The organism is Erysipelothrix sp. strain 2 (EsS2-6-Brazil) (assembly GCF_016617625.1).
Lineage (GTDB): Bacteria > Bacillota_I > Bacilli_A > Erysipelotrichales > Erysipelotrichaceae > Erysipelothrix > Erysipelothrix piscisicarius.
In genome coordinates this window covers 24936-82606 of record NZ_SBAR01000006.1, presented here as the reverse complement: position 1 = coordinate 82606, position 57671 = coordinate 24936, and the positions used below count along the sequence as shown (strand labels likewise).

Sequence of the window (57671 nt, the reverse complement as noted above, 5' to 3'; positions counted from 1 at the left end):
GTTCCATTCATGACAAGATAACCAACAACACCCGCTAAAACCGCTGTTGCTTTATCTTTTTTCGCAAGACCTGCACAAAGACCAATTGTTAAGAGTAATGCAAGATTTCCAAATACAGTACTTCCGGCTGCAGACATAACTTGGAATACAGCCTGTAAGATTGGTTGATTTAAAAATGGATAAGCTGCTACAGTATTTGGGTTTGATAGTGCTCCACCAATCCCTAAGAGCAATCCAGCAGCTGGAAGGATTGCAATTGGCAACATAAATGATTTACCAATTTTTTGTAGTTGTTTAAACATTATTTCTCCTTAATCGCTTCTATAAAGCGTGTCGCAATTTCTTGAGGACGGGTAATGGCACCCCCTACAACAGCACTATGAACCTTTAAATCCATAATACGTTTTAATTGCTCGGGATAATGTATTTTCCCTTCCGCAATTACGGGAACCTTTACCGATTGAACCATCTTCTCTACCAGTTCAAAATCCGGTCCATCAATATTTTTAGAATACGATGTGTAGCCTGCAAGTGTACATGAAACACAATCGAAACCAATACGTTCTGCCTCGATGACTTCTTCAAGAGTTGAGCAGTCTGCCATTGCTAGACGTCCACCATCATGAATTTGTTTGACGAGGTCTTCCGTTTTCACGCCCATGGGACGAACACGGTTTGTTGCATCAAGTGCAATCATTTCACATTCCGTTTCAAGAAGTGCTTCAACCTCTTGATGTGTTGCAGTGATGAACACTTCACTGCCTTCATAGTTTTTCTTAATAATACCAATGACCGGTAAATCTACCATCTTTTTAATTTCATTGATATCATTAACCCCTTGAGCTCGAATCCCTACAGCACCTGCTGCCTTTGCAGCAATCGCCATACGACCCATAATCATCGAGCTTTGTAACGGTTCCCCATCAAGTGCTTGACAAGAAACAATAAGTCCGCCTTTCACAGCTTCTAACATAATCTAACCTCCTCAACACTAAGAGTGTTGTAAATTGTAAATGTGTAGTGCAATATAACCAATTTCTGATTCAGGAAGTTGAATATTAAACTCTTGATCAAGCATTAATGCAAGATCTTCAGAGATTTCATAGGCTTCACAATACCGTTCACGTAGAATATCAATCAATGGATTCGTAAGGGTTACATTATCTTCTGAACGTTTAAATGCAAATTTGAGGTGTGTAATTAAACGTGCTTTTCCCACACTATTTTGAGTGAATTCTTCTGGAATACGATTGTTGATAAAGTCGACGGATGCAGTAATCACCTGAGCATAAAAGGCGCTGTTTGAAACCTTACCTTGATGCATGGCAGCATGTAAATGGAGAATTACCGAGCCAACCTCAGAATGAGGGAGTTCTACATCCAATTCGGCATTGATCATTTCAACCATATGTTTTGAAATATCATAAAGCTCAGAATACATAAGATAGTATTCCTCGGTGAAGAAGTTGCTCATCTTAACGCGATTATGATAACGATAAATCGCAAAATTAATATGATCGAGTAATGAGATATGAATCGATTCATCAAATTTATAATTAAGGGTTTTTTCCGCATAAGCAATTGCCGCTTCCGTAACGAGCAATACCTGATCATCCGTGTTCATAACGATCTTTTCATACTGACTCATTTTATCTAAATCTTGAATACGGTAAAAACTTGTGACAGATTCCTCATCGATGACCGCTTTGCTCTTAGCGTCAAAGCCGATGCCCTTACCAATCAAGATATAGTCATACTTATCAAGTTGGGCAAAGACAATATTATGGGTGAATGCTCGAACTACTTTGAACTGATTCTTCATACGTTCATCTCCTTCTTCCTGGATTACACTAGAGCTCCTGCAACAAAAAAAACAACTATCCTCGCTGAAAACAAGAGCTCACGAAAAAAATTTCGAGTCGCTAATGCCTATATGCGAAATATAGTTGCACGCATATGGATTATAGCCGAAATCCCTTACAAAATCAACGAGTTTGTAAAATATATTTAAAATTTCACATTGTTGAAAATCATTACCGGAATATCTTCCATTTCTATACATATATTAAATTAATTATCATTTTTTATCAAATTTATCACCAAGATATCACAACGCGCCGTTTTGCCACGCGGTTTAATTATTTCAAATTAAGCGTATAATAGAAATATAAGTAAAAAAGGAGTATCTATGATTACGATTAAATCAAAACGCGAAATTGACGGTATGTATCAATCCGGTCAATTACTCGCATCCATTCATGAGGCTTTACGAGACTTTATTAAAGCAGGAATATCAACACATGATATCGACCAATTTGTACAAAAAATGATTGAGGACAACGGTGGCGTTGCTGCCCAAATCGGTTATGAAGGTTATAAATACGCAACATGTTGTAGTGTAAATGACGAAATGTGTCACGGCTTTCCTACCCATAAAAAATTGAAAGATGGCGATCTCGTTAAGGTAGACTTTTGTGTTGATCTTAATGGATTTCTTTCCGATTCATGTTGGGCATACTGTGTTGGAAATAATCCAAGTCCAGAAGTAAAACAATTAATGGAAGTTACTGAAAAAGCACTTTACATCGGCATCGAACAAGCCCAAGTTGGCAATCGTGTTGGTGATATCGGTGCAGCCATGGATGAATACATCACACAATTCGGTTATAAGATGTCATTGGATTTTTCAGGACACGGGCTGGGTCCTACCATTCACGAAGAGCCCATGGTTCCTTTTGTCGGTGTTTACGGAACAGGTGCTAAGCTCAAAGAAGGCATGGTGATTACGGTAGAACCGATTGTTAATGAGAGCACACCTTATGCGAAATTAGACGATAACGGCTGGACTGCCCGTACCAATAACGGATGTCTTAGCTGTCAATATGAACATACTTTCGCCATTACGAAAGATGGTCCCTTCATTACAACTAAACAAAAATAAAACGTTCCGGCATCAGCCCGAACGTTTTTTTTATGCATCTGTGTATTTTAATTTACGTCCACAATATTCACAAGGAATGGTTTCATGTTGGATTACTTCATTTGAAGCACCACACCCAGGACAGCGAATCATCTTCGACTGGACGCGCGCTTTATAATTTGAGACAAATAAACCTTCAATCATTTTTGAATCACGATTAACACTCATATCTTGAAGATAACCTTTTCGTACAAGTTGATCTAAATCTTGTAAAGTCTCTTGATATGTTTGATCCATTGATCGCGCAAGGGTATCAATCGAAAAAATTCCTTTTTTAAAGATAAGTTGATTGTATGCGAGATATCGTTCTAAGTTTAAGTTTGATTTGGTTGCGGAATAAACCATCGCCAAGCCACCAAACATAAATGCAACACCAAGAATCATTCCACTGTAATCATATCGGTATGCATCTTGCACTTCCGTGACCAATCCGAAAAGTCCAAAGAAAAACAGCACAACACCCCACACTAAACGTCCTGTTTTGCGTTGATAAAGTCTTGTTTTGGGGTTAATAGTTATTTTTTTAAATTGCATAGTCTATTTCATTTCCAAGCGATCAGCTTTATGCTTAACAATTAAAAGTAAGATGATAAGAAGTGCATGAATCACAATTTGACCAATTAAAAGGGTTTGGTCTGCTTGATGAATAAGAAATGCTACGATAAGTGTATAACTGATTGATAAGAGTGCATAGAGTGCTGTGATGGTCGTGATACTGCTTTTTAAGAATGTTGACTTCATCGTACCCACAAACCCGGTGATTAAAAAGAAAACAACCTCAGTAGTTAAAATCCAGATAAACGATATCTCGGTAATCACCCCACTGAGATATCCAATCAAAATCGTCGCAAGCACGGTAATTAATCCGATGATATTATAGTTTTTATTCATGGTCATCAACCTTCTTTCCACATGATCCACAGAATTTCGCATTATTTGTTAACAGTGCGTCACATGATGGACATTGTTTTTGAAGTTGGATTCCGCACTCATGGCAAAATTTTTGCGAAGCATCCTTGAGGTCTGCATGACATCAAGGACATTGTTTTTCTTCATGATTAAGCATTTCGGAACATGTCCCACAAAACTTATCCGAGTCCATGACTTTCGCACCACAATGAGGACACGACGTATCCACATCAACACTTAGCGTGCCCATGGTTTCACTCATCGTTTTACCAAGACCTGCGCCAAGACCTAATCCCATTCCAGCCCCCATAACACTACCCAAACTTCCTTCATTTTGCGCAGCACCTACCAATGTATCGAAAGAACGCTCCTGTTTGTAGTCGTATCCAACAATATCCATCTCAGCACGTTTTGAAAGTGCTTCTTTAAGACGCATAACCGCAGCATCAGTATCTGGAACACTGATATCCGCAATATAGAAATTTAAGAGTTCAATTCCATATTCAGAAAATGTTGGCTGCATTTGTTCTTTAACGTATTCTGAAAGTTCTTTAAGATATGCATTCAACTCCAGCACGGTAATACGTTTTTCCACAAGGTAGGTAGAAATTGCATCTTTCACATGCGTGTTATAAAATCCTCTAAAATAGTTAATAATTTCATCACGACCAAAACTTTTTAACGTTCCAACAAGTTTTATGAGAAATGCCTTTGGATCGTTGACCGTAATTCCAAATTGACCGTATGCGCTTAAAGGCACGTAGATCCCATACTTAGGATCTTGAATTTGAATGGGTGATGTTGTTCCCCACTTAATATCAAGTGTATGTGCTTTATTAACAAACCATACTTCAGCCTTGAATGGCGATTTCTTACCAAAAGGTAGGTTGACGATTTTATTTAAAAGCGGAATGTTTGCGGTATCTAAGGTATGTCTTCCTGCTTCAAAAACATCATAGGCAACGCCCTCTCTATATAAAACTGCCGCCTGTGATTCATTCACAATAAGTTGTGTAAATGTTGTGAGTTCATCGCCTGGATATTTCCAAGCGAAGATATCTTGATTTCCTTCATATTTAACGATATCAATTAATGCCATAATAAGCCTCCTATTTTTCTAGTGTAAAGGTTCCCGTTAATAAGGTGCGGTTACTCTCTGATACAACGGTGAATTCGAGTTGATCCCCGCTATTGATTTTCATGACAGAATTGCTGTGTTCTTCCAATTCATACAAAACTTCTTTCGGTTCATTTGGATTAATGAAGCTTCGACTTGATGCTGGATAATTCGAACGTTTACGCCCTGTATTGACCGATTCAAGTGCCGTTTGTAAATCAGTCACCTGGATTGGTCGGGTACCGTGATTTTCAAATCGGACCCGATACACCATAGACCGTTGCACCCCTTTTTCCGCGTAGCGTCTTCCTTCACGGTAGGATGGTTTGTATTCAGCATTAATAAAATCGATACGTTCCAACGTTGCGGATAAAAGTCCGTCCTCAGATTTAAACGTAACATCGGGTAAATATTGCTCAGTTACCACACCATGACCATTCGCTGAACGCAGCATGTTTGTCGGTAATGCAGCTGATGTATCATAGATTTTCGCAACTTCGGTTTCAGCAATCGGAAGATCCAATTGACGATAACTTTCAAACAAGCGATCATCCGATAAGTCATCTTCAAAATCGATTTCAGGCGACTCCACTTTAATGCCGCCATCCATAAAGAGATTGGCATAATGAGTCGGACTCAACGCAACCAAGAGATCTCCTGCTTGGGACGATTCGGGTTGTATCGTAATTTGCCCGCCCGTTGCAGATGCACTGGTCCAATTTAAATTTGGGTAACTGGCATCGGTTTTAATCGCGGTAAGATAATCCCGTTCAAAATTGAAATTTTGAAAATTCTTCACCACAATTGGTTCTTGTTGGTGATTTTCTATAACTACATGGATAATCAAATACCGTTTTGTTTTTGCCGTTCGTGATGCAGTTCCAATCTGAATTGCTTGTTCAAGTTCAACAAGTTCATATCCTTGAAAAACAACATCAACTTTATTGGCATTATAGGTGTAGGGTTTTTCCAGTTTGAAAAGTGATTGCGAGACTGGAGCACCCAATGACTCAAAATAAGTATATGTATCGGTAAAGTCATAGGATCCCGTGATGGTTTCATAGTTTTGCACATTGGTATAACGGGCTGAACGCATTTGCGCTGGGCGATTTTCCCATCCCAACCATGTTACCGTCATCAATCCCACCAGAATGAGCAGAGCCAGCACTTTATAATCTTTAATCCGTTTTTTTAATTGTTTACAATTCAATGCATCCACCCCTTTTTTATCTTAATTTTAGGAGTTCCCAACGAATTTCATGGTGCAATGTTATAAAACATTAGTATTATGTTCTAAACGTCAAAAAAAAAGACAGTTTATACTGTCTTTTTATGATTTTCAATAATTTCTAAAATGGTATTAAGATAATGTTCATCATAATCTACTTGATAATCTGCATAAGGTGCAAGGCGTTCATTAAAGTTGATCATAATTCCGGGATTGGCATGATCGAGCATCTCGATGTCATTAACATCATTTCCCATTGCAATATAATCATCAATTCCCAAGCGTTTTAGCGCATCATATTTGGACGTTTTAAACGCGAGAATATCTAAAGTATCGGTGGATTCATGCCGATAAAAAGAAACCGGCAAATCACTGAGACGATCATGAACACGATTCATATCTTCCGCTTCTAAAACAATCAATTTCATGACTCCATCCAAAGTTTCAAAAGAAACGTTATTTCCAAGATTTCCACGATTAACATATTGCATCAATTCATGAGATCCATCCCCATTATAACTAAAGTCCCATTTCCCATCCGCCAAGTAGACTACCGATTCATCTTCCAAAACTTCCATAATTGACTTTAATAAAGTGGGTTCAAATAAACACACATCCACAATCTGATTATTTTGAGAAATAATTGACCCATTACCGCCAATTAACGTATAGTTTCGATAACGTTCTTTAAGAACGGGCAACATATCACGGATCGGTCTTGCGGATGCAAACATTACGTGATGGCCTGCTTCCTCAAGCTTCTCCAAGAGCTGTGTCCCTTCCTCACTTACATTCATATAGTCAAAGCATATGGTTCCATCAATATCAAAAACACAATTCATAATTTGCCTCTTTATTTTCTATTTGTTTAAAAGTAATCCGAAAAATATACACGGTCAGATACAACAATGCGTTATAAATTTCTCAGCGCTCGTTGTGAGCCCACAATACGTCCCAGTCGTGACAGATAGGATACGGATTTATATCCCATTAATAAGGTCGTCAAAGCCCCAATATCCAATTGAATTTCAGGCCCAATCGGTTCAGACGTAATGACAATGTGCTCCTCCTCATCCCAATTAATTCCGAAAATACGATGATTCCACGGTGCTGCTTGATCTTCCACTACAAAATGAAAGGGTTCACAAACATCCGCGAAAGGATAATTACGAAGAAATCCTTCTACATCCACAATCCGAGCCATATAGTACGGTTGAATTGTTTCCACAATATCGCTGTCCTCTAAGTAAAATGCAATCGGTTCTCCCGAATAATTTTTACCACTCACAGATTCAATCATCGAAAAATGAGCTGCAATAAAATTCCAAATACCTTTACGCGCATCTTGGTTAATAAAAATCATCTCTTTAATATTGAAAATCTCATCCGAGATCCAATAAAAACATAATCCGGTGGGTTCTTCATCCGCATTATAATAAACCGCAGCAAAACGATCTTCTTCATTTTCCCAGCGCCAGTATTCCTCCCACGCTAAACGGTCACGAATCATGGCCCCATGGTTATTTCGTGCAAACTGATCATAGACACGATAAACATCCTCGTCATCAATTTCTAATCGTTCAACATGTCCTTTGACAGGAACGGTTTTTGGAAGTTGAGTGTCTTTAAGGGTAAAGGACATTTGGTCGGAAATAATCTCCCAACCTTTATGTCGGTAAAATGGAATACTATAAGGATACAAATACGAAATGTATTGCTTATTCTCACGCATGGATTCCAATGCTTTTTGAATTAATTCTCGAACAAGACCCATATTGGCATACTCAGGATACGTTCCAACACCTGTAATACCACCCATTTGATACAAGGTCCCATGGACATTCACTTCACAGGGATAGATTGCGATTTGCGATACGAGTTCATCTTGGTTGTACCAACCAAAAACATCAGCTTGACTCAAGATTGGACGTTTCGCACGTACAATTTCATCTTCGTCTTCATATCCCGAACTGATTATTTCTTCCCCGGTAACTTGAAATACATACCGCAACAATTCATTAAACTGATCGATATCATCAATGGTTACGGGTTTGAGTTTTAGTTTTCTGTGCATAGAATGCTTACTCATTCTTTCACCTCTTTGTTTTTATTATAATTAAAAATAAGTTACATTACAATTGGTTCAAAATTTGAGTATTGTTTACAAACTCAAAAATACGCGAGTCCTCGTCACACACAAGTTTTGAGACACTTAGATTTTCTGGACTTCGATTGAGCCAGACACCCTCTGTATACAACTTAAACAGTTGTGCACAAACCGCACCGTGACAAACAAGCATCACGTTTTCATAGCCTTGTTTTCGTGCATCTTCCAATGCATCATCAAGACCCGCTACTATGCGTTTTTCAAAATCAGCGGCAGATTCCGCACCACAATCTTCAAATTGATGAATCCAGTCGAGACGATCAATCATATTCACTTCTTTTTGTAAGTGTTCAAAGTTATCATACCCGCGATCCTTTGCGATTTTATTCCACAATTCCACAACCGGAACCCCTTCAAAATGACCAAAAAAGAATTCACGGAATCGACGGTCGGCTTGCATTGGTAAAGCATGGCCGTAACCTTCCGCAATACAATCACGCGTTTGGTATACACGACCGCTGTCACTTGAATAAATTGCATCAAAATTAATTGTTTTCAAGTTTTTTCCTAATTGACGTGCAAGCACTTCACTTTCTTCAAGTAAAGGGGTATCACTCCACCCTTGCATGCGATCATAATTATTAAAAATCGTTTTTCCATGTCTAATAACATATACATTAATTGGTTTACTCATATTTACCTCCAACAACCATACTTTCATAGTATAGCAGTTTCTAAACATTCCTGCTTTGAGATACCCCAATAAAAAAAGTGCACACGGCACTTTAAACAGATATTGATAAGCATGTTGCTGTTCCAGAAATGTGGATATCCTTTGTATTGGCCTCAAGGAAGAGTGTTTCTCCTGGTAGAAGGGATAGTTTCTGTTCTTGATGAATCACATCCATCGACCCCTCTAATACGACCCACGCTTCAAAACTCTCCGGACCTACAACATACTCGAAAGCACCCGATAGATTCATTTTTGAAGTTTGAAAGTAGGGACATGATACAAGGCATTGTTTTTGATAATTATTATGGACTTCAAGGTCGCCTTGGGGTTTGAAGTCGGTATCCAGTGGTTTTAAGTTTGAAACATCTAAAGCTTGTTTTAGATGTAGTGGACGAAGATTACCGTAGACATCCTTTCGGTTATAATCATAAACACGGTAGGTTGTATTGGAATTCTGTTGGATTTCACAGATAACAATTCCTGCGCCAATGGCATGAATGGTTCCTGCTTCCACAAAGATTACATCACCCTTTTTAACAGGTACACGGTTTAAAACATCAAGTACCGTATTCGCTTCAATTGCTTGCGCAAAATCATCACGACTGATTTTATTTTTGGTTCCATAGTAAATAGCGGAATCGGGTTCTGCTTCAACGATATACCACATTTCTGTTTTTCCGTATTCCCCCTCATGCTTGAGGCCATAGTCATCATTTGGATGTACTTGAATCGAAAGATCCTTTTTCGCATCGATAAATTTAACTAGAATCGGGAAGAAATCAAAATCTTGAGCATGTGTACCCAAAATTTGGGTACCATAATATTTTATGTATTCAGTCAGTGTTTTGCCCTCATCCACGCCACTTACAACATAACTGGGACCATCAGGATGTGTCGATACTTCCCAACTTTCTGCCACAATATCTAAATCTGTTTGTTTTTGATACATTTCTTTTAAGCGTGTCCCACCCCAAAGATAATCTTTAAATGCAGGACTTAGTTTAATTACAGCCATATTAACCTCCCTCAAGGTTGGTCACGTGTTGTGGCCAACCACAACACTTATGAAAGTGAATTAAACACAAGTAATGCGCCACCGATGATGCCATTGTCATCACCCAGTTTTGCTTTCTCGATTCGTACGTTTTCTTTTTGAACCTCATAAACTTTTTCTTTAACACGCTGTGAAACTTCTTCAACATATCCGTCGATTTTCAGTGCCACACCGCCTCCTAAAACAATAATGTCTGGGTCAATCATGCCAATCATCCCCGCAAGTGCATTTGCAAGGTATTCTTTGCTTTCATCAAGAATGATTTGTGCTTCACGATTTCCCTTTTTCGCATAAGTCACCACATCGCCTGCATGATTTACATCTAGCCCCACTGCTTGAGCACGAGCTAGTATTGCAGTGCCACTGCACATTGATTCTAAGCTTCCAGGCATCAGTGGTTTTAATTGATGTCCTCCAGGAACAAGAATGATGTTCGCAATTTCTTGCGCAAAACCGTGAGCGCCTTGGAATATGTTCTGATTAATAATCAAACCCCCGCCAACTCCGGTACTTATCGTTAAAAATTGAACAACTTCACAGCCTTGCCCTGCACCTAAACATGCCTCAGCAAGGCCTGCAAGATTGGCATCGTTTTCCACAAACACTGGACAATCGAAAAGTGATTCCGCATATTCTTTTAAGGGAAAACCGTGCCATCCCGTTAAATTAGGAGGGGTCAATACGATACCTTTTTTTAGATCTAAGGGTCCTGGACACGACATCCCAACTCCAAGGATAGGTGTGTCAAACGCCTTCACAATTTCATGAATTTTCATAAGATTCGCTTTAGGATCATTTGAATCTGTTGAAAACATATTTCGTTTAAGAATCGCTCCAGCTTCATCAACTAAAGCCACACGTGTATTGGTTCCTCCAATATCAACACTAATCGCATATTTCATGATTTTCACCTCCACATTGACTTAAATGCGATGCTACCGCGCCAATTAAATTCGCATCATTATGGTACGAACAAGGTTTGAGATTGATTTTTAGCTCATCAAGTTGGGCCTCTTGTAATAAGCGATTAATGCGTTGATTTAGTTCGGGAATTAAATCAGGATGTTTTGATACCCCACCACCTAAGACAATACAATTTGGATCTAATGTGAACTGAAGATTGTACAGACCAAGTGCAAGCGCATCATAAAACTTATTGACTTCTTCTAAAGCAATCTGATCGTGCTGCGCACGTTGGAATACGGTTTCTCCCGTTAATGCATCCATTTCAAGTCCTTTGCGTAGACAGTATCGTTCAGCCATGTGTACGGCCGTCGCAGCCATACTCCATGTATTTTCACCATCAAAAATCATGCAGCCAAATTCACCCGCAAATCGTTGTGACCCCCGTTGCAACACACCATCTACAATGACCGCACCGCCAATGCCTGTGCCAATCACGACAAAGAGAAGATTTTTCATGTCTTTTGCGACACCACGCCAAGACTCCGCAAGTGCTGCACAGTTTGCATCATTCTCGATGCTTACAGGAAGTCCAAACAGTGATTCCATTTCCTCTACAATTTTAAAATTATGGATATAGTCGATTGCACTTAGGCCCCCAATAATACCTTGTTTGATATCAACACTTCCGGGTGATGATATCGCAATACCTTGAACAGTATTTTGGTAAGGTTTAACGCGTTCTAACATCTCGTTTTTCAGTTGTTCCCAAGTGGAAGGGGTTTTAAAAGAACCTGGATCGCTTAAAGTATCGCCATCCCATAATGCATATTTCACAGAGGTTCCACCCCAATCAAATACAAAATATTTCATCGCTTATTCCCCCTTTTGATGGTGTTCAATCACCGCACGCATCCAAAAACTGCTCTGTTTTGGAAAACGTTTTTGAGTTTTAAGATCAATACGATAAAAACCATAGCGATTGCGATAACCATTTAGCCACGACCAACAATCCACAAATGTCCACAAGTGGTAACCAAAGCAATTTGCGCCATCCGCAATGGCTTGTTCTAAAACCTTCAAGTGATCATAAATAAATTCGATACGATAATCATCTTGAATTACGTCGTCTTCATCGACAAAACGCATCTCATCTGCTACACCCATACCATTTTCAGATAAGTACCAGGGTATGTTGTGATACTCATCTTTTATTAGCGTTGCGATATCACTCAATGCTTCTGGATAGATTTCCCATCCCCGATAGGGATTCATTCTTCTTTCGGGCCATATATACGGAATATAGAGATCTTCTGGATCTTGTGCAGGTGTTTTTGATGTTGTGGGTGCTTGAACACGACGCGGTTGATAATAATTCACTCCGATAAAATCCAGTTTAACATCGGAAATAATTTCTAAATCTTCAGGATTTGTATCTGGCATTAAATCATGTTCAAGGAGTAACGCCTTCAAGGGCTCGGAAAAGGTTCCAAGTACCATACCATCAAGAAAACTTTTGGTATTGAGTAAGTCGGCTGCTTCCTGCGCTTTCAAATCTTCTTCCTGAACACTTTTACCATAGACTGGCGTTAAATTTAGAATTGTACCGAGTTTGGCGTCGGGTTTCACAGCGCGCATCGCTTGAATCGCTTTCGCATGCGCTAAGATTGTTTGATAGCCCGCATGAATTGCCTTCTTAAAATCATGGATTGCAGGGTAGTGATATCCATAAAGATAACTGCACTCTACATGCACAATAGGCTCATTAAACGTTGTCCAATATGTGACCAAATCTCCAAAAGTCTCAACACAGACTGAAGCATAGTAAGCAAATGAATCGCTTATACCCTCATACTCCCAGCCACCTTTTTCCATGAGCCACCAAGGCATATCAAAATGAAAGAGATTAATCACCGGTTCAATACCCGCTTCTAACATGGCACTGAAATAATCTCTATAAAATGTGACAGCTTTCTGATTTAAGGTTTCACCATCAGGTAAAAGGCGCGTCCACGCAATGGATGTGCGAAATGAATTTAATTTCATCGCTTGCATGCGTTTCACATCTTCGCGGTAATGATGGTAAACATCACTTGTTTGATTTGGTCCTATTTCTTGATCAAATTGATTTGGTTCCAATTTATGCCACATATCCCATGTACTTGGACTTTTTCCATCGACATCCGCTGCACCTTCTGTTTGGGGAGCAGACGTTGCTGCCCCAAACCAGAAATGCTTTGGAAGACTGAAATCATTGGTCGGTTTCATCATTGTCCCTCCTTTTTAAAACGAAGGGTCACAATTTCTGCCGGCTTTATGATGCCATCAAAAACTCCGTTATCTCGTTCTAAAACATCTGATTTCATCACCGTATGATTTGGCAGACAAACCTCCAAAGCATCACTGCATTCCGATTCCATATTGAATAAACGTACAATAGGATCTTTCCCATGCTCTTTACGTTTTAAAGCAGTCATCCACATTCTTTGACTCTTTAAGCTTAGATAAGTATGGGTTGGGGCAAGAATTCCTTGATGATGCTTGCATTGCTTCACTTGGAATCCAACTTGTTTTGCTTTCACAGTTTGATACATATTCACACGATTCGTATCGTTATGACATCCAAAATAGAGTGTCGTATGATGATCACCCAAACATTGTGCTTCAGGTGTAGGGAAGTATCCCCAATCTCCCATTTCCCCAACACTTCGAAGTAATGTAACAGCGATTGTGTCGTTATTGACTATTTCATATTCATTCAAACCAATATTCCCAATAACCACGCCTTGTCCGTGTGTATAGAGACCACAGAAAGCTTGTTGGTGTTGGGGATTCGAAGGATTCTCCCAAGATTTGCTTACCGCATTAGGACGAGTAACCACTTCAAAGATACTTTCTGCTTGATGATGTGTTGTTTTAAATCCAACATCAAAACAAGCACGCAAACGATGATCTTTCATTTCATTTGTAAATCGGGTATCAATTTTTAGAACCGGACTGTTTTTTTCTAATGTGAATTCTGTAGTAATTGCGAGCGGTGCTGTTTCTAGACTTCGTTTAGCGTTCCGTTGGCGCATTTCTGTAACCGAAATTTGTTCGTACAATAAAGATTCATCGGCACTTACAGGAATATCAAGATTTTGAGTCATAGCGACACGTTGAACCAGTGGACTTCGTTCAAGTTCTTCAATTGTCGCTTGAACATTACGACTTGTAAGTGTTTGCTCCCCATAAGGTTGTTTAAAAATGTATTCATTTCCAATATCACCCGCATCATCGTAATAAAAGACATCTAAGTATGACTTATGATTCGCTTTGTCATAAACATCAACCGCTCCATTTTCATGAATGGTCACTTTTAAAAATTGATTTTCGAGCACGTTCTTTTCGATAAGTTCTTCAGCGCAATCAATCGTATTTTCTCCCTCAACCAGTACAAACGATTTCCAACTTAGGGCCGGCAGTTCACAAGATAATCTCACCTTAACGCGTTTGGACATATGCGGAACGCGGAAACCATCTTTTGGTAGGTCATAATCAAACTGTACCCACGAATCTAATATTTCTGCTTCAACCTTATGTCCTTGTTCATCTTGAACACATAAGTTTGGAAGAACTTTCGCTTCAAGTTCCTTATACAACTGGTCTGGTTGTTCGCGGTTAAAGTCTAAGCGCTCCAATTCAAGAGTGATTGTCACTGTTTCATAGCGTTTGATTCCAAGTGTATTAAAAATTGTAAATGGACGACTGTTCTCTGGGAACATCGATGTATCCATTTGCTTCTCTAAATGATCCAACGCGAGATCTTTGACATAGACTCCAACTTCTTCAGCGTTTTCAAAACGGGTCATCATTTGGCGATGAACTGCATCAACCGAGCAACCACAAATACTGTCATGAGGATGATTTTGCATTAATGTTTTCCACGCATAACGAAGCATGTCATGTGGATAGTCATTTTCCATTGCCATTGTAGCGAGAGGTTCCGCAACAAGTTCAAGAAGATTTTGTACTTCTGTATTCTTTTGTTTTAAATAAACACGTGACGACGACGTATTCGCAAGAGTATACCACCCGTCCGTTTCTTGACTTGTAAGCTCACCCTTTACCCTTCCCAAATCATTGGGTAATTCAGCCATCACAGCTTTAAGATAATCATCAAAATTACTGTGAATGAATTCATAGTCTGGATATAGCTCGTTCGCAAGGCGGATGGCCTCCGCAACATTTTTTTGAACAGGTTGATGATCAACACCATTCATCATGAGGAGATGACGTGTGGATGCATACTTCTCAACATCCGCAAGTTTTTGATTCCAAAACGCTTGGGCAGCATCTTTTTCAACGGGTATTTCATTACCATTGCTATACCAGTTCGCAAAAAGAATACTGAAAATTTCAGTTTGATCTGCACCTTCCCACATAAGTTCGGAGTAATTGGAAACATAAGTCTCATCCACAACAACATTATTAAATCCAGTCGTTTTTACTCCACGTCCATACGCAACCGCATGAATATCTGCTTGTTTCATCAATTGTGGCGCTTGTCCCATGTTTCCAAATGTATCCGGGAAATAACCCAACATTACTGGTTCTCCCCATTGTTTACTTTCATCAAGTCCTACCAACATATTTCGTGTATTCGCCTCAGCGCTGATTAAAAAATCATCTTGAAGAATATAGAATGGTCCCACTTTTAGTTTCCCAGATTGCGTTGCCTCAAGAACTTCTTGACGTCGATGAGGACGAACCGCTAAATAATCATCAAGTGGAATGGTTTGTCCATCCAGATGAAAACTTTTAAATTCTGGGTCTGTTTTAAATAAATCCAAAAGATCATCAATAAGTTCAACTAAACGCATATGGTGTTGCTCGTAAGGTAAATACCACTCTCGATCCCAATGACTGTGGGATATGATATGTACAATTTTTTTCATCTTTATTGTTCCTTTCCAACACGAATTCCGAAGTAGTCCATAACCAGTTCACAGAACATCATGTTTGCCCAAGAAAACCACTCACGTGTATATTGTGTTGGATCTTCTACATTAAAACTTTCATGCATCATTTTCGTACCACCATCCGTTTTAACAAGCGTATCGATAATTTGCTTTTTCTCTTCGAGAACAGGTGTAGTCAATCCTTCAATTGCCAGTGCAATTGGCCAAATATAACCTTTAGGTGTGTGAGAACTTCCACACCCTGATGCGAAAGTTCCCGATTCGAAATATCGGTTTGATGGACTTAGAATATGATTGCGCGTACGAAGATACATTGGATCATCCCATGCACAGTACCCAAGATAGGGTGCTGCTAAAAGTGAAGGAACATTTGGATCATCAATCAGACTCGAATTGCCAAGACCATCCACTTCATAGGCATAAACTGATCCATAATCTGTATCCACAACGCCAAACGATTCAATTCCTTCTTTAATTTCATTACGAAGTTTTTGTGCCCGCTCTACAATTTCCGAGTCCTTTAGAATATCAGAGTATATTTCTTCTATATATTCCAGAACAACCACCGCAAACATATTTGAGGGCACAAGATAGTGATACTCACACGCATCATCACTTGGTCTAAAACCAGACCATGTCATCCCTGTATAAGCTACAGGTGTTCCGCGACCTTCATTTACTAGAGTATCCTCAGGACGATCTGTTGGACGCGTAAACGTATATGGAGATGTTTCATGATTTTGTTCTGTTTCCCATACATCTAAAATTGAACGTACTGCTTGCGTATAAGCTTCACTAAATACCCGAGTATCTTGAGTAGTTTGGTAATAGAGATAGGACAATTGAATCGGGTAACATAAAGAATCGATCTCATATTTACGTTCCCAAATAAACGGTGTCATGTAAGTGTTATCCGTTTGGTGACCTGCTCCATTTTCCCTCTCATTAAATGCATTCGCATACGGTTCATGGTTAATACAGAAAATTTGACGATTGATCAACCCTAGAATCATTTCTTTAATGGACTCATCTTCATTCGCGAGAACTAAATAAGGGCGAATTTGTGCTGTAGAATCGCGAAGCCACATCGCAGGTATATCACCCGTTAAAACAAACGTATCATCTTCTGCAATCCGTTTAACCGTTGTGAGTAATGTATTGGAAAAGACGTTTTCAAATATTTCTCCCCAAGCTTTATGTTCTTCACCACATTGCGTTTGAATTTCGCGAATCAGCTTCTCTACTGATTGCGGTACCGTATTGTAAGTTGTCATAAACCCTCCTAGTTGATATATCATTTTATGATCACTATTTACACAATCATTGTATGATATACCAACATTTAAAATAATGGACAAATTATAGGTTTTTAAGTACGTTTTATTGGATTGATTTAAGCCTTAAACATGCTATAATTTCGATATGATATATCAACTAGATAGAGGTGCGAATCATGACAAAACCCTTATATGAAAAAATAAAAAACGATATCCAACGAGATATCATGAACGGAACCTTATCGGTACACAGTCAATTACCGACAGAACTTGAACTTTCCACCACTTATGGCGTAAGCCGTATTACATCAAAACGAGCCCTAAACGAACTTGAACAAGATGGTTTAATATATCGTGTTCAAGGAAAGGGGAGTTTTGTAGCAGAATCCAATACAAAAAAAACATCCGAAGATGTCTATGATTTATTATTTATGATGCCTTTCCCCGATGCTTCGAATTTTGGTGATTACACATCCGGAATGCTCCAAGCTCTACAGGGAACGCCTTACCGCTTACAGATTCAACGCTACGATTTAGAAACGCAATACGATGATTTCGCTGGCGTTATCTTTTATCCCATCGACAATCACGATGCACTGGAAGCCGTCTTTACTCTCTATGCACGAAACATCCCGGTAGTAATCTTGGATAAGGAAGTTTCCGGTATGCCAATCACAACCGTGGTTTCAAATAACGATCAAGGTGGTTACGAAGCAACTAAACATCTGATAGAACAAGGTGTAGATGAAGTCTTGTTTGTGACTTCGGAAGATATTGAGAACGTGTCCTCGATTCGTACACGTTACTTCGGTTATTTAAGAGCACTGTCAGAATCATCTGATTACACGCATCAAAATCCAATTTTATGGTCCCCATCTGATCGAACCTTAGATTCAGACTTCTTAGAAAGACTACAATCCAAGCATTGCGGACTTGTGTGTGGCAATGATATTTTAGCTCTAACCTTAATGGCTGAACTCAAACACCTCGGCTTTCTCATTCCTCAAAACTTAAAGATTGTTGGATTCGATAATACACAAGCAAGCGCATATGTTGATCCTCCTCTTACAACCATCGCTCAAAATTTTGAGGAGATAGGACGTGTCGCCATGAATGAGTTACTTTCACGAATTAAAAATCCAAGTCATCCGGTATCCCGTCAAGTCCTTGACGTAAATCTTATAAAGCGAAATTCTACGAATTAAAGGAGACTCTATGAAATCACTTAATATCGATACACGTATTGGTACCAATAATCAACACAGCTTTTCAAGAGGTAATGCTCTACCCTATACAGGTGTACCCTTTGGAATGAATTACTTCGCCCCACAAACTGATGGATCCAAAGGAAGTTGGTGGTTCCACCCGGAAACAGAGACCTTTCAAGGTTTTCGGGTAACGCATCAACCCAGTCCTTGGATGGGGGATTTTTCGTCCATGTTGATTAGTCCCTTCTCTGGAGACCAACGCATCCATTCACTTTATGACATTCAATCCACATATCGCAAACAGGAAGCAATTTTCGAACCACATTATCTAAAACTCTACAGTCCGAGATATCAACTCACAAGTGAATTAACACCTTCAATGTATGGGGCTACTATACGACTACAAGGCTCACAAGCCATTTCTGTAGCATTCAGCGCCATCAACGAGATTGATATTTCTCAAGACGGTCAAAACCTAGTCGGTTGGGTATCGAATCCTTCTGGATGTGAGGACCCAAATCTTAAGATGTATTTTGTATTCACAATGACTCAGCCTGGGACCTTGATTCAAGAAAAGGATTTTTATGTTTTCAAATCCGACGCCAACAACTTACAGATTCACGCTGCTTTTTCCCATCAATCACTCAATCAAGCACACTTGAACCAAACTCGGGAAATTGATAATTTCGACGCCATGTGTGATCACGCCCAAATACTTTGGACACAAAATCTTGATCGGATTACGTTTAATCATCACAACCCTTCGCAAAGTCAAATGTTTCGACACTGTCTCTATCGTGCACACTTATTTCCAATGACTTTTTACGAATACGATGAAAATATGAAACCTTGTCATTATAATACAATGGCAAAACAAACCAAACCGGGTTATATGGTTACCAACAATGGCTTTTGGGACACATATAAAACAGTCTTCCCTCTTATGAGTCTTGTGAATTCTGATCAATATGCATTAAGTCTAAAAGGATTTTTAAACCACGCCAACAATACCGGTTATTTGCCCAAATGGCTTTCTCCCGATGAACGTGGACTCATGCCAGGAACGCTCATAGATGCAGTAATATGTGATGCCATCTTAAAAGGCATTGGAACTGAAGATGCGGATCAACTCCTTGCATTTATGATTCATGCAGCTTCTGAAGAATCATCCAATGCGAATTATGGACGTCGAGCCGTTCGCGACTATCTTAAGTACGGATACGTACCGAATCACTATCACGAAAGTGTCAATCAAACGCTCGATAATGCGTACTCTGACTTTTGTATCGCGCAAGTTGCAACGTATTGCGGAAAACCCGAGCAGGCAGAGACCTATCTCAAACGTTCTTACAATTACCAAAACCTTTTTGATCCACAGACCGGGTTCATGCGACCACGCGATACATCCGGAAACCTCGAAGAACCCTTCAACAACCATCGATGGGGAGGTGCTTATACAGAAGGTTCAGCATGGCAAAACAGTTTTGGCGTCTATCACGATATTCAAGGCCTAATCAACTTGTATGGTGGAGCCATCCCGTTTACACAAAAGTTAGATGCACTCGTAAATCAAAAACCAACTTTTGATGTCGGAAGTTACGGTTTTGAAATTCATGAAATGAGTGAAATGGCTGCGATTGACTTCGGACAGCTGGCAATCTCAAATCAACCATCCTTCCACATTCCTTATCTTTATACCTACGCAAACAAAGCAAGCTCAAGTCAAGTTCTTCTACGACAATTAATGACCCATTGCTTCTCTAATTCTTTTCCAGGCGACGAGGATAATGGGAGTATGAGTGCTTGGTACATCTTCAGTGCCCTTGGATTTTATCCAGTTTGTCCAGGAAGTCTCGAGTACGTGATTGGGATCCCTCTGTTGGATAGCGCACAAATTCACCTAAGCAACGGGAATACCTTCACCATCACCACCCATAACAATCACCCGCAATGCAATTTTATAAGTGAAATCCAATATAACGGAAGCCCTTATCATGACTGTGTCTTAACTCATGAAATGCTCATGAGTGGCGGCAATCTCGAGATAACACTCGGTGTTGTCCCCAATGATGGATGGTTTAATGAGAAAACACCCTATTCAAACACAAAAAAGCACATATAAATGTGCTTTTTTTATCGAATGCGTTCCGGTTGTTTGAAATAACGTTCCCGATATTCTTTCGGTGAAATACCGCATTCTTTTTTAAAGTTTTTATAAAAATATCCCGAACTGGTGTATCCCACAAGTTCCGCAATTTCATTAATATTATGATTCGATTTTAAGAGAAGATTTTGGGCCTCCTTAATCCGAAAATGATTTAAGTATTGCGAGAAACTCTTGTTTGTTTCTTTCTTAAAAAGTTGACCAAGGTACATCGCGTTCATATGCAATGTATCCGCAATTGAACTTATGGTAATATCCTTAGCGTAGTCTTTCAAAACAATTTGAAGGACTTTTTGAATATTTGGATTATGTTGTTTTAAGACCTGATCATTGCGTGTCGCCTCTAAAGCATGATGCAAGACTTCGCGAATTTCCGCGATGCTATCACATTTATTTAACTCATGAAGCAAGTCATGATACATCTGTGAACCCACACTTTCATGTTGGCGATAAATATCGGAGAAAATCACAAATCCAATATAACGAACATATTCAGGATCTGCCTCATATTCAAACAGCAGCTTAAACATTGCTCCGATTTCAGATTTAATTAAATGGATATCCCCAATCGATAAGGCATGATGAAATTTTTTAAATGAAATTTCATACATCGATTCATTCTGTTCAAGTTTATTTTTAAGCATCATGCGTTCGGTAATCGGATGGTCTCCGTAGAATCGCGAAACACTTACCAGCGTTTCCGCTTGTTGATAACTGTTTGGTACTTCTTCAAGGGGCACCAACAGTTCCCCCACCGCAAGAATTTGTTTTTGGTGGTTAATATGACTTGAAAGATCTTTTCGAATTGCATCAAACGCAATGCGATTGCCTTCTAAAATCATCACAAGATCGTGATCATCATAAAACGCATAATATTGATTGTGGTCCATAAGACGTTGAATCCATGTTGTTTGTTCCGGTTCTGGAATTTGGGTAATAATCATGCACGTATACAGTGCATTGGCTTGTAATGGTTTATCAACCTGTTTTAGAATACGACGTAAATCCACATTATCAATATCATCATTCACCCATCGTTCAAGCGTATTCTCAAACAGCAGTGTATCCGTATGCGCATGTCGTTTTTCACTATCAAGCTTGGATACTGTTTTTCGTAACGTCTCATTTAACTCATCTTTATTAATGGGTTTAAGTAAAAAGTTCTCCGCCCCAAGACGTATGCCTTCTTTCACATACTCAAACTCTTGATATCCTGATAAGACCACAAAGTTGAAGTTGATATCTTCTTCTTGGGCAGCTTGTACAAATTCAATCCCAGACTGTTCAGGCATGCTTACATCCGTTACCACAATATCCACAGGGTGACTTCTCACAAATTCCAAGGCCTCTTGGCCATTGGAAGCAGTACCTATAGATTGAATGCCTAACTCATCCCAATTTATTATTTTCTGTAAACCACTTAAAATCATATACTCATCATCAACCAGTAATACGTTATACATTTTTATCCCCCTCCTCATCGAAGCGCATGGTGACGGTAAAACCTTTAAGATTATTGATGCTGATTGTCATACTGTAATGAGAATCACTAAAGTATGTTTTGAGGCGTTCATGAACATTTAATAACCCCACTGAATTGTGGTCGTTGATGTTAAAGACAGACTCGTCGATCTGTTTCTGAATATGGGCTAAGCGGGTGTTATCCATGCCTTTACCATTATCAGAGACCTCTAATACAATTTGGCTTGCTTCACGATAGGCTGTAACCTTGATCGCATTATCCACCCGGCCAAAATCAATCCCATGAACAAAATAATTTTCAATCAGGGGTTGCATGGTGAATTTCGGCATAATGATTTGTTCCAAACCGGGTTCAATATCAAATTTATACGCTACGCGATTTGGATAACGCATTTGATGCAAATAAACATACTTCTCGCAGAACTCAAGTTCCTTAGCCAAAGTCGTCGTTTTTTCTAAAGATATATTATTACGAAGTAAACTCGCAAAGGTATAAACGACGTCTGCCAATTCATCGACCCCTTCACTAACTGCATACATACGTATAAATTCGAGTGTATTATAGAGAAAATGAGGATTGATTTGTGATTGAAGGGCCCGAAGATTGATGTCTTGTTGACGAATCTCGAGTTGGTATATTTCCTCCACATACCGACTGATGCTGTCTAACGTTTCATTAATACCAATAGAAATATCCCGTAATTCATCTTCTTTATCTTCGGTTGGTATGCGGTAGTCAATGGCACCATCTTTGACGCGTCCCATGGACTGCAAGATATCATCAACTTGGTGACTGTATCGACCAAAGGTTCTAAAAAGAAGCCATAATAAAAGCACATCCAAAACAATACTTCCCAAAATAACTGAAGCATATGTTTTAAATGATTTCGCGACAATATCTGCGCGATTGACAGCAACTACTACACGATTTCCATTCTGAAGGGGTACTTCATGTTTAAGATAATGTTGATCAATTAACGTACTGTAATCACGTCCTGTCTCATAGCTTTGACGCAACATCACACCCAAACCTTCATCTTCACGATCAGTATAAGCATATTTAATTTTCCCATTATCGGTCAAAATATAGATTGAACGTGGCACGGAATGGTTGATGGAATCAATTTGTGTATTAATGCTTTGTGAATCCGCAATGAGATGGATAATCCCTACAGGATCATACGAATCATAATTGGTTAAGATTCGATGAAACATAAGTTGTTCACCAATATTGGGAACACGCTTTGGTTTATAACCCATTTTCTGTAAGGTATGCGAGTAATACAAATCGTTTGAATTATTTAAAGTAATCATAAACCCCTCAATCCCATCATAACGATCGTAGAGTTTCTGAATATCTTTAGGAAAGAAGATAAAGGGGTCTTGTGATAATTGTTGCGTATAATACGTAGGCAGATCCATATAAAAGTAATCTTTCATACTTTGTACATGATCCGCGTCCGTAAACAAATCAAAAACAATTTTACGCAGATCCTGCTCATAACTTTCAATAATTTCCGTCATTTTTTGACTGATTGCTTTATTCTGTAGTACCGCCTCATCGTAGTCTCGTTTTGATGTGACATACCCTACCGTAATCGCGAAAATTGTAATGATGATGATTAAGATAACCGAATAAGACTTAATCAATTTTTTCATTAAACTTGTGTTTTCTGTATTCGCGTTAAAGGATTTCAATCTTTTCATCAACTTCATGAATCCAACCGTTTAGACTCCAATGCATAAGCGCAATATAGATTCCAATACTACCAAAAAGAATTAATCCCTTATATCGATATGTTAGTGCGAGTACACACATCATTAACATAACGATACGAAAGATTTTGAAAAAATTTACGAATACAGAAATAACACTCAGTTTAATAAGGTTATAGAATTCAATCTCAAATGCGGCATTTAAAACCAAACCGTAGATATATGCAATTGATAGGAAAATAAACATTGCAATCAAGACAAAATCTAACACAAAAAATAATGGATGTTTCACTTGCGTTGCAAGGTACACATTATAACCAATCAAGATTTGCGGTACCAAAACAGCATACAGTAACGCATTCCCACGTTTAAAGTGAGTTTTGAAACATGACACAAGATTACGCCATGCATAACCACGATATTCCCAACCGTGTTCATGATACAAATCCATCAAAACAAGAAACGCTGGACCAACACCTAAAATAACACCACCCATTAAGGTGAGTGCCCAAAACATTAAACTCATCTTCATAACGGTATAAACGCGTTCAAAGACGTTTGTTATTGTTGAAGCAACCATAGAAATAGACCCCCTGACATGATAATCATAGCAAAAATCGGGATATCAAACGATACCCCAATTTGTGCTCTTTGTTCAATTTATTTATTATTTACTTGCTTGGAATGCATCGTATTGTGATTGCATTTCATCCAAGACTTTATCCCAACCTGCTGCTTTAAGTTTTTCCACAAATTCTGGAACTTTAACTTCTGGATCAACCGTTCCTGTATTGATAACTGCTGAGTATTCTTCCATAACGTTCATTAAAGCACTTATCTCTGTTTTAACTTCATCTGTCTTGAAGTTAAAGCCTAAGATTGGTGAAACAGGTGCATTTTTAGTATCTTCTGCACGTTTCGCAATCATTTCATCGGTAATCTTAGCTTGTTGGAGTAAAAGGGCACTGTTCCCTGTATTCCATGCAGCCATATGATTATCTTCTTTATAACCATCTAATAATTCTAAGTGGTTATCATCTATTTTTTTCCATGCTTCGCCTTCAATACCATAGATCAATGTATTCATCATTTGTGCATTGGTATTTAATAAGTTTAACCATTTTACCGCTTCAACTTTATGTTTTGAGTTGATTGCAACGATAAAGTTACCCATTTGTGCTTGAGCTGTAGATTTTAAAGGTTTGTTTAATGGACGTGAAATAATTTCTTTACCCGCTACTTGTGATAGTAGAGAATCACCATAGTCTGCAGGTCCTTGTGTTTCTTGTCGCATAAACCATACTGGACTTTCAAGTGCATATCCGGTTGTGGACGTTGCTGCATCTTGAGGAATTAATCCTTTTTTGTAAAGTCCGTGAATTTGTTTTAAGGTTTCCATACCTTGTGATGTTTCATAAGCATTCACAATTTTTGTTGTATCGCCATCAAGGTTGATTGCAAATGGTAACTTATCACCTAAAATATAGTCAAAGTTTCCAAGAGTTGCTTTGTAGCCACTACCGATTGCGAATGGTGCTACTTCAGGTTCATTATCTTTTACCGTTTGAAGTGCTGCTTCCGCATCTGCGTAGCTGTTGATGTTTGATACATCAATATTGTATTTGTTTAGGTAATCGGAGTTAAATGTAAGCATTTGTTGTGCAAACACGTTCCCGTTAATTGGGAAACCGTATAGTTTACCGTCAATTACGTTACCATCGTAGTAAATTGGATCTACGGAATCAAAGAACTCTTTCGCGTGTTCTTTGACTAAATCGGTTAAGTCTGCATAAGCACCTTTTTGTGCGTTAATGGTATAGTTATTCGCAAATGCTAAGTCAAACTCATCACCTGCTGTAACCATTACAGACATTTTTTGTTCATAGTCTCCCCAACCAATGTAGTTAAATTTAACTTTAACCCCAATTTCTTCTTCAGAAATTTTATTGATTGCATCCGTTAATTCATCAAGATTTTTGGGTGCATCCCCTACTTGATAAAGTTGTAACGTTACAACTTCTCCCTCTGGTTTATCAGTTTTTTTGCCGCAACCTGTTAATACAAGTAAAGCAGCCATTAAAACTGTAAACGTTTTAAAAACGCCTTTTTTCATGATGTTCCTCCTCTATAAAATATCATAATTAGGCAAAGCTGTTTATATCGCTCTTATTCCTTTACGCCCCCAATGGTTAAACCACTGACAAAGTATTTCTGGAAGAATGGATAAGATACTGCGATCGGCAATGTGGACAGAACAACCATCGCCATACGTGCAGATTCTTTCGGTAAACCGATACCACTGTTAATTCCAGATAACCCTACATTTTGTGAGATATAATCAAGATTTGATTGAATCTTCATCAATAAGTATTGAAGCGGGTATAAGGATTCAGAGTTGATATACAAGAGTGCATTAAACCAGTCGTTCCAGAAAGCCAGGGCCGCAAATAAACTAATGGTTGCTATACCAGGAACCGCAAGTGGTAAAACTATTTGAATAAAAATACGAAACTCACTTGCGCCATCAATACGGGCTGATTCAATGATTGCGTCCGGAACGGTCCGTTTAAAGAATGTTCTCATGACGATGATATTAAATGGACTTAAAGCCATTGGCAGAATTAATGCCCAGACCGTATCCTTAAGTCCCAATAATTTAGTCATCACAATGTAGTTGGGAATCATTCCCGCACTGAATAACATTGTGAGTAATGCGAATTTGGTAAAGAAACGACGGTATTTGAAGTTTGGACGTGAGATTGCATACGCATACGTTGATGTAAAGGTTGTATTAATCAGTGTCCCAACAACCGTAATAAATACCGTAATACCAAATGAATTTAAAAGTTGTCCTTTAAAGTCATATAAGAATTTGTATCCATCCAGACTTACTTCTTTTGGAAAGAGTGAGTAACCATTTACCATCAATGCTGTTTCCGTAGTAAACGACACAACAATTACAAAGATAAAGGGAAAGATACAAGATAACGCGAATAATCCAATAATAACATTAAAGACGCGGTCGGTATTTTTACTAAAACTTCTTACTTCTACTTTTTCAATTTTCTTCTTTTTCATACATCCTCCTAGAATAATCCTGATTCAGGATCAACACGGCGAATGATGGCATTAGCAGAAACTAACATCACAAATCCTACAACGGATTGATATAAACCCGCAGCGGATGACATCCCTAAATCCCCCGATGCCGATAAGCCTTTATATACATACGTATCAATAACCATTGTAACTTGGTTTAGTGGACCTGAGTTACGCGTTACGTTATAGAACAATCCAAAGTCCGAGCGAATAATATTTCCAATCGCTAAAATCAACATAATACTGATTAATGGAATAATTTGTGGAATCGTAACGTGACGAATTTGTTGCCATCGGTTGGCACCATCCACAATTGCTGCTTCATAATACGTTGGATCAATTCCCATGATGGAAGCAAAGTAGATAATACTGTTATATCCGATATTCTTCCATATTCCGATAATTACAATAAATACCGGCCAATATTTTGGCTCATTATACCAGTTAACAGGTTCTTTACCCATCATGGCTAAAATACTGTTTAACGCACCCTTATCAGGACTTAAGAATGAATATACAAAGAATCCTATGATAACCCAGGATAAAAAGTATGGAAATAACATCGTCGTTTGAAATACTTTTATTTTTTTCTTCGATCGTAACATACTCATAATAACAGCCAAGACTACTGCGAGAAACGTTCCGACGATAATAAAGACTAAGTTATACAACACGGTATTGCGCGTCATAATATAAGCATTGTCAGTAGCAAACAGAAACTTAAAGTTCTGGAATCCTACCCACTTACTGTTATACAGACTTGCGAAAAATCCATCCGGAGAAAATCTGAACTCCTTAAATGCGACTACGTTTCCAAGGACTGGAATATAGAAAAAAAAGATCATCCAAATTGCCCCAGGTAGTGCCATTAAAAGAAACGGTGCATTTTTTTTAATATTGCGTAATACTTTTTTCAATTGATTCACCCCAAACATCTATAAATTCAAAGGTCTTGCTGTTGTTTTACATATTAAGTGTACCGCTTTCATTTCAGAGATATAAGAGACAAAATATACTAATAAATCAACAAATTATAGTTATCTTTATCCAAAAAAACTATAAAAAAGACATCCTTTTCGCATTGATCCTATCAATACCACAACCGAGAAGGAAGCAGGTATCTCAATGCGTAAGCATGTCTTTTAAGGTCTTAAACAGGAGACACCGTTACAAGACCTTGTGTACTCGATTATCAAGAATTATAGGCTCTTGATACATAAAGTTTACGAAAATTTTAAGAAGCTCACAAGAAACGGATTATAGGTATTCACCTATTAATCTTAGTTTTCATGCCAGCATTTTAAAGCAAATGCACGTAGTGGATCTTGAATCTTTAAGGCAACTTCTTCAGTCGATAACGCTTCCGGTTTATCACACCAAATTGAAAACATTGCACCCAGAGTTGTGGCACGTTGTTCTAAGTCCCCCTCGCAAGATTCATGACGATTTGGAAAGCGTTCTGGTTCAAAGGATGTCATGATGGTTGTTTCGGTTGGATATGTATACCCTGCATTTTCCCCCAAAACAAAATACAGTAGACTATCCATATAATTCACCACATCATGACCGCGATCCACAAAGGTTTGAACCGGCGCCATCATAGGATTCCAACTGGTCCAATAGGTAATGATGATGTCTTTGTTAAGGATTATAGTGGGTTCTTGGTCGATGCGATACAAACCGTCATTCCAAGCTCGAACAGTTTTACCTCGACCTTGAATGTGAGACGCGATATCATTAACATAATCCACGAAGGTATCAAAGCCTTTCGCATTTGGACCAAAGTGTTCCTTGGCATATGCTTCAAGTTGTGGGAACTCATCATATTTTCCAAAATCGATAAACTCATCGGCTCCCATATGAAAACTTGTGGATGTCTCAAATAAATCATCCATCTCATCGTATATTTCTTTAATAAAGGCGCGGGCATCTGGATTGGTAATATCAAGTCCCATTGTTGTGTTTTCCATTAAATATTCAGGGAACGCTTCTAATACAACTTGAAGATGACCGGGTGAATCAAACGATGGAATAACATCGATATAATAATCGTTCGCGTGCTTAATGATCCGTCTTATCGCATCCTGACTTAGATGCTCGGCTGATACGATTTGTGGAAAACGTTTTGACTCAATACGAAAGCCTAAATGTTCTGAAAAATGCATCTGTAAGGTATTGAGTTTAAGGCGTGCCATCAACTCAATGGTATCCATAAACCATGCTTCACTGAAAAATTTACGACCCATATCCACATGCAACCCACGTTCTGCTACCTTTGCTTGATTGAGTGTTGTGGAAGGATTGCCCGAAAAAACATCCAAAAGACCGTAAAAATGTCCCCGTTCTGTATTCGAAGCCACAATAATTAAGTCGTCATCATAATGAATTTGATAGCCATCATATGCATAGTTCTCAAGTACATGATGGTTTAGCTGTATTTTTGCTCGGTTTACATCAGTGTTTGGATAGAGTGCTTGTGCTTTTTGTATTAATCGGTTTGCGTCCATGGTATTTGCTCCTTTTGAATGAATGTTTGATAAGTCATCGTACTTTCTTTTCGCCATGATTTTGCGCCCATCGCACAAAGTGGCATATGGATTTGTTTCATAATTTCAACCTCGCTTTGAAGTTCGGGCTCATCACACCATAATGAGTAATAAGCACCTGTTACGTTCGGGGTGAATTGATTGGAAGGAAAATGATTGGGGGTCCATGTTTCAAACCACCCTTGTGGATCAATGCATTTTACCCCCACTTCAGGATGTAAGACATAATAGAAGTTCTCAGCATGAAAGTTAATCAAGGCCATGCCTCGGTTTTCAAACGCCTCTATCGGTGCCATATATCGGTTATACTTGGTCCAGTAACAGACTTGTATCGACGTCTTTAAGTCGATGGCAGGATTTTGATTAAGACGATATAAACCGTCATTCCATAATCGTACCGTAAATCCTTTTGCCTCCAGTCGTGACGTAATGGTATTGAGGTAATGAATATACGTATCGTATCCCGTTTTACCGTCTAGCTGGTCTTGGGCATAGGTCTTAAGTTTTGGAAACGCATCAAACTGCTCAAAGTCAATAAATTCATCACCCCCAATATTGAAATAACGTGATTTTTGAAAGACCTCGGCATAGTAATCGTACAGCTCATAAATCATGTTCAATGCGTCTGGATTGGTAATATCCCATGCTTCACCCTCAGATCCAGGGAGTGCATAATCCGGATATGATTTTAAAACATGTTTAAGATGACCGGGACTGTCGAATGACGGAACAATTTCGATACAGTATTCATCCGCAAGTTCCATAATTTCTTTAAGTTCTTGTAAGCTTAATGCTTTTTGGCTTACGATTTCAGGGTACTGTGTACATTCCAAGCGAAAGCCCTTGTTTTCACTAAAGTGTAATTGAAGCATATTAAAATTATGCCATGCTAAGGTATCCAGCAGTTGATGAATCCATTGCGGCGTAAAATATTTACGTCCACAATCCAAATGGAAACCACGCTCCTCTACGCTGGGTTCATCCTTAATCTTACCTTTTTGAAGTTCACCATAGGTTTGTTCATATTTAAGAAGTGTTTGAACTGCATAAAGGGTGCCTTCTTCATCGTTTGCATAGATTTTAATGGTCTCGTCAATTGTGATGGCATAACTACCACGAAGGTTTTCATGATTTAGAGGTAAGATCCGAAGGGTCGTCACATCCTCCCCACCCACATCGACAAGGGTTTTATGATTTTGTTGAATGCGCTTGTAGATTGCTTTTGAAATAAGACGCTCAGTTTTAATAAAGATTTTAGATTTCAGTTGAACGACACCGTCACGAAGTTGATACTCTTTTACTTCAGGAGTGATGGTGCGCTTTGAGTAAGATTCCATAAGCCCCTCCTTATACAACTAAGTCATATCATGCTTTTCTACCTGCGTCATCAACAAAACAGGATGTTCAATAATATGTATCGAAATGTCTAAAATAAATACTTAGATAAAAAAGCACATCGATCTGATGTGCTTTATTTCTTATTGAGATATTGATCAATTTTCGTCTTGATATTTGTAACTTTGGGTCCATAGATAACCTGTACGGTATTCCCGCTGATTAATGATCCTGCAGCACCCGTTTGACTCAATTGGTCTTTGTTTACATGGCTTGCATCGGTAACTTCAATACGAAGTCGTGTCGCACAATTATCAACGCTGACAATATTCGCTTGACCACCTAACGCTTCCACAATCAATGCGGAAACATCCTCTTTATCGTTTAAATCTTTTTTAGTGTAAAGTTGTACATTGCCGTTTTTCTCCCGTCCCGGGGTTTTTAGATCAAATTTTTTAATTGAGAATATAAAGACAAAATAATAAATTAAACCGTAGAGAAACCCAACAGCGACAATTGGAATCCAATGGGTCATTTGATTTCCAGGTAAAATCCCGTATAAAATCAAATCAAGAAGCCCTCCCGAAAAGGTAAGACCCACACCAACAGCAAGGATATGCATCAGCATAAATGATAATGCCGCCAGAACAACATGTACACCAAAGTAGAGGAATGGGGATGCAAACAGGAACGAAAATTCAATTGGTTCCGTAATTCCCGTTACAATTGAAGTAATGGATGCAGACACCAACAAGCCTTTAACTTTTGCCTTATTTTCAGGATATGCCGTTTTATACATTGCAAGTGCAGCTGCTGGAAATCCAAATATCATAAAAGGAAACAATCCTGAGAAAAAGCGTGCGTACGACGGATCTACCGGAACCCCTGCCGCAAGTTGTGCAAAGACAATATTTTGTGCCCCTTCAACAACCGTCCCCGCAACCATCGTACTTCCACCGAGAGCGGTTTGCCAGAAAGGTAAGTAAAAGACGTGGTGTAATCCCAACGGGATTAACGCACGATAAATAAATCCATAAATAAAGGTTCCAAGATACCCCATTTTTGAAATTGCGACACCTAGAGAAGCAATCCCAAACGCAATGCTTGGCCAAATCCAAACAAAAAGAATACCTAAACCAATTGCGAATAGGGATGAAATAATGGGAATAAATCGCGTCCCACTAAAAAACGAAAATGCATCATTAAATTCAATTTGATAAAATTTATTATGGAGCACCGAAACCATAACCCCCACAATAATTCCACCAAACACCCCTGTATTTAATGTATTTTCAATCCCTAAAACATGGGTAATCAAACCCGAGGTTTGCATTAAATGTTCAAGATTACCGAATTGTTCAATCGTGGATGCCATGGCTACATTCATCATCAAATAAGCAATAGCAGCTGCAAGTGCAGCAACCTCCTTAGATTCTCGTGCCATACCAAAAGCAACCCCGATTGCAAATAAAAGCGGTAAGTTCGCAAAGACTATCTCACCACAAGACTTCATAATTACTAGAATTTTATACAACACTCCCGTTTGCGCTAAAATCCCTTCTAAATGATACATTTCAATTAATGATGGATTGGTAAAGGTTGCACCCAACCCCAGTAGAAGTCCCGCAAAGGGTAATAAAGCAATTGGTAACATAAAGGTACGTCCTAATTGCTGTAGAAAATCAAAAACCTTCTTTTTCATACTTTACCTCCTCAAGTGTTTATACTTTACCGAAAAAAGTAAGGGATTTCAAGATGGTTTTGATAAAAAATGATAAATTAAGATAACACCAAATAAGTGTTTGATTTAAGGCGTATTATCCCCTTATAAGCACATAAAAAGACTGTTGATTGAATCAACAGTCTTTCGGCTTCCTAAACATTACACTACTCGTTTTCTTTCGACGCTTTGTTTAACTTCAACATCACATAACCAATACATGTGAGTGATAACGCAACCACAATTGCGAAACTTGACGTGTATTGACCCGTATTCGGTAGGGTCGATTCCGTTGATGTGACGTCCTTGTCTTTTTTCTCGCCAAGAACTTCCGCAGGTTTGTTCTCTTCTTTGGGTGTTTCTGTCATTGTTCGAAGTGATACATGCACGGAATGCTCGTCCTTATTGACGCCAAATAAAACCGTAAACATTCCCGCTTCATTAACAACAAAATCTGGATTCTTCCATGTCCATCCTTGTGGTAATGTGAGCGTTGATAAAGCATCGCCTTTGGTTATTTCAAGTTCAAACGATTGAGGAAAGGCTTGCTTTGAAACAACCAGGGTGGTTGCTTGACGTGCAACCGGTGTTTTAATATCTTGTGTTAAGTCCACCCCTTGAGGTGTTGCGCTATAATGAAGATTATAGGTACCTTCTGGAAGATTTGAAATAAGATCCATCTCATCCATACCCTTTACAAGAAGTTTCACATTTGAATTTCCACCGCGTGGATTAAACATCGGTGTATCTTCTATTGAGAAATCTAAATCATAACCTTCAAGAGTATTAATGCCTTCAAGTGGATTGATTGTTCCTCCTTGCATAACTGTGAGTGGTTTAACCCCCTCCAGTTTGGGAGCACGATCATAATATGCTTGAGCCGCTTTCGCTTGCGCAGCAGTTTGTTGATACGATACCGAATCAATCACAAATTCAGTGCCGGCCAGGTTTTCCCCTACAGGTCCAGGCCATGCGCCACCCATCGCTAAGTTTAGCTGAATGTATTGCGGCTTGTTGAAAATATCTTTAGCCATTGGATCTTGTCCATACGGTACAGTACGAACTTTTTGATCATCAACATACCATTCAAGGGTATCTTCGGTCCAATTTAATGCAAAGGTATGAAATTCGTCATTAAAATTACCTTGAGGAATGGTATGCGCAGTTCCGTTTCCAGAAAAACGTCCTACATTATCCTCAGCAGGGCCATAATGAACGGTTTGGTAAACAGTACGGTTACCATGAGCACCATCGCGATCCTCACCAATTAATTCCATAATATCAATTTCACCCGTGCTTGGCCATCCACGACCTTGTTCCGCTTTAATCTTGCCATCAAGTGTAAAGTCAGCACCTAATGTCCAAAACGCTGGGAATGCACCTCTTCCTTTTGGAAGTTTTGCACGAATTTCTAATTTTCCGTATAAAAATTCGCGTTGACCATGCGTACGAATGCTTCCTGAATTATAAATTACCTTCCGGGATGCATCACGTGGATGTAAATATTGATCCGCAACATCACGATCGGTTGCACGTAACACAAGGCTACCATCGCGTAAAAATACGTTCTCTGGATTGTTTACATAATGTTGTTGTTCAATACCACGAATCGAACCCAGTTCATAACCCCAATCTTCCATATTTAGGGATTCTTGATCAAAATCATCACGCCACACTTCTGTAAAGACGTCATCTTCTTTTTCTTCTGAAACATTTGATTCTTTCGTTACCACAACGTTATCAATATAAGCATTGGATTGCTTTGTTTCTTCTTTTTCAGACCACTTAACAAGTTGAATTAGTGCTCCTTGTTCCGTACCTGAATTAAATGTATAACTCACTTTTTGCCATTCTGTAGATGATACAAGTTGATCTACGGTTTGACCGTTTTCTCCCTTAATAACATCACCTTGTTGGCCATTCCAAAAACGTGCTGTAAAGATGGCATCCGCCCCTTTAACATCTACTTTCGCATAAGCACTTACGTGATACGTTGTATTCGGTTCAAGTCGAATAACTTGACCAATAAACCCATTTGCAAAGTTGCCTGAAATTGCTGTATTTGGAACAACCCCTGCATATTTTCCATCATATGAAACTTTGTCTTGAACTTCGCCTTTATTGCGTTGCGTCCATGAAGTTCCACCTTGTTCAAAATCACCATCTTGAATTAAATTCTTAGCATCACCCTCAAGTGCTGAGATTGATGTCATTGATAAAGCTAAAACCATAAATACTGTAACGATATTTTTTAAACCTTTACGCATTTCATGCTCCTTTATTAATGTTTATCGATTTATTGAACGGGCACATGATGACAATGTGTGTCGAATACCTCGAATTGCTTGACCGATTGCAAAAATGTTTTCAACCGGAGCTAATCCTGCATATCCAGCGTCACCAATGTGATGAATATCCACGCCACAAATCTTATTTTGAATTGACATTTGCGCAATAATTTCTGGAGTTGAACCTTCTTGGCTCGTTCCAATTGCACTCATAACTAACGTATCGCGGGCATGTGCAAATTGCACAATTTCTTTAAGTTCATCCGCATCAAATCCTGGAACCGTTCCAACAGCAGGGACTAAAATCACATCCGCGCCTGCATTAATAAACGCTTCCACCGTTTCTAAATCAATAATTGGTCCCACAACACCAGCACCATGCATTTTACCTGCGATAATGAGCCCGGAGAACTTCTCCTTCGCAATCTTAATGGTAGAAATAATGGCTTCGTTGGTTACCCCTGTCCCTGGATTTCCCGTAAAACAAACAAAATCAAAATTACGACGTTCAATTTCTTCAATTGTCTCTACAGTTGCCTGTCTTCCTAAAGCAATCTCAAAACGTGACTCCGTCATTTCCGCATTTTGATCAATGGGTTCTAAATTGACACCAATGGGCGCTCCAACTAAACGATGAAGCTCATCCACAAAATTCTTTTCAATACATTCAATTGCAAATAAATCCGGATTAAATACATCGACGCCATTGAGTAAAATTAAGTCTGCACCACATGCACGTGCAATCTCAGAGTTACTAATATCTCCCACAAAGCTTTCGCGAGCGGCGTAGTTTTCCGATAAAACTACGCGTCCCTCACTCGCTTTAATACTTTGTTTAAGTTCTTCAGCGGTCATGTTTAAAATATCACTCGTATTTGCACTAATTAATCGTTTCATCATTTCACACTTTCTATATAATAATTACTATTCTGCTGTTTCTTCTGCCTTAAATCCTTTTTCAACCATTGCAAAGAATGGTAAGTATAAGAGAATATCAAGTGCAATTAAGATAATTTGTAAGATTGATCCACGAATACTACCTGTTGTTAAGAATCCACTGATTACTGGAGGCATCGTCCATGTTGCTACAGTACGTGTTAAAGGAACAAGTCCCGATGCCATTGCGAAATAAGTAATAAGTGCATTAAGCATTGGTGCTAAGATGAATGGAACAATTAATAATAAGTTAAGCACTACTGGAAGTCCAAACATTGTTGGCTCATTAATATTAAAGAGTCCTGGTACAACTGTAATTGGTGCAAGAGCTTTAGTACGTAAACTTGTTTTTTTCTTACGTGCATAGTATGCAATTGCGAGTACAAGACCGATTGTGGCTCCACCACCACCGATGTATACAAAGTTATCCATAAATGGTTCTGTAATAATGTGTTGTAATGCCTCGCCTGCTTGATAAGCAACACGGTTCGCATCTAAGTTTGCAATCCAAATTGGTTTCATAATTGAGTTTACAACATGTCCCCCGTGAATTCCTAAGAACCAGAAAATACTGTTAAATGCAACAACAATCATTGTACCAATAATGTTATTTCCAAGTAATCCAAACGGTTTTCCTAACACAACAGCTGCAATATCATGTAAGTTTGGTAAACCAAATTTATCAAGTAAACCAAAGATGGTTAACCACATTGTAATAATCACTGCACCCGGAATAATTGCACTAAAACTTTTCGCAACTGCAGGTGGTACTGTATCTGGCATTTTGATTTCAATATTATTATTGATAAACCATTGGTAGATAAGACCACTAATAATTGCTAAGATGATCGCTACAAAGAGCCCACGAGCACCCACAAGTCCAACCGCAATACCAGCACCTGTTTCCCCCTTAACAAATGGCGTTACAACGATAAATGCTGATAAAGCAATAATCCCTGCTGAAATTCCATCTGTGTTGTGCTGATCTGCAATACTGTAAGCAATACCAAATGCTGAAATTAATCCAACTAATCCAAAACTACTGTCGACACCCTTCCAAAGATAGCCGGCAACACCAATATCTCCCAACCATGCTTCCCAACCTGGTACTGGAAAACTTGCTATAACCATAAAAATAGAACCGATAATAATTAATGGCATTGAAAGTGTAATACCATCACGAATTGCAATTAAAAATTTATTACTTGAAAGTTTCGCTGCTACAGGCAGAACTTTTTCTTCTAAAAAATCTCCTACTTTATTCATAATATCCTCCTCTTTTGGTTATAATATAGAACAATTAGAATGAAAATGTGCGCAATATCTCAGTAATTAATTATTTTATATTACCAACTACCTACACTATAGAACACTTCACCTTAAATGTAAAGCCTTACATTTGATAATTGTGTTGGTTTTGTTAAATTTCCCCCATTAATGATTACAAATTATAATTAATAGGTTACAATGTTCTTAATGGAGGTGAAATATGCAACTCAGTAAAGCAAAAACAAAGCAAACGGCTTTAATCCTTGATTTATTATATTCAAAGGGACCGCTTTCACGCATTGATATTTCAAAGTCGCTTCACATTACCCCCGCGACTGTTAGTGATTTAACCCAACACCTAATTAACGATAACATTATTTGTGAAATCGGAGAGGATACCGATAATACACGTGTAGGAAGACGCAAAATTTTATTAGGTCTTCTTCCCCATCACTCCTATTATCTCGGTGTGGAGTTATTTGAACACTCTTTCACCTTAGCGTTATCCGATAACCTTAATGAAATTCTCTTTGAAGAGGCATACACACTCTCTAAATCAGACCATGTTCGTCACGACTTATTGGTAAAGACGATCCATGATTTTTTGGATAAACATCGCGATACCCCCATCACAAGTATTGGCATTGCCATACCAGGACATTATGATAAATCATCATCCCACATTTTAACCAATAACCATTCATGGTCAAATTTCTCACTGGATTATTTAAAGAAACATTTAAAGTATCCCGTCTATTTTGAGAATAATGTAAATGCGATGGCTATACGTGAACGTTTATTCGGACATGATAAAACGGATGCGAATTTCTTATTCTTACATTTTAGACGAGGAATCTTCTGTTCATATATATACCAAGGGAATCTGTATGCACGAAATAATTACTTTGTTGGAGAAATTGGACATCTTGTTGTGAATCCATTTGGCGAACAATGTGAGTGTGGTAAAATTGGTTGCCTTCAAACCTATGCGAGTCAAACATGGTTGCTTCACAAAGCAAGTTTATTATTTAATAGTTCTGCGAACACCTATCTCAAACAACTGGTAACCGAAGAACATGAGTTATCGATGGATATCCTGCTGCAAGCCTATCATCTTGGCGATTCTGCAGTCATACAGTTATTAGAAAATGCAATTAATTTTTTAGCCATTGCCCTTAATAACATCATCGTTACCCTCGATACGGATATTATTTATTTACACGGTCAATTGTTTGATGATGATCAACTTTCGACATTACTGCTCAATAAGATACGCGAGCACGATTCCGAATTCATCTCTCGACAAACAATTCAGAAAAAGATTAAACCCTATTCCAAGGCAAATGGAGCCCGCGCAGCATGCGCACTGGCCATTAGTGAAACCTTACTTTGCGAATAAAAAGAGCCTACTTTAAGAAGCTGGCTCTTTTTTGTATCCATAAATGCATTTCACATCCTATTTCGTGATATTATTTGATGATTTTGCGCGTGATTTGATGACTCTTTGTGCTGAGACAAAAGATTCTAAATCTGTTGTATGATGATATTTTTTTGAAGCTTCTTTATCTTTTGAGAGAATCATTGCATTCATATCAATGTCATTGAGTGCCGCAATGGCCATGGCATAGTGCATTAGATCTGCCAATTCATGACCTAATTGCAAGTCTAAATCTTCATCACTTGATGTTTTACGACCAGCTTTTTTATTTAGAACCTCAGCCACTTCCCCCATTTCCTCGACCAGTTTCATAAACAAACTTTGATCGACACCACCATCTTGGTAATGATCCTTTAAATATTCTTGTAGTTCCGTTATTGTAATTTCCATTACCTACTCCTTTTCACACTTCTTAATTTATGGAATCCATACGAATCTTCTCAACCCCTTCCTCGGGATTACGTTCTTTTACCTTCTCCACAATATTTATGCAGTGATCCCCTAAGCGTTCTAAAGACGCAAGAATATCTACATACAAACTACTTGCAATCGGATCGTCACAAATACCATCCGAGATACGATGGAAATGACGTTCACGGTACTTCTCATCAATTAAATCGAGGTAGTCTTCATCCTGTACAAGTTTTTCATATCCTTGAAGTGAATCCGATTTAAGCATTTTAAAACTTCGTTGAATCATATCCAAAACGAGTTTATACATTGTTTCCAAATCAAACAGTGCTTCTTCTGAGAACGTACCTCGATTTTCAAAGATGCGTTCATAAAACTCCGCAATATTTGTCGTTATATCTCCCATTCTCTCAATATTTTTCACGATATCAACACTGGTTGAGTACTGTTCTGCCATACGGCCATCAAGTTGCGTATCCTTCGCAATCGCAAGAAGATAGCGCGTTAAATTGTAGTCCAAATCATTAACCATCTCCTCCAACTGTCCGATGACATCTAAATCTTCTTCGTCTTGCGTTGTTAGGTAGTCATGCGTTGTTTCCAAAGATTCAACAACCAAATCAGCCATCTGAAGTGTTTGTTTTTGTGCTAATTGAAACGCACCATCCGGGAACGTCTTAATTAATTCATAATCCAACGCTTCAATTTTTTCTCGTTCTTTAATGCGATCTTCCCCTGGTATTAGAACTTTTAAAAGACGAATACATGCGGGAATAAAGGGAATAATCCCCACAACCCAAATTAAATTGAAGACAAAATGATTAATTCCTACAGCCATTTCTGGTGAACCACCCATCTTCCCATTAATATAGAGAATAAAATTCGAGTACGGATAGATAAATAACATGGTTATCAAGGCACCAATCACGTTATAAAGTGCATGGAACCAACCGGCTCGCTTCGTCGATACAGATCCTCCCGCAGAAGCAAGAATTGCCGTTAAAGTTGTGCCGACATTGGATCCATAAACAAATGCGGAAGCTGCAACCATTGTCATACCGCCCCCTGCATATATTTTTTGTACAAGGGCAATCACAGCCATCGAAGAGTTTATAACTGCAGTACCAATCGTTCCCGCTAAAAGCGCAAGCCATGGATTATCAGACATCTTAACCAAATATGCTTCAAACTGTGGAACATCTTGTAAGATGATCAATTGATCACTCATCAACTCAAGCCCTACAAACGTAATTCCAAGTCCAAAAAATATTTGCCCGACACTTTTATATCGTTTCTTTGTGAGCAGGATTAAAGCCCCAATAAAGACAAAATAATAACCCATCGCTTCAATATTCAAACCAATCATTAATGCCGTTACCGTCGTCCCTAAATTCGCTCCCACAGAGATTCCAATCGCGGCTTCAAGACTCATAAGGCCTGCACGCACTAGACTAATGGAAATAACGGTCGCAGCGGTGCTGGACTGCATTAATGCTGTAATAACAGTACCTACAAGAATCGCAGAAAGTAAATTACCCGTATAGCGCTCAATATAATCTCGTATTTTTGATCCCGCTGCATCTTTAAAACCATCCCCAAGCAACTTGATTCCCAGTAAAAACATACCAAAACCACCTAGTATGACATTAAATGCAATATCTGAAAACTGTGCAACTTCTCCAAGTAATATCATCATACACCTCCCGGCTTTTTTCTTATATTTATCGTATCATCCAATGCCAGAGCTCGTGTGATATTTTGTTAATAAATTATGGATGAAAGAAATATCGCGTCATTATGCTTTGTGATGGAATCATGATATTCTTGCGAAATCGGGCTCGTTTTATGTATTCTATTAAGAATTCCCCTATAATGGTCATGCAAGGTAAACTTGGGAGGTGTTTTTATGTGTACAAACATCACATTAAAAAGTACTCAGGATCATTTTTTAATGGCTCGCACGATGGATTTTTCTTTCGAACTTGATCCAGAAATGATTCTCATTCCACGCCATGTTCCGCTTCATTTTGCTTTTTTAGATAATGAAGTTACAAATCATTTTGCTTATTTTGGCCTCGCTAAAAACATTGGTTCTTACGCATTGGCAGATGGCGTCAATGAATACGGTCTCGCCGCTGCTGCATTATACTTTGAAGGTTTTGCGCATTATGAGCACGATGCGATAGTCAATCAATCACTTGCACCGCATGAAGTCGTAATGTGGGCTCTTGCACACTGCAAGACTGTTGAAGATGTTCGGCTAATGTTTGCACGACATCCGATCACACATCATGTTATTGAATTTTTAGGAATTGTACCACCCCTGCATTGGGTATTTCAAGATGCAACCGGTGCCTCGATTATTGTAGAACCGACACCACAAGGAATCCAAATTTATACAAATCAAATTGGCGTCCTCACAAATAGTCCCGATTATCCTTGGCATCTAACCAACATTCGAAATTATATCGGCCTTGATCCGGGACATGTAGAAGCAAGAACGCTCTACGGTCAAGAGTTCAAGCCATTCGGACAAGGCAGTGGGACTTTTGGAATTCCTGGGGATTTAACACCGCCTTCTCGATTTATTAAAGCGCTCTATTCCAAACTAAGCGCCCAAAAACCCGAGTCAGATCATGAACTCATTATTACCGCTCAACACATCCTTAATGGTGTTGATATTGCTAAAGGTAACGTTATAACACAGCGAAAAACCATTGACTATACACAATATATGTCGTTTATGATTCCTTCATCACAAACCTATGCCTATAGGACTTATGATAGTTTCAACACGTACAGCTATTGTCTTCATGATTATAATCTTAATCAATCTGAGTTCATTAAAATATAGGAGGAAGATATTATGAGTACATTTTTCAAACTTAATTGGCTCGTTATTGTCGTAACCATCGCGATTCTTTTGGCAGGATTTTATGCCGAAAAAAAGAAGCATATAATTAGTCACCAATTTGGGATTGCGATGAAGAGCTTCTATGGTCTAATTACATTATTAGGAATTATCATTGCAATGATTAATTATATCGCGATCGTAGTCTTTGGCTCCTGGCAAACAATGATATTCGCAACCATTCTGACACTTGGAATTGGTTCCATCGTATTTTACTTTTTAAAGCATCGAACTAAAAAATAGAAAAGAGGATTTATATGAAATCATCATACTTTGACGGATCAATCTGGTCCTATATTACATTACAATTGGTTAATATTATTATTGCAATCTTTACACTCGGTTTAGGGACACCTTGGATTCTCGTTCGAACATACCGTTGGGAATCCGAACATACTGTCATTAATGGTGAGCGCTTCCGCTTTAACGGTGATTCTGTAAGTCTTTTTGGTCATTGGGTTTTATGGTGGTTTTTAACCCTCATCACATTTGGTCTTTATGGCATCATTGTCCGCGTTAAACTTATTTCGTGGCGCGTTGAGAACACTGAAATGTTAGGACGTTATGAGTATTAATTAAGGCTTCACTTTCGTAAGTTAATAAAAAAACAGCGTGTTACACTCGCTGTTTTTTTATGGGTTTATGGGTAATTCTACTTTCGTTATAAATACACCTTCATTTTGGGATGTGGAAAAATGGCCTTTATGCGTATCTACAATTTTTCGACATGAGAGTAATCCAAAACCTGAAGCATTTTCTGTCACCTGGTCTATCCGCGTGATATTGGAAATCTCGAGGGTACACCATAAATTTTCAAGCGTAATTTGAATTTGAATCTCTGACATGGGTTCTGCATACTTTAAGAGATTCGAAATAATATTTTCAAACAAGCGATCCATATAGTATAGATTCAAATTTACATAATAGTCATCATCTGTTATCGTTTGACGAACTTCAACTTCAAATTCATTTAACTTTAAATCAGATTTTAGACGGTCTACAGCACCCTCAATAAAATCTTGAACATAAACTCGTTCGAGGGGTAATTCGCTGTCTTCATTTAACGAGAGCGTTGAAAAAAGTGAAAACAGTTCATCCGAAATGGTTTTCATTTGAAGTGCCTTCTGCTCACATCGATTCGCAAGTTCTTCGATATCTTCAGATTGAGACTCCAATTTAATAAGGGTAATATAACCGATCAATGAAGTAAGTGGCGTTCTTAAATCATGAGCAAGACTTGTCACAAGTTCTTTAAGTGCATTTTCAGAAATAACCAGTTCTTGGTTCTTTTGAGATAACTCAGTAATCAGTGCATTAATTTCAAAACTTAAACGTCCGAGCTCATCGTTTCCTTTGTCACTAATGTAACTGTTGGGGGTTCCTGCCCCAATAATTTCAATTTCATTGGTAAGCTGCTTAACCCTTTTGGTGATATTTCGGATACCATAATAAAAAACAAGTAAAAATGTAATGGATGAAAGCGTGAGTCCAAGATAGGTAGCGTAGTTTTCCACTTCCGCCCGCACTGAATACAACATATCAATATAGAAGTATTTACCACCAATATAAAGCATTGTCGATTCAAGTGACGTATTTCCGGCAATCTCGAGTTCTTTACTTATAAAGAGATCGTCGTTTGTATAGACGATGTTATTATTATCAACATCTACGATATAGATAATCATATACTTATGATTTTCCAACCATGGACTTAGATCTTCAATGTTCATTTCGGTAATGTCGTTATCAATAATGTAATGCTGGAGATCTTGCTTGTCACGAAGCATTCGCGAGTGAATCCGCTCTTCACCCTTTACATATGTTGCAATCGGGTCAATCGAAACCGATATCGTAACAACAAATACGAATAACGATACAAAAATTGATCCCACCGTTATAAGAAATATTTTTAAGCCAAGTGTGAGTGACTGCTTCTGATGTTTAATCAATTTTATATCCTCGACCCCATATGTTTTTGATAATATTTGGGTTTTCAGGACAATGTTCAATTTTCTTTCTTAAATTACGAATATGAACCATGACTGTATTTGCAGAGGAGTAGAGATACTCATCTTGCCAAACATTTTCATAAATACTTTGAATTGAGAATATCTTCCCACGATTAGTCGCCAATAATTTTAAAATACGAAATTCTCGTTCTGTTAAATCGAGGGGTAACCCATCTTTTAAAGTGATTCCTTTTTCAAGATCGATGGTGATGGAGTCAATGGTGTTTATTATGTTTTGTTCTGCCCGATGCTCCGTAGCACGATCGTATTGAATGTATCGTCTTAGTAATGATTTTACACGGAGGCTGAGCTCAGAAAAAGAAAATGGTTTGCTTAGGTAGTCATCCCCACCAACAGAAAAACCTACAAATTTATCTTGCTCTGTAGCTTTTGCAGAAACAAATAAGATTGGAACATTATACTTTCTTCTTATGGCCTCGCTTACCTCAAATCCCGTAACCTCAGGCATCATAACATCTAAAATCACGAGTTTGATGCTTTCATCGAGATAACGCATTGCGTCATTTCCATCAGAGGCAACAACAACCTCATAACCATCAATTTCTAAATAGCGTTTCATCAAATCTCTAATCTCTTTGTCGTCGTCAACAATTAGTATCTTTTTCATAAGCACCTCCTTTCTTCTATTATATGTTTCTTTTACAATACATTGTGAGTTATTTAAGAAATTTTAAGATTTAACACCTTTAATTTTTTGTTAAATTAGGGGTTAATTTGCTGAATAAATGCATCAAAATCTTTTTGCCATAAAGCACGTTCCGCTTCGTCGGTATCACTTTTAATGTTGTAGTTTTGAGCGATGTATTCAATTAGACGCTTCGTTACTTTTTCAGCACCTTTTAAATTCAAGTGGTCCCCTTTGTCATATGTGTCTTCCTGCCAATTCATGCCAATAGAATCTGCTTCCAAATTTAAATCTAGAAATGGAATGTTATTTTCGTTAGCGTAGGCACTCACACCATTATGTTTTTCGTAGGTCCAATTTCTTGGAGACGGTACGCTCACTAAAATTAATTGAATGTTTTCTTCTTTGCACAGTGCTACGATTTGATCGAGATAGTGTCGATTCAAGGAAGGAATTTCTTTTGATTCTAACGTCTGGTGCATATACGGTCCACGCTCATACGCATTTTCTTTACGATTAATTCGCCAGCCTTTTAGAGGATTCCGCTTGATTTCTACGCTTTTTGCTTTTTGTAGCGAAAGTATTTGTTTCCAATTATCGTGATGGTTTAAGATGGGGAACACATTCGCCAAAGTATTGGTCATGGATTTATCCACTAGATTCGCGATACCACCAATACTGGTATAAATTTGATTCGTCTCTAACACTATCACTTTCGGATTTTGTTTTTGAATGATATGGCTTATGGTCTTATGTCCATCCGCTAAATTTTGAGAAGCAACCGCAATGTTGTAAGACTTTATCCCTAATTTCTCCCAAAATCGCATGGGCATAAAAGAGGTGAAGGATTCACTGTCTCCACTAAATAACATATCCAAACGATTCGTATCTTCGGCAAAAATACCATTAAATGCAGTACTATTCCCTTTCGCAAATTGATCGATTTCATATGGCGCAAAAAGAGGTGTTATTGTAAATAATATAGCAATAAAACCGAGGGTAAACACAATTGATCTAATTATTTTCATAATACCTCCTAAAAATTTGCATAGATAAGCTCTACGATCGCATAGCCGTAACCATAGGCTCCAAAAATAACTAAGAATAACATCGCAGCATAGTAAAACGGAGTGCGCACATACCACTTCCACTGCGAAATACGATTTCTAATGTGCACACCCTTTTCTTTAAGAAAGCCCACAACAACCATGATCACAAAACCCACAATAACAACACCAAAGTCATGAATATCCATCCCCTTATTCAGCAGTGAGCCGTCGGTGATTTGTGTCATATTAAAATCACCAAGCATCCGCGTAAACATGAAAATTGCTTTTGAGATACCGTGTGACCGAAACAACATCATTCCAACATTCACAATCGCCATGGTTCTGATCCATCTCATTGCATTTAAACCTTTGCTTTCGCGATTGATTTTTGTTTTCTTAAAAAAGAGCGAAAACAGCGGTTCTAAAAGCATTCCGACTGCAATAATGACAAAATAGTACATTCCATATGCGAGATATTGCCATTGGGCTCCGTGCCATAAACCATTGCAAATCCAAACGACCAATAACGCTCCTAAGGTTGGGACTAATCGACTGTAGCGTTTTCCTATTTTTGTTTTTAACCATTTTGTGAGTTTACGATTAAATTTCGATAAAGAAATGGGATAAAAAATATAATCTTTAAAAAAACCTCCCAAAGTCATATGCCAACGTCGCCAAAATTCTGAAGCACTTTTGGAGAAAAAGGGTTGATTAAAATTCTCCGGGAGCTTTATCCCAAAAATTTCAGCGGTACCCAACACGATATCCATCGTTCCAGAGAATTCGGAATAAAGTTGAAGCGTGTACGCAAGGATGGCAATTAGAATTACAACACCACCATTTGTATCAACATTTTTGAATACAGATCCTACAAAGGGGTCTAATCGGTCAGCAATCACAATTTTCTTAATAAGACCCCAAAGCATTCTTTGTAGACCAAAAGTTAATGATGCATACGTAATTGATTCCCCGGTATTCAATTGTGGAATCACTTGATTGTATCGCGCAATAGGACCTTCAATGATTGTCGGGAAAAAGGATAAGAACAATATGATTTTTAGTGGATTTTGTTCTGCCTGAATGTTTCCCATTTTCACATCTACAAGGTAACTCATTGCTTGTAAAGAAAAGAATGAAATCCCAATGGGTTGTATGAATTTTCGATATGGAAGAGTCACCTCAAAACCTTTTAGAACTGAATTAAGGTTTTCACCGATAAAATTGTAATATTTAAAAACGGTTAATATCGTAAGTGGTATTAAAATCCCAAGAAATAAGAGTAACTTTTTATGTTTGGATTGGGTTAGACCCAATCCAATAGCATATGTTGATAAACTTATGATGAGTAGGTAAGTGATTAGTGTTGAACTCATCAAGAGATAAAAAGTAATGCTTCCAAGAAGCATTACAAGATAGCGATATTTTTGACTGCATATTTGATATGCAATCATCACAATCGGTAAAAACAAGAAAAGGTAAATATAATTGTGATATGCCATTAATTTTCACCGCTAAGACGACTTACCATTTCCCACATATTCTTGAGTGTATTAAAATTATTTGGTTTAATCTCATCAAATGGAATTTCAATATCAAAGGAATCTTCCAGTTCAGCAACCAATGTAAGAATTGAAAACGAATCAAGAATTCGTTTATCAACCAATTCACACTCATTCTCATAATCAATATTTGGTTTTATATCTTCTAATATTTCTAATAATTTATTCATTCTGATTTCTCCTTCGCTGAATTTAGCGTATCAATGTGTACGATGTCTCTAAGTGTTACGAGTCCTTGGTCTTTACTAAATACATTTACTTGTGGCAGATCTCTACTGAGAAAAAGGCTTATCCCTTCTGTGATGCTATACGCACCAACATTTTTAAATGCAATCACGTCATTGTAAGCAAGAGCAGTCTCAAAGTCTTTTACCAAGACATCCGCCACAGTACATAGAGAGCCGCATAAATTCCAAGTTGCTTGCGTTTCCATAGATTCTCCTAAAGCGATACGCTCAATATTAGGACACTTCATCCCTAGAAACTGACCGTAGTAACTAACGTGGTGAATACCGCCATCAAGTATTGCGTAATGCTTATGATCGTTAAGCTTTAAATCCACAACTTTGGTTAAATAAGTACCACACGATGCAACAATAATGCGTCCCATTTCCAAAACAACAGTTCCATCAAAATCCAAATTTTGAAGCATTGAACCAAACGCTGAAACGGAGACCGTTGGTTTATCGGATTCAAAATATTGAACACCCAATCCCGGACCAAATTCTAAACACGGTAATGCAATCTTGTAGCGATCGCGTAAATCTTCAATGTATTTTTTCTGAGTTTCGAGTTCCTTTTGAACCTTATCAAGCTTGTGCTTTTGGGTTCCTGAATACAATTGTATTCCATACCACTTCAAATATGGATATTCATCCTTTCGATCTAGTATTTCATCAATCGTTGAGGCATCCATACCGAATTGGTTTCCGCTTGTAAGTCTTAAAATAACCGATATGGTTTTTTGATACGCCTTCGATAAATCATTCAGTATTTCCAGATGTTTCATGGATTCAATTGTATAAATGGGTTGTTCGTCCATTTCAATAATTTTCCTGATGTCTTCATCGTTTTTGTAAACACCCGAAAGAATTATTTTTTGGTTTGAAATGTGGTTTCTTTGACAAATACGGAATTCTCCGGGTGAACACACTTCGAAAGAATCCACATAAGGATCTAAGATACCAACTAGAAATGGGTTTGCTTTCATGGCGTAACACAACTTTGCATTGTGAGGTAATAATGACTTTATTGTATTTACATGATTTTCTAGATGATCAATATCAAAAACATAACTTGGTGTTTTAAGTTCCTTATAAGAAGTACATAATTTGTTTAGATTCATACGTGGATCCCCACTTCCGATTTTAAGAGTTGTCGATCAATCTTACCGTTTTTCGTCAAGGGCATCTGGTGCACCTGAATAAAGGTATTGGGAATCATGTAATGGGGAAGCTTTGTTTCCAGATACGATATTAACGCCTTAACATCCAAATTCCCCTGGTAGATTCCATAAATCTTATATTTTTTTTCATGGTATACGCAACAGGCTCTCGAAACGGATGGATGTTCTTCAATTTTCCGTTCAATTTCTTCAAGTTCGATACGATGACCCATGTGTTTAATTTGAAAATCTTTTCGACCCCTAATACATAATTCACCGTTTTGATTATAGAATCCTAAATCACCCGTACGATAGATGATGTCTCGATAATAGGGATTCAACGGATTTTGAATAAATACTCGGTCCGTTTGTTCTTTATTATTAAAATATCCCAGTGCTAAACTCAATCCTCCGACGCAAATTTCACCCAGGACATTTGAGGAGACCACTTTAGAATTAGAATCATCTAATAAAAATACTTCGTCATCATAAAATGGAATTCCTATTGGAAGGTCTTCATCGTATTTACATTCCGATTCCAAAACATAATATGTACAATTGCATGTAATTTCAGTTGGGCCATATAAGTTTACAAATGTCGTATTTGGACACGCTTCACGCCACGTTTCCAAATGCTTGATTGGCATGCGCTCCCCACTGAACATTATTTGTCGTAACTGATTTGGTTGTCGATACGATAATCCTTTTAGCTGACTTACTAAACATAACGCAGAGACCGCCCATGTCAGTACCGTTGCATTTGATTCACAGATATAGTCTAATAACATAACTGGATTTGTAAAATACAATTTCGGTATTAAAACCAAGGTAGCACCTGTCCTGAGAGCACTATAAATATCTTTTACCGAAACATCAAAATCAAAAGGTGCTTGATTCGCAATTACATCGTCTTTTGAAAATTGAAACGTCTTGGTAAAATCATTGATAAATCGAATGACCGATGAATGGGATACAACGACACCTTTTGGATTCCCTGTCGAGCCTGATGTAAAGAGAATATAGAGCGGATGCGTTGATATATGCGATCCCATACGCTGTTTAATCTGATCTTCTTGACTGATTCCGTTCAATATGGATTTAGACTCAATATAATTAATCTCAGCATTCAATTGTTCAATTCGAGATTTTTGCGCTTCATCAGACACGATGAAATGTGTCTCTAATGTCTTTAGAATCGAAATAACACGATCATCGGGTTGTGAAGGATCCACAATGACGTAAGGACAACACGCGTAGGCTGCCCCAAACATTAACGCAAGCGTTTCAATTCCCTTTTCTCTGAAAATAACGATTGGTTGATTTTTTTCGAAATGATTAATAAAAAATGTTCCTGCTATACACGCTTTATCTTTTAAATCACGATACGTAATCGACTGATTCGGTTCGACTACTGCGGTTTTATTGGGATAATGCGCTGCACTTAATTCAAGATACTTTAAGATATGATTCATCGTTAAACTCCTTTAATTTCGTGCCAATTATACCATTCGTATTCTTAACACAATCTTAAGAACGGCTTATAGATTCTTAAGTCTACGAATCAAAGATCAAAACAATGATATGCTTGCATTATTAAGGAGAAATTTATGGAAAATCATGTCATTATTTATCAATCAAAAAATCCTACAAGCCATACACTTGATACTTGCATTCATGACTTTACAGATCGCAATCAACTGGATGATACATGGTATCTTTATAAAACTGAAAATGGTAAACCAGTCATCTTAAACAATGATTTTTATTATAGTAAGACGATAACCGATGCGTTCACTACGTATGCGTTCAGTCTTAATCCATTAAGTATTGATATCCAAAAGTACAAGGAAGATGTGAACTTTCAAAAAATCGCGAATCGCTTCTATCATCCCAACGAAATCGAATTTGTGAGACAGCACGGTATCCAAAGTTTCTATAAATTATGGTGTCTCAAGGAATGTTATATTAAATTTTTCGACTTAAAAATTGAGAAAGATTTCCCAAACTTCTCTGTCTTAGAGATTTTAGAAAACCAAATGAAAAATTTAACCTATACATCGTTACCATTAAGTGCAGGCTATTACGGTTCATTACTTACTGAAAAAAAGACCACATTCGAATTCATAGACCTTGATTGATGAAGATTACATAACAATTCACAAAACCAATAAGACAAAATTCACACGTTGAATTAACAAAATCCTTATAAACCGGTTCACTTACCTAAATATATGTTAAGATACATATATAAATGAGGAAAGGAATTAATATGAAAAAATTAAAATTAGCTTTAATTGGGCCAGGATTTCTTAATGACATCGTTGCTCAAGCGTGGGTAGATGGCTACCTACCTGAATACGAACTTGTAGGTGTTCTAGGTCGCAATCCACTTCGTACAGCAGCATTCGCAAACCATTATGGTTGTAAAGCATGTGCAACAATCGAAGAGTTAATGGCACTCGAACCTGATTATACATCTGAAGCCGCTTCGGTTAAATCAGTCGTTGACTATACTGAAACAGTTCTTCGTTCCGGTTCAAATCTTGTTGTACTTTCAATCGGAGCTTTTGCTGATGCATCATTCTATAACCATATACAAGATGTAGCGCGCGAAACTGGTAAAAAGGTTCATATTGCAAGTGGCGCAGTCGGAGGATTTGATATCCTACGAACGGCTACATTAATGAGCCCTGTCAATGTAAAAATGACGGGTATGAAATCCCCTCGTGCCCTAGTTCATACATCTCTAAATCGAGAAGGACTCATCGATATTCAAGAACCTGTAGAAGTCTTCGCAGGAACCACAAAAGAAGCCATTGCTGCATTACCAACACACGTAAACGTTTCTGTAGCAATAGCCCTTGCAAGTGCTGGTCCCGAAAATACAACGTTAAACATTAATGCCGTACCAGGTTATGTGGGTGACGAACATCGCATAATGCTTGAAGGCGAAGAAATAAAAACAGACTTGAAAATCTATAGCCGCACCAGTCGTGTAGCAGGTTGGAGTATTGTTGCAGTCCTACAGAATATTGTAGCTCCAATCGTATTTTAAATAAAAACTCAATGATCGATATCAAAAAAAATAACTCTTTAAGAGTTATTTTTTTGCTTTCAGTATGTCTTTAATTTTTAATTTATTTCCATAATTTAACGAACCAAAACGATAGATGTAGACCGAAATCTTCGCAATCACTAAGGTTGATAAAATCATAATTGCCATTGAAACCACAATTTCAATCCAATTTACCGATGTAAGCATAAAACGAATTGGCATTGTAAATAACGAGACAAACGGTACATAGGAACTAATAATCGTTAGTTGGCTATCCGGCGCACTTAAACTACTTGAGGCAATAAAGAATGCGATAACAAATAAAACAGTAATTGGTGTAGTCGCAGAACTTACATCTTCTACTTTAGAAATCAATGAACCCAATGCCGCAAAAATATAAAGGTATAAAATATAACCTGCAATTGAGAATACTAAATACACAATTGCTGTATAGAACGTAAGCGATCCTTGTACCATCATTAAAATATCTGGATCATAATTCACCTTATTTACCATAAAACCTATAAATACGGACAATAAGATTGTACCAACTTGCAACAATCCAACAGCTCCCATTGCAAATACTTTTCCAAGAATAAGAACTTTAGGATCCGTGCTGGTAATAAGCAATTCCATGGTTCGACTGTCTTTCTCACGTGCAACGGACGTTGCTACGGATTGACCAAAGAAAAGAATCAACATATACATTGCAAACATAATAACGTAAGCTATAAAGAATCCTTGTGAGGAATCCTTCCCGATTGTTTCGACCTCTGATGTAATTGAAACATTCATCGCATTACGCGCTTCGTTTACATCAATATTATTTGCCTTAAAATTTTCATCAATGGCCATTGTTTTTAATGTATCTTCAATTATACCATCTTCAAAACCAAACATATCCTTGTCAATTGTCAGTACTTTATAGGCTGTACTGCTGTGTAAAATAAACCCTTTTTTTATTTCTTTATTGAGCAATGATGTTTTCATTGTCGCCTCGGAATCAAATTGTTTAAGATGGTCGAGACCAAGCAATGAAGCAAACTTTGCTTTATCAATCGATTCATCCTCGAAGATAAATCCCCACTCATTTCGGATTTCAGTTACCACTTCACCTGTTTGAGGTTCACTTGATGGATCTTCCTTAAAGAATGTTTGGATTGTCGGAATTGATGTGATAAACAAAACCGCCATGCATAAAATTAACGTTGTTACTTTTACACTGCGTTTTCGTAACATTTCTAAAAATTCAAATTTAAATACAGTACTCAGTTTATTCATGATGATCTCCTACCTTTGCTACAAAAATATCTTGAAGACTTGGTTCATAATCTGACAAGAGTTTTAAATCAATATCGGATTCAATCACGGATGCCATCCATGCCTTCTTTGACAATTCTTTTGATAAAGAAACAATCATCGATTTCTCATCCGCCTCAACATGCACTTGATCACTGCTCAACAATGCCATGAGTTGATTCGAATCATAATTATGGGCTTGAATACGAATTTTATCCTTTCCAAGCTCTTTTTTAATTGTATTAAGGGATCCATTTAAAACAATTGATCCTTGATTAATAATGGCAATGTCATCACAAAATGTTTCGACATAACTCATTTGGTGACTTGAAAAAATAATAATCTTATCATCCGCAATATAATTCGTTAAGGCATCTTGAAATACTTGAGAATTCACAGGGTCTAAACCACTAAATGGTTCATCAAGGATTAAGATATCTGGATTATTTAAAAAAGCTTGCGTAATTTGTACTTTTTGCTGGTTTCCTTTCGACAAGGTTTCCAATTTACGGTCGAGATATTCTTCTATCTTAAATTGTTTAGCCCAATAGTTTACAGAATCCATCGCTTCTTCGCGGGTAGCACCGCGAAGCATTGCAAAATAGACAAGTTGATCAATAACACGTGTTTTAGAATACATACCACGTTCTTCGGGAAGGTAACCAATGCGATAATCTTCGGGACTAAATGGTTTCCCATCTATGGTAATATTCCCCGAATTGGGTTTAAAAACATCCATTAAGATTCGAATTGACGTTGTTTTTCCCGCTCCATTACGACCAAGATAGCCAAAGATTTGACCACTGTTCACTTCAAATGAAATATCTTTGAGCACATGATGTTCGTCAAAATACTTGTTAATCTGATTAAATTCTAATTTCATAACATTTCTCCTTCTCACTTTAAAAATATTTTATCATGGGAATTTGTAATAAAGGTGATGCGGTTCTAAATCGACCTATTTCATACCCAAATGACATAAAATGCTCCCACTCTCAAAAAAAGCTTAGCATCTCTCAATGCTAAGCTTTTTAAATATCCGTCCTAACTATGCTTCTTCTTGTTTACGTTTTTTAACAAGTACCAAGCCTAATCCGATTAAAGTAATACTTGCAATCACTGCAACACTACTATCAGATACCCCAGTTTGAGGTAAATCCGTCTGATTGTTTTCGCCAGGTTTTGTTGGATCTACTGGTTTTGTTGGATCTACTGGTTTTGTTGGATCTACTGGTTTTGTAGGGTCAACAGGTTTTGTTGCTTTAATCCATTGTGCGTAGAGTTTAACATTTCCTACTACATCAATTGAGTCGCCAGGTGCATAACTATCACCTTTTCCATCCGCTTGAGTATTCCAGCCAATAAAGTTATAACCTTCTTTAACTAAATTATTTGAACTCATTACGATAATGTTTTCACCCTTTTCGTAAGGATGTGAATCAATCGGTGCATTTCCGGAAGTGTTTCCATTTCCATCATACTCAACCGTATATGTATCTACAACAACAATTACTTTTTTCCACTGTGCATAGAGTGTAACATCCGCATTAACAGTCACTGAGCCACTTACTGTGTCACCTTTTCCATCAGCTTGGGTGTTCCAACCTATAAATTCATATCCGTCTTTTGAGAGGTCTCCAGCACCAAGAATGGTTGCTGATTCACCTTTTTCATATTCTTTAGTATCAACAGGTGCTGTTCCAGCTGTATTCTCATTACCTTTATAAGTAACTGTGAATTTTTCTGTAACTGGAGGTGTAACATCTTCTTCCCATTGTGCATAAAGATCTACATTTTGTGTCATCGTAATGTTGGCATCTTTCGCATAGTCCGTTCCTGTTCCATCAGCAAGAGTATTCCAGCCAATAAAACTCCAACCATCTTTAACTAAAGTCGATTCACCTAGAACAACTGCATTTTCATTTGTATCATAGGTATTTGAATCTGTTGGTTCAACACCCGCTGTATTTCCATTACCATGATAGGTAACCGTGAACGCATCCCCTACACGCCATACAGCGTATAGACGTAGACTGTCATCAGCAACTTTCACAGGTTTACGTGTGTTAAAGTCTGCATCTGGTGTCGTTGCATTGATATCTTTTGACCATCCCATAAACTTGTATCCTACACGTTCTGGATGAATGCTATCTTCTGTCTGTTCTTCTTTAATAGACTCAGCTGAAGTTATATCATAATAGGAAACAACTTTTGAAGACGCATCTTTTTCATAGTAAGTTTCACCTTCGTAGTCATTCATTTCCTCTAAGTCAAAATTCCCGCCATTAGCATCATAGTTAATCCAAAGGATTTCTACAGCACCAATATCACCTAAACGTTTCTTCCCACGTTGATCGTACCCATCAGTATTTCCACCGATGAAGCCATCATCTGCTGGTCCTTCAGGTTTAATTGCGATTGTAGGAATGACTTCCCCTTCAATCCCTGCCACTAACTCCGATTGATCACGACTTAAGCCAACATTTTTAAATCCAAAAATTTCTTTTTTAGCTTGAGTTGCTACTTCTGGTGTGCTTTGATCGATATTAATAATATTACCATTTCTCATTACCGAAGATGAACTATTCGAAATGTCTTTAAATTTAGCCGTTGGGTCAATCACGCCATTTTTGTAAACTTGATTGCCGAAGAATAGTGATCCCTTATAATTAATCGTAGCAGTAGCGAGCATTCCCGCACCACTTAAAGAGATCGCTCCACCTTTAAACTCAGTATCAACATCTGCATTCCCTGCGACATTATCCATAAATGTAGAGCCCGAAATAGTGTTCGACATTTTCGAAGATCCACCATTTTTAAAGTACATAATTGCTCCACCGGGTAGATTCGCTCCATCAGTACCGCCGGCTTTATTGCCATAGAATGTACTGTTGTGGATGTTTGTAGTTAATCCTGCGGGAGTACCTGAACCTTGGAATAAGATTGCACCACCATCATCTTTTGCTTCATTGTATGCAAAGGTTGTTTGATCAATATCGACGGTTGCGCCATCACGACCATCAAAGATATAAATTGCGCCTCCATCATAAGTTTCAGAATGGCCATCACCACCTGCTTTATTTCCTTTGAAATAACTTTGTTTAATCGTCATATTTCCACGATAGTAGTGTAATGCGATTGCACCACCACCACCACCAAATACGCCGGTATTAATGGAATCGTTGTGATTATTACTTAAAATTGTATTTGCAATATTAATATCACTGTAGATGTTTTTACCACCGATGGCTCCTGAGGTATATCCGCCACTAGTACCCGTATTATTTGAAATTGTACTATTTGTAACGTTAAAGGTACCTCGGCTGTTTTCAGAAAGTTGTACAGCAGATCCACCTGTCACACCCTTATTATTGTTAATAAGAGTTGTATCAATCGTGAACTCAGCTCCTGACTGAATATTTGCAGTAATTGGTGTTGCACCGTTATTGATAAATTTACTGTTACTTAAATTAATAACACCTGTTGGATTTGAAATACGAAGTAGATTTGATGTATGTCCTACCCCATCCATAACAAGATTCTTAATATTAAGTGTTACGTTGTGAGCAACCGTAACTTCAAGGGTTGAATTTGTCCAGATAACATGATTCGCATCAAATGTAATGTTTGCATTTGGAACTGTTATTGAAACATCTTCTGCTACAAAATCAGATGCTAAAGTGATGACGTCACCTTCAAGAGCGCCTGCAAATGCTGCTTCAAGCTCTGTTTTGTTTTTAATTGCGCCAAGATTATATTTGACTGCTTTAACCTTCTTAGTTTCTTCTTTAACTTCTTCTTTTACAGTTTCATCTGTTGTTTCTTCTTCAACTGCATCAGTAGATGGTTCAACAGTTTCCGTTAAAGTCGCTTCTTCTTCAACTGTTTCGTCTATTTCTTTATCGTCAACTTCTGCAGATTCTGTTGCTTCCTCATCTGTTGACTCTGTTTCATTCTCATCCACAACTTCTGTAGATTCTTCTTGTTCTTGATCTATTGCTTCTGTTGTGACAACGGAATCTTCCGAAATAAATTCCGGGTCTTCATTTGCGAATGCAACTTGAGCGGTTCCCACGCCGAGCATTAGACATAACATAATTACCAATGATTTCTTAGCATAAGTACTTTGTTTTTTCATACCCTTACCTCCATGCAATCATTATATTTTCTATCAAATAAAAATTTATTCAAATGTCATTAATCGATAAATCTATGTTATAAAGAAAATATAGTTTATGAATCAAGAAACAATTTCTATGATTTATTTATTAATAATAAATAAAAAAAAGGATGAGGTTTCCTCATCCTTAACACTGCATTATGATTCTTTTTTCTTTAACATAATAAGTGTAATACCGATAATGGTTAATCCTGATCCTACAATTGGAACAAGAAGGTTTTCATTCACACCTGTACTTGGTAGTACTGCATCACTTTGTACATTTCCAACACCATCTGGATGATCTTTCTGTATTTCATCGATATTTAAATCAGGCTGTGTCACTTCTGGTTTTGTTATTTCTGGATCAGTAGGTATTGGTTTTTGTTCTAATTCCCATTGAGCATAGAGTACTTTATCCGAAGTAACTGTCAATTTATCTTTCGCATCAAAATGGTTTCCCGTACCATCTGCTTTATCATTCCACCCCATAAATTTATGGTTTTTAAGAGTCAGATTATTTGTGTTTCCAAGGATTTCATAGACCGTGTTCTCCGTAACCGTTGATCCATTTGGAACTGACCCTTGTGTCGCACCGTTCGCATTGTATGTAATTGAATAATCAACGACTGGAACGATTGCTTTTTTCCATTGTGCATAGAATACTGTATCTTCAGTTACAGTAAATAGCGCATTGGGTTGAACCGCTTGACCCGTTC

At 37.9% G+C, this 57671-nt stretch carries 50 protein-coding genes and 1 pseudogene (1 of these 51 only partly in view); 9 read left to right on the top strand and 42 right to left on the bottom strand.

The window, feature by feature from the left end; all coding sequences use genetic code 11:
* The 3 genes in view from EPJ89_RS05280 to EPJ89_RS05270 are tightly spaced (at most 18 nt apart) and all read right to left on the bottom strand, a layout consistent with a single transcriptional unit that may run on beyond the window.
* Positions 1-302: the beginning of a PTS transporter subunit EIIC gene (locus EPJ89_RS05280; protein WP_161636965.1), read on the bottom strand. 1198 nt of this gene lie to the left of the window's left edge; the window shows 302 of its 1500 coding nt (coding positions 1-302); its start codon is at positions 300-302; its stop codon lies off the left edge, out of view.
* On the bottom strand, positions 302-973 hold the full coding sequence (locus tag EPJ89_RS05275; protein WP_200549174.1) for an N-acetylmannosamine-6-phosphate 2-epimerase: 672 nt from the start codon (positions 971-973) through the stop codon (positions 302-304). Before EPJ89_RS05275 ends, EPJ89_RS05280 begins: the two co-directional genes overlap by 1 nt.
* 18 nt (positions 974-991) lie before the next feature.
* On the bottom strand, positions 992-1822 hold the full coding sequence (locus EPJ89_RS05270) for a PRD domain-containing protein (RefSeq protein ID WP_161636963.1): 831 nt from the start codon (positions 1820-1822) through the stop codon (positions 992-994).
* A gap of 366 nt (positions 1823-2188) precedes the next feature.
* Here EPJ89_RS05270 and map point away from each other — a divergent pair, with 366 nt between their 5' ends.
* Positions 2189-2941: a type I methionyl aminopeptidase gene (gene map / locus EPJ89_RS05265; protein WP_125164121.1), complete on the top strand. Its 753-nt coding sequence runs from the start codon at positions 2189-2191 to the stop codon at positions 2939-2941.
* A 30-nt stretch (positions 2942-2971) separates the two neighbouring features.
* Here the strand turns inward: map and EPJ89_RS05260 are convergent, their stop codons facing one another.
* From EPJ89_RS05260 to EPJ89_RS05200, 14 genes and pseudogenes are all read right to left on the bottom strand, one after another.
* Positions 2972-3514 (bottom strand): hypothetical protein, encoded by a 543-nt coding sequence (locus tag EPJ89_RS05260; RefSeq protein WP_125164120.1) that lies wholly within the window; start codon positions 3512-3514, stop codon positions 2972-2974.
* Between the two features lie 3 nt (positions 3515-3517).
* A complete protein-coding gene (locus EPJ89_RS05255; RefSeq protein WP_200549173.1) occupies positions 3518-3871 on the bottom strand; it encodes a hypothetical protein in 354 nt (117 codons plus the stop codon).
* A pseudogene (locus EPJ89_RS08780) lies at positions 3864-4001 on the bottom strand (double zinc ribbon domain-containing protein); the annotation flags it as partial. The pseudogene EPJ89_RS08780 and the gene EPJ89_RS05255, both read right to left, overlap by 8 nt.
* A 12-nt stretch (positions 4002-4013) precedes the next feature.
* The gene (locus EPJ89_RS05250; protein ID WP_244660809.1) at positions 4014-4988 is read right to left on the bottom strand and encodes an SPFH domain-containing protein; all 975 of its coding nucleotides are present in this window, start codon (positions 4986-4988) and stop codon (positions 4014-4016) included.
* Positions 4989-4998: 10 nt separating this feature from the next.
* On the bottom strand, positions 4999-6225 hold the full coding sequence (locus EPJ89_RS05245) for a hypothetical protein (protein WP_200549172.1): 1227 nt from the start codon (positions 6223-6225) through the stop codon (positions 4999-5001).
* A 98-nt stretch (positions 6226-6323) separates the two neighbouring features.
* On the bottom strand, positions 6324-7076 hold the full coding sequence (locus EPJ89_RS05240; RefSeq protein WP_161636958.1) for an HAD-IIB family hydrolase: 753 nt from the start codon (positions 7074-7076) through the stop codon (positions 6324-6326).
* Between the two features lie 71 nt (positions 7077-7147).
* Complete coding sequence (locus tag EPJ89_RS05235) at positions 7148-8323, bottom strand: GNAT family N-acetyltransferase (protein WP_200549171.1); 1176 nt, start codon at positions 8321-8323, stop codon at positions 7148-7150.
* 43 nt (positions 8324-8366) lie between these two features.
* Positions 8367-9035: a histidine phosphatase family protein gene (locus EPJ89_RS05230; RefSeq protein WP_125164115.1), complete on the bottom strand. Its 669-nt coding sequence runs from the start codon at positions 9033-9035 to the stop codon at positions 8367-8369.
* A gap of 91 nt (positions 9036-9126) precedes the next feature.
* Positions 9127-10089 (bottom strand): type I phosphomannose isomerase catalytic subunit, encoded by a 963-nt coding sequence (locus EPJ89_RS05225; RefSeq protein ID WP_200542969.1) that lies wholly within the window; start codon positions 10087-10089, stop codon positions 9127-9129.
* A 47-nt stretch (positions 10090-10136) separates the two neighbouring features.
* Positions 10137-11030: an ROK family protein gene (locus tag EPJ89_RS05220; RefSeq protein ID WP_200549169.1), complete on the bottom strand. Its 894-nt coding sequence runs from the start codon at positions 11028-11030 to the stop codon at positions 10137-10139.
* Complete coding sequence (locus EPJ89_RS05215) at positions 11014-11904, bottom strand: ROK family protein (protein ID WP_200549167.1); 891 nt, start codon at positions 11902-11904, stop codon at positions 11014-11016. Before EPJ89_RS05215 ends, EPJ89_RS05220 begins: the two co-directional genes overlap by 17 nt.
* 3 nt (positions 11905-11907) lie before the next feature.
* A complete protein-coding gene (locus tag EPJ89_RS05210) occupies positions 11908-13299 on the bottom strand; it encodes a glycoside hydrolase family 1 protein (RefSeq protein WP_200542976.1) in 1392 nt (463 codons plus the stop codon).
* Positions 13299-15968 (bottom strand): alpha-mannosidase, encoded by a 2670-nt coding sequence (locus EPJ89_RS05205; RefSeq protein WP_200549165.1) that lies wholly within the window; start codon positions 15966-15968, stop codon positions 13299-13301. The genes EPJ89_RS05210 and EPJ89_RS05205 overlap by 1 nt, the downstream gene beginning before the upstream one ends.
* A gap of 2 nt (positions 15969-15970) precedes the next feature.
* Entirely contained in the window at positions 15971-17266 is a 1296-nt protein-coding gene (locus EPJ89_RS05200; protein ID WP_200542973.1) for a glycoside hydrolase family 125 protein, read from the bottom strand.
* A 179-nt stretch (positions 17267-17445) separates the two neighbouring features.
* On the opposite strand from EPJ89_RS05200, the gene EPJ89_RS05195 reads away from it, so the two are divergent.
* Together EPJ89_RS05195 and EPJ89_RS05190 are read left to right on the top strand one after the other, a co-directional pair.
* On the top strand, positions 17446-18474 hold the full coding sequence (locus EPJ89_RS05195) for a GntR family transcriptional regulator (protein WP_200549163.1): 1029 nt from the start codon (positions 17446-17448) through the stop codon (positions 18472-18474).
* 10 nt (positions 18475-18484) lie between these two features.
* A complete protein-coding gene (locus EPJ89_RS05190; RefSeq protein ID WP_200549161.1) occupies positions 18485-20599 on the top strand; it encodes a GH92 family glycosyl hydrolase in 2115 nt (704 codons plus the stop codon).
* Positions 20600-20610: 11 nt separating this feature from the next.
* Here EPJ89_RS05190 and EPJ89_RS05185 read toward each other — a convergent pair whose 3' ends face one another.
* From EPJ89_RS05185 to EPJ89_RS05130, 12 genes are all read right to left on the bottom strand, one after another.
* Complete coding sequence (locus tag EPJ89_RS05185; protein ID WP_200549159.1) at positions 20611-22104, bottom strand: response regulator transcription factor; 1494 nt, start codon at positions 22102-22104, stop codon at positions 20611-20613.
* Positions 22097-23830: a sensor histidine kinase gene (locus tag EPJ89_RS05180; RefSeq protein ID WP_244660808.1), complete on the bottom strand. Its 1734-nt coding sequence runs from the start codon at positions 23828-23830 to the stop codon at positions 22097-22099. The genes EPJ89_RS05185 and EPJ89_RS05180 overlap by 8 nt, the downstream gene beginning before the upstream one ends.
* Positions 23808-24419 carry a YesL family protein gene (locus EPJ89_RS05175; RefSeq protein ID WP_200549157.1) on the bottom strand — a complete coding sequence of 204 codons (612 nt, stop codon included), beginning with the start codon at positions 24417-24419 and terminating at the stop codon, positions 23808-23810. The genes EPJ89_RS05180 and EPJ89_RS05175 overlap by 23 nt, the downstream gene beginning before the upstream one ends.
* An 87-nt stretch (positions 24420-24506) precedes the next feature.
* Complete coding sequence (locus EPJ89_RS05170) at positions 24507-25952, bottom strand: ABC transporter substrate-binding protein (RefSeq protein WP_161637080.1); 1446 nt, start codon at positions 25950-25952, stop codon at positions 24507-24509.
* Between the two features lie 53 nt (positions 25953-26005).
* On the bottom strand, positions 26006-26917 hold the full coding sequence (locus EPJ89_RS05165) for a carbohydrate ABC transporter permease (protein ID WP_161637081.1): 912 nt from the start codon (positions 26915-26917) through the stop codon (positions 26006-26008).
* Between the two features lie 8 nt (positions 26918-26925).
* The gene (locus tag EPJ89_RS05160) at positions 26926-27864 is read right to left on the bottom strand and encodes an ABC transporter permease (RefSeq protein ID WP_254007208.1); all 939 of its coding nucleotides are present in this window, start codon (positions 27862-27864) and stop codon (positions 26926-26928) included.
* Between the two features lie 354 nt (positions 27865-28218).
* A complete protein-coding gene (locus tag EPJ89_RS05155; RefSeq protein ID WP_200549155.1) occupies positions 28219-29445 on the bottom strand; it encodes a family 20 glycosylhydrolase in 1227 nt (408 codons plus the stop codon).
* Positions 29427-30821: a family 20 glycosylhydrolase gene (locus EPJ89_RS05150; RefSeq protein WP_200542451.1), complete on the bottom strand. Its 1395-nt coding sequence runs from the start codon at positions 30819-30821 to the stop codon at positions 29427-29429. The genes EPJ89_RS05155 and EPJ89_RS05150 overlap by 19 nt, the downstream gene beginning before the upstream one ends.
* 134 nt (positions 30822-30955) lie before the next feature.
* Positions 30956-32521, bottom strand: a complete 1566-nt coding sequence (locus tag EPJ89_RS05145) for a PTS transporter subunit EIIC (protein WP_200549153.1) — start codon at positions 32519-32521, stop codon at positions 30956-30958.
* A gap of 185 nt (positions 32522-32706) precedes the next feature.
* Positions 32707-34806 (bottom strand): family 16 glycosylhydrolase, encoded by a 2100-nt coding sequence (locus tag EPJ89_RS05140; RefSeq protein ID WP_161637085.1) that lies wholly within the window; start codon positions 34804-34806, stop codon positions 32707-32709.
* Positions 34807-34827: 21 nt separating this feature from the next.
* Entirely contained in the window at positions 34828-35727 is a 900-nt protein-coding gene (locus EPJ89_RS05135) for a haloacid dehalogenase-like hydrolase (protein WP_161637086.1), read from the bottom strand.
* 24 nt (positions 35728-35751) lie between these two features.
* A complete protein-coding gene (locus EPJ89_RS05130) occupies positions 35752-37029 on the bottom strand; it encodes a PTS sugar transporter subunit IIC (RefSeq protein ID WP_161637087.1) in 1278 nt (425 codons plus the stop codon).
* 223 nt (positions 37030-37252) lie between these two features.
* On the opposite strand from EPJ89_RS05130, the gene EPJ89_RS05125 reads away from it, so the two are divergent.
* Positions 37253-38431 (top strand): ROK family transcriptional regulator, encoded by a 1179-nt coding sequence (locus EPJ89_RS05125; RefSeq protein ID WP_200549151.1) that lies wholly within the window; start codon positions 37253-37255, stop codon positions 38429-38431.
* Positions 38432-38488: 57 nt separating this feature from the next.
* Here EPJ89_RS05125 and EPJ89_RS05120 read toward each other — a convergent pair whose 3' ends face one another.
* A complete protein-coding gene (locus EPJ89_RS05120) occupies positions 38489-38860 on the bottom strand; it encodes a MazG nucleotide pyrophosphohydrolase domain-containing protein (protein WP_200549149.1) in 372 nt (123 codons plus the stop codon).
* A 22-nt stretch (positions 38861-38882) separates the two neighbouring features.
* Positions 38883-40574 carry a Na/Pi cotransporter family protein gene (locus EPJ89_RS05115; RefSeq protein WP_161637090.1) on the bottom strand — a complete coding sequence of 564 codons (1692 nt, stop codon included), beginning with the start codon at positions 40572-40574 and terminating at the stop codon, positions 38883-38885.
* A 213-nt stretch (positions 40575-40787) separates the two neighbouring features.
* Here EPJ89_RS05115 and EPJ89_RS05110 point away from each other — a divergent pair, with 213 nt between their 5' ends.
* From EPJ89_RS05110 to EPJ89_RS05100, 3 genes are read left to right on the top strand one after another with little or no spacing between them, the layout of a single operon-like run.
* Complete coding sequence (locus EPJ89_RS05110) at positions 40788-41735, top strand: linear amide C-N hydrolase (RefSeq protein ID WP_161637091.1); 948 nt, start codon at positions 40788-40790, stop codon at positions 41733-41735.
* Positions 41736-41747: 12 nt separating this feature from the next.
* Positions 41748-42035, top strand: a complete 288-nt coding sequence (locus EPJ89_RS05105; protein WP_161637092.1) for an MFS transporter — start codon at positions 41748-41750, stop codon at positions 42033-42035.
* Between the two features lie 14 nt (positions 42036-42049).
* Positions 42050-42367, top strand: coding sequence for a DUF898 family protein (locus tag EPJ89_RS05100; RefSeq protein WP_125164098.1), 318 nt, complete (start codon positions 42050-42052; stop codon positions 42365-42367).
* Between the two features lie 57 nt (positions 42368-42424).
* Here EPJ89_RS05100 and EPJ89_RS05095 read toward each other — a convergent pair whose 3' ends face one another.
* The 7 genes from EPJ89_RS05095 to EPJ89_RS05065 all read right to left on the bottom strand — a co-directional run bounded on the left by EPJ89_RS05095 (position 42425) and on the right by EPJ89_RS05065 (position 49911).
* Positions 42425-43741: a sensor histidine kinase gene (locus tag EPJ89_RS05095; protein ID WP_161637093.1), complete on the bottom strand. Its 1317-nt coding sequence runs from the start codon at positions 43739-43741 to the stop codon at positions 42425-42427.
* A complete protein-coding gene (locus tag EPJ89_RS05090) occupies positions 43734-44429 on the bottom strand; it encodes a response regulator transcription factor (protein ID WP_161637094.1) in 696 nt (231 codons plus the stop codon). The genes EPJ89_RS05095 and EPJ89_RS05090 overlap by 8 nt, the downstream gene beginning before the upstream one ends.
* 95 nt (positions 44430-44524) lie before the next feature.
* Positions 44525-45475: an SGNH/GDSL hydrolase family protein gene (locus tag EPJ89_RS05085; RefSeq protein ID WP_161637099.1), complete on the bottom strand. Its 951-nt coding sequence runs from the start codon at positions 45473-45475 to the stop codon at positions 44525-44527.
* An 8-nt stretch (positions 45476-45483) separates the two neighbouring features.
* Positions 45484-46995 carry an MBOAT family O-acyltransferase gene (locus EPJ89_RS05080; protein ID WP_161637101.1) on the bottom strand — a complete coding sequence of 504 codons (1512 nt, stop codon included), beginning with the start codon at positions 46993-46995 and terminating at the stop codon, positions 45484-45486.
* A complete protein-coding gene (locus tag EPJ89_RS05075; protein WP_125164836.1) occupies positions 46995-47225 on the bottom strand; it encodes a phosphopantetheine-binding protein in 231 nt (76 codons plus the stop codon). Before EPJ89_RS05075 ends, EPJ89_RS05080 begins: the two co-directional genes overlap by 1 nt.
* Entirely contained in the window at positions 47222-48400 is a 1179-nt protein-coding gene (locus EPJ89_RS05070; protein WP_161637102.1) for an alanine racemase, read from the bottom strand. Before EPJ89_RS05070 ends, EPJ89_RS05075 begins: the two co-directional genes overlap by 4 nt.
* Positions 48397-49911, bottom strand: coding sequence for an amino acid adenylation domain-containing protein (locus EPJ89_RS05065; RefSeq protein WP_161637104.1), 1515 nt, complete (start codon positions 49909-49911; stop codon positions 48397-48399). The genes EPJ89_RS05070 and EPJ89_RS05065 overlap by 4 nt, the downstream gene beginning before the upstream one ends.
* Before the next feature lie 135 nt (positions 49912-50046).
* Between EPJ89_RS05065 and EPJ89_RS05060 the strand changes: the two genes are divergently transcribed.
* Entirely contained in the window at positions 50047-50577 is a 531-nt protein-coding gene (locus EPJ89_RS05060) for a 4'-phosphopantetheinyl transferase family protein (RefSeq protein WP_161637106.1), read from the top strand.
* A gap of 131 nt (positions 50578-50708) precedes the next feature.
* Positions 50709-51494 (top strand): aspartate dehydrogenase domain-containing protein, encoded by a 786-nt coding sequence (locus EPJ89_RS05055; RefSeq protein WP_161637108.1) that lies wholly within the window; start codon positions 50709-50711, stop codon positions 51492-51494.
* Positions 51495-51539: 45 nt separating this feature from the next.
* Here EPJ89_RS05055 and EPJ89_RS05050 read toward each other — a convergent pair whose 3' ends face one another.
* The 4 genes from EPJ89_RS05050 to EPJ89_RS05035 all read right to left on the bottom strand — a co-directional run.
* Positions 51540-52775 carry an ABC transporter permease gene (locus EPJ89_RS05050; RefSeq protein ID WP_161637110.1) on the bottom strand — a complete coding sequence of 412 codons (1236 nt, stop codon included), beginning with the start codon at positions 52773-52775 and terminating at the stop codon, positions 51540-51542.
* Positions 52768-53676 carry an ABC transporter ATP-binding protein gene (locus EPJ89_RS05045; RefSeq protein ID WP_200549147.1) on the bottom strand — a complete coding sequence of 303 codons (909 nt, stop codon included), beginning with the start codon at positions 53674-53676 and terminating at the stop codon, positions 52768-52770. Before EPJ89_RS05045 ends, EPJ89_RS05050 begins: the two co-directional genes overlap by 8 nt.
* Before the next feature lie 165 nt (positions 53677-53841).
* Positions 53842-56931, bottom strand: a complete 3090-nt coding sequence (locus tag EPJ89_RS05040) for an InlB B-repeat-containing protein (RefSeq protein ID WP_200549145.1) — start codon at positions 56929-56931, stop codon at positions 53842-53844.
* A gap of 180 nt (positions 56932-57111) precedes the next feature.
* Positions 57112-57671, bottom strand: a 560-nt coding sequence (locus EPJ89_RS05035; RefSeq protein ID WP_200549143.1) for an InlB B-repeat-containing protein, incomplete at its 5' end; no start/stop codon positions are given.

What these genes read in the sequence shown, in the direction of transcription:
- EPJ89_RS05275 (WP_200549174.1), bottom strand. Translation starts at nt 973, where the DNA reads ATGTTAGAAGCTGTGAAAGGCGGACTTATTGTTTCTTGTCAAGCACTT.
- EPJ89_RS05270 (WP_161636963.1), bottom strand. Translation starts at nt 1,822, where the DNA reads ATGAAGAATCAGTTCAAAGTAGTTCGAGCATTCACCCATAATATTGTC.
- map (WP_125164121.1), top strand. Translation starts at nt 2,189, where the DNA reads ATGATTACGATTAAATCAAAACGCGAAATTGACGGTATGTATCAATCC.
- EPJ89_RS05260 (WP_125164120.1), bottom strand. Translation starts at nt 3,514, where the DNA reads ATGCAATTTAAAAAAATAACTATTAACCCCAAAACAAGACTTTATCAA.
- EPJ89_RS05255 (WP_200549173.1), bottom strand. Translation starts at nt 3,871, where the DNA reads ATGAATAAAAACTATAATATCATCGGATTAATTACCGTGCTTGCGACG.
- EPJ89_RS05250 (WP_244660809.1), bottom strand. Translation starts at nt 4,988, where the DNA reads ATGGCATTAATTGATATCGTTAAATATGAAGGAAATCAAGATATCTTC.
- EPJ89_RS05240 (WP_161636958.1), bottom strand. Translation starts at nt 7,076, where the DNA reads ATGAATTGTGTTTTTGATATTGATGGAACCATATGCTTTGACTATATG.
- EPJ89_RS05235 (WP_200549171.1), bottom strand. Translation starts at nt 8,323, where the DNA reads ATGAGTAAGCATTCTATGCACAGAAAACTAAAACTCAAACCCGTAACC.
- EPJ89_RS05230 (WP_125164115.1), bottom strand. Translation starts at nt 9,035, where the DNA reads ATGAGTAAACCAATTAATGTATATGTTATTAGACATGGAAAAACGATT.
- EPJ89_RS05225 (WP_200542969.1), bottom strand. Translation starts at nt 10,089, where the DNA reads ATGGCTGTAATTAAACTAAGTCCTGCATTTAAAGATTATCTTTGGGGT.
- EPJ89_RS05220 (WP_200549169.1), bottom strand. Translation starts at nt 11,030, where the DNA reads ATGAAATATGCGATTAGTGTTGATATTGGAGGAACCAATACACGTGTG.
- EPJ89_RS05215 (WP_200549167.1), bottom strand. Translation starts at nt 11,904, where the DNA reads ATGAAATATTTTGTATTTGATTGGGGTGGAACCTCTGTGAAATATGCA.
- EPJ89_RS05210 (WP_200542976.1), bottom strand. Translation starts at nt 13,299, where the DNA reads ATGAAACCGACCAATGATTTCAGTCTTCCAAAGCATTTCTGGTTTGGG.
- EPJ89_RS05205 (WP_200549165.1), bottom strand. Translation starts at nt 15,968, where the DNA reads ATGAAAAAAATTGTACATATCATATCCCACAGTCATTGGGATCGAGAG.
- EPJ89_RS05200 (WP_200542973.1), bottom strand. Translation starts at nt 17,266, where the DNA reads ATGACAACTTACAATACGGTACCGCAATCAGTAGAGAAGCTGATTCGC.
- EPJ89_RS05195 (WP_200549163.1), top strand. Translation starts at nt 17,446, where the DNA reads ATGACAAAACCCTTATATGAAAAAATAAAAAACGATATCCAACGAGAT.
- EPJ89_RS05190 (WP_200549161.1), top strand. Translation starts at nt 18,485, where the DNA reads ATGAAATCACTTAATATCGATACACGTATTGGTACCAATAATCAACAC.
- EPJ89_RS05185 (WP_200549159.1), bottom strand. Translation starts at nt 22,104, where the DNA reads ATGTATAACGTATTACTGGTTGATGATGAGTATATGATTTTAAGTGGT.
- EPJ89_RS05180 (WP_244660808.1), bottom strand. Translation starts at nt 23,830, where the DNA reads ATGAAAAGATTGAAATCCTTTAACGCGAATACAGAAAACACAAGTTTA.
- EPJ89_RS05175 (WP_200549157.1), bottom strand. Translation starts at nt 24,419, where the DNA reads ATGGTTGCTTCAACAATAACAAACGTCTTTGAACGCGTTTATACCGTT.
- EPJ89_RS05170 (WP_161637080.1), bottom strand. Translation starts at nt 25,952, where the DNA reads ATGAAAAAAGGCGTTTTTAAAACGTTTACAGTTTTAATGGCTGCTTTA.
- EPJ89_RS05165 (WP_161637081.1), bottom strand. Translation starts at nt 26,917, where the DNA reads ATGAAAAAGAAGAAAATTGAAAAAGTAGAAGTAAGAAGTTTTAGTAAA.
- EPJ89_RS05155 (WP_200549155.1), bottom strand. Translation starts at nt 29,445, where the DNA reads ATGGACGCAAACCGATTAATACAAAAAGCACAAGCACTCTATCCAAAC.
- EPJ89_RS05150 (WP_200542451.1), bottom strand. Translation starts at nt 30,821, where the DNA reads ATGGAATCTTACTCAAAGCGCACCATCACTCCTGAAGTAAAAGAGTAT.
- EPJ89_RS05145 (WP_200549153.1), bottom strand. Translation starts at nt 32,521, where the DNA reads ATGAAAAAGAAGGTTTTTGATTTTCTACAGCAATTAGGACGTACCTTT.
- EPJ89_RS05140 (WP_161637085.1), bottom strand. Translation starts at nt 34,806, where the DNA reads ATGCGTAAAGGTTTAAAAAATATCGTTACAGTATTTATGGTTTTAGCT.
- EPJ89_RS05135 (WP_161637086.1), bottom strand. Translation starts at nt 35,727, where the DNA reads ATGATGAAACGATTAATTAGTGCAAATACGAGTGATATTTTAAACATG.
- EPJ89_RS05130 (WP_161637087.1), bottom strand. Translation starts at nt 37,029, where the DNA reads ATGAATAAAGTAGGAGATTTTTTAGAAGAAAAAGTTCTGCCTGTAGCA.
- EPJ89_RS05125 (WP_200549151.1), top strand. Translation starts at nt 37,253, where the DNA reads ATGCAACTCAGTAAAGCAAAAACAAAGCAAACGGCTTTAATCCTTGAT.
- EPJ89_RS05120 (WP_200549149.1), bottom strand. Translation starts at nt 38,860, where the DNA reads ATGGAAATTACAATAACGGAACTACAAGAATATTTAAAGGATCATTAC.
- EPJ89_RS05115 (WP_161637090.1), bottom strand. Translation starts at nt 40,574, where the DNA reads ATGATATTACTTGGAGAAGTTGCACAGTTTTCAGATATTGCATTTAAT.
- EPJ89_RS05110 (WP_161637091.1), top strand. Translation starts at nt 40,788, where the DNA reads ATGTGTACAAACATCACATTAAAAAGTACTCAGGATCATTTTTTAATG.
- EPJ89_RS05105 (WP_161637092.1), top strand. Translation starts at nt 41,748, where the DNA reads ATGAGTACATTTTTCAAACTTAATTGGCTCGTTATTGTCGTAACCATC.
- EPJ89_RS05100 (WP_125164098.1), top strand. Translation starts at nt 42,050, where the DNA reads ATGAAATCATCATACTTTGACGGATCAATCTGGTCCTATATTACATTA.
- EPJ89_RS05090 (WP_161637094.1), bottom strand. Translation starts at nt 44,429, where the DNA reads ATGAAAAAGATACTAATTGTTGACGACGACAAAGAGATTAGAGATTTG.
- EPJ89_RS05085 (WP_161637099.1), bottom strand. Translation starts at nt 45,475, where the DNA reads ATGAAAATAATTAGATCAATTGTGTTTACCCTCGGTTTTATTGCTATA.
- EPJ89_RS05080 (WP_161637101.1), bottom strand. Translation starts at nt 46,995, where the DNA reads ATGGCATATCACAATTATATTTACCTTTTCTTGTTTTTACCGATTGTG.
- EPJ89_RS05075 (WP_125164836.1), bottom strand. Translation starts at nt 47,225, where the DNA reads ATGAATAAATTATTAGAAATATTAGAAGATATAAAACCAAATATTGAT.
- EPJ89_RS05070 (WP_161637102.1), bottom strand. Translation starts at nt 48,400, where the DNA reads ATGAATCTAAACAAATTATGTACTTCTTATAAGGAACTTAAAACACCA.
- EPJ89_RS05065 (WP_161637104.1), bottom strand. Translation starts at nt 49,911, where the DNA reads ATGAATCATATCTTAAAGTATCTTGAATTAAGTGCAGCGCATTATCCC.
- EPJ89_RS05060 (WP_161637106.1), top strand. Translation starts at nt 50,047, where the DNA reads ATGGAAAATCATGTCATTATTTATCAATCAAAAAATCCTACAAGCCAT.
- EPJ89_RS05055 (WP_161637108.1), top strand. Translation starts at nt 50,709, where the DNA reads ATGAAAAAATTAAAATTAGCTTTAATTGGGCCAGGATTTCTTAATGAC.
- EPJ89_RS05050 (WP_161637110.1), bottom strand. Translation starts at nt 52,775, where the DNA reads ATGAATAAACTGAGTACTGTATTTAAATTTGAATTTTTAGAAATGTTA.
- EPJ89_RS05045 (WP_200549147.1), bottom strand. Translation starts at nt 53,676, where the DNA reads ATGAAATTAGAATTTAATCAGATTAACAAGTATTTTGACGAACATCAT.
- EPJ89_RS05040 (WP_200549145.1), bottom strand. Translation starts at nt 56,931, where the DNA reads ATGAAAAAACAAAGTACTTATGCTAAGAAATCATTGGTAATTATGTTA.